The sequence below is a fragment of the Candidatus Dormiibacter sp. genome (assembly GCF_050999135.1).
Lineage (GTDB): Bacteria > Chloroflexota > Dormibacteria > Dormibacterales > Dormibacteraceae > Dormiibacter > Dormiibacter spiritus.
Map to the genome: position 1 here is coordinate 1 of NZ_JBPCPN010000017.1, position 53,520 is coordinate 53,520.

Annotated in this window: 62 protein-coding genes (1 of these 62 only partly in view); 31 read left to right on the forward strand and 31 right to left on the reverse strand. The window is 66.8% G+C overall.

What is annotated here, in order from left to right; translation table 11 throughout:
• Positions 1-241 precede the first annotated feature (241 nt).
• The 12 genes from ACR2MZ_RS04100 to ACR2MZ_RS04155 all read right to left on the reverse strand — a co-directional run bounded on the left by ACR2MZ_RS04100 (position 242) and on the right by ACR2MZ_RS04155 (position 10,496).
• On the reverse strand, positions 242-769 hold the full coding sequence (locus ACR2MZ_RS04100) for a hypothetical protein (protein ID WP_434003798.1): 528 nt from the start codon (positions 767-769) through the stop codon (positions 242-244).
• A gap of 22 nt (positions 770-791) precedes the next feature.
• A complete protein-coding gene (locus ACR2MZ_RS04105) occupies positions 792-2,402 on the reverse strand; it encodes a hypothetical protein (protein WP_434003799.1) in 1,611 nt (536 codons plus the stop codon).
• Entirely contained in the window at positions 2,392-2,802 is a 411-nt protein-coding gene (locus tag ACR2MZ_RS04110) for a hypothetical protein (protein WP_434003800.1), read from the reverse strand. Before ACR2MZ_RS04110 ends, ACR2MZ_RS04105 begins: the two co-directional genes overlap by 11 nt.
• Complete coding sequence (locus ACR2MZ_RS04115) at positions 2,802-3,728, reverse strand: hypothetical protein (protein WP_434003801.1); 927 nt, start codon at positions 3,726-3,728, stop codon at positions 2,802-2,804. Before ACR2MZ_RS04115 ends, ACR2MZ_RS04110 begins: the two co-directional genes overlap by 1 nt.
• Positions 3,729-3,755: 27 nt before the next feature.
• Positions 3,756-4,682, reverse strand: coding sequence for a type II secretion system F family protein (locus ACR2MZ_RS04120; protein WP_434003802.1), 927 nt, complete (start codon positions 4,680-4,682; stop codon positions 3,756-3,758).
• The gene (locus ACR2MZ_RS04125; protein WP_434003803.1) at positions 4,682-6,106 is read right to left on the reverse strand and encodes a CpaF/VirB11 family protein; all 1,425 of its coding nucleotides are present in this window, start codon (positions 6,104-6,106) and stop codon (positions 4,682-4,684) included. Before ACR2MZ_RS04125 ends, ACR2MZ_RS04120 begins: the two co-directional genes overlap by 1 nt.
• Positions 6,106-6,888 (reverse strand): nucleotide-binding protein, encoded by a 783-nt coding sequence (locus ACR2MZ_RS04130; RefSeq protein WP_434003804.1) that lies wholly within the window; start codon positions 6,886-6,888, stop codon positions 6,106-6,108. Before ACR2MZ_RS04130 ends, ACR2MZ_RS04125 begins: the two co-directional genes overlap by 1 nt.
• Complete coding sequence (locus ACR2MZ_RS04135; protein ID WP_434003805.1) at positions 6,885-7,541, reverse strand: hypothetical protein; 657 nt, start codon at positions 7,539-7,541, stop codon at positions 6,885-6,887. The genes ACR2MZ_RS04130 and ACR2MZ_RS04135 overlap by 4 nt, the downstream gene beginning before the upstream one ends.
• A gap of 101 nt (positions 7,542-7,642) precedes the next feature.
• The gene (locus tag ACR2MZ_RS04140) at positions 7,643-8,149 is read right to left on the reverse strand and encodes a TadE/TadG family type IV pilus assembly protein (protein WP_434003806.1); all 507 of its coding nucleotides are present in this window, start codon (positions 8,147-8,149) and stop codon (positions 7,643-7,645) included.
• A complete protein-coding gene (locus ACR2MZ_RS04145) occupies positions 8,146-8,577 on the reverse strand; it encodes a TadE/TadG family type IV pilus assembly protein (protein ID WP_434003807.1) in 432 nt (143 codons plus the stop codon). Before ACR2MZ_RS04145 ends, ACR2MZ_RS04140 begins: the two co-directional genes overlap by 4 nt.
• 29 nt (positions 8,578-8,606) lie before the next feature.
• Positions 8,607-9,314 (reverse strand): hypothetical protein, encoded by a 708-nt coding sequence (locus ACR2MZ_RS04150; protein WP_434003808.1) that lies wholly within the window; start codon positions 9,312-9,314, stop codon positions 8,607-8,609.
• 432 nt (positions 9,315-9,746) lie between these two features.
• Positions 9,747-10,496: a hypothetical protein gene (locus ACR2MZ_RS04155; RefSeq protein WP_434003809.1), complete on the reverse strand. Its 750-nt coding sequence runs from the start codon at positions 10,494-10,496 to the stop codon at positions 9,747-9,749.
• Between the two features lie 269 nt (positions 10,497-10,765).
• Here ACR2MZ_RS04155 and ACR2MZ_RS04160 point away from each other — a divergent pair, with 269 nt between their 5' ends.
• Positions 10,766-11,941 (forward strand): sensor histidine kinase, encoded by a 1,176-nt coding sequence (locus ACR2MZ_RS04160; protein WP_434003810.1) that lies wholly within the window; start codon positions 10,766-10,768, stop codon positions 11,939-11,941.
• Positions 11,938-12,591 carry a response regulator gene (locus ACR2MZ_RS04165; RefSeq protein ID WP_434003811.1) on the forward strand — a complete coding sequence of 218 codons (654 nt, stop codon included), beginning with the start codon at positions 11,938-11,940 and terminating at the stop codon, positions 12,589-12,591. The genes ACR2MZ_RS04160 and ACR2MZ_RS04165 overlap by 4 nt, the downstream gene beginning before the upstream one ends.
• A gap of 36 nt (positions 12,592-12,627) precedes the next feature.
• Here ACR2MZ_RS04165 and ACR2MZ_RS04170 read toward each other — a convergent pair whose 3' ends face one another.
• A complete protein-coding gene (locus tag ACR2MZ_RS04170; RefSeq protein WP_434003812.1) occupies positions 12,628-13,002 on the reverse strand; it encodes a cupin domain-containing protein in 375 nt (124 codons plus the stop codon).
• Between the two features lie 150 nt (positions 13,003-13,152).
• Here ACR2MZ_RS04170 and ACR2MZ_RS04175 point away from each other — a divergent pair, with 150 nt between their 5' ends.
• Positions 13,153-13,833 (forward strand): DUF2306 domain-containing protein, encoded by a 681-nt coding sequence (locus ACR2MZ_RS04175; protein WP_434003813.1) that lies wholly within the window; start codon positions 13,153-13,155, stop codon positions 13,831-13,833.
• A gap of 301 nt (positions 13,834-14,134) precedes the next feature.
• Positions 14,135-15,316: a VTT domain-containing protein gene (locus ACR2MZ_RS04180; protein WP_434003814.1), complete on the forward strand. Its 1,182-nt coding sequence runs from the start codon at positions 14,135-14,137 to the stop codon at positions 15,314-15,316.
• A gap of 86 nt (positions 15,317-15,402) precedes the next feature.
• Here the strand turns inward: ACR2MZ_RS04180 and ftsH are convergent, their stop codons facing one another.
• The 6 genes from ftsH to ACR2MZ_RS04210 all read right to left on the reverse strand — a co-directional run bounded on the left by ftsH (position 15,403) and on the right by ACR2MZ_RS04210 (position 21,627).
• Complete coding sequence (ftsH, locus tag ACR2MZ_RS04185; RefSeq protein ID WP_434003815.1) at positions 15,403-17,352, reverse strand: ATP-dependent zinc metalloprotease FtsH; 1,950 nt, start codon at positions 17,350-17,352, stop codon at positions 15,403-15,405.
• A gap of 255 nt (positions 17,353-17,607) precedes the next feature.
• On the reverse strand, positions 17,608-17,778 hold the full coding sequence (locus ACR2MZ_RS04190) for a hypothetical protein (protein WP_434003816.1): 171 nt from the start codon (positions 17,776-17,778) through the stop codon (positions 17,608-17,610).
• Positions 17,779-18,877: 1,099 nt separating this feature from the next.
• A complete protein-coding gene (locus ACR2MZ_RS04195) occupies positions 18,878-19,759 on the reverse strand; it encodes an LLM class flavin-dependent oxidoreductase (protein WP_434003817.1) in 882 nt (293 codons plus the stop codon).
• Positions 19,752-20,753, reverse strand: a complete 1,002-nt coding sequence (locus ACR2MZ_RS04200) for a PHP domain-containing protein (RefSeq protein WP_434003818.1) — start codon at positions 20,751-20,753, stop codon at positions 19,752-19,754. The genes ACR2MZ_RS04195 and ACR2MZ_RS04200 overlap by 8 nt, the downstream gene beginning before the upstream one ends.
• Positions 20,754-20,803: 50 nt before the next feature.
• Positions 20,804-21,271 (reverse strand): hypothetical protein, encoded by a 468-nt coding sequence (locus ACR2MZ_RS04205; RefSeq protein WP_434003819.1) that lies wholly within the window; start codon positions 21,269-21,271, stop codon positions 20,804-20,806.
• Entirely contained in the window at positions 21,235-21,627 is a 393-nt protein-coding gene (locus ACR2MZ_RS04210) for a phage holin family protein (protein ID WP_434003820.1), read from the reverse strand. The genes ACR2MZ_RS04205 and ACR2MZ_RS04210 overlap by 37 nt, the downstream gene beginning before the upstream one ends.
• A 126-nt stretch (positions 21,628-21,753) precedes the next feature.
• Here ACR2MZ_RS04210 and ACR2MZ_RS04215 point away from each other — a divergent pair, with 126 nt between their 5' ends.
• The 6 genes from ACR2MZ_RS04215 to ACR2MZ_RS04240 are packed head-to-tail and all read left to right on the forward strand — an operon-like array spanning position 21,754 to position 26,801.
• A complete protein-coding gene (locus ACR2MZ_RS04215) occupies positions 21,754-22,062 on the forward strand; it encodes an ArsR/SmtB family transcription factor (RefSeq protein WP_434003821.1) in 309 nt (102 codons plus the stop codon).
• Complete coding sequence (locus ACR2MZ_RS04220) at positions 22,059-23,183, forward strand: inositol-3-phosphate synthase (protein ID WP_434003822.1); 1,125 nt, start codon at positions 22,059-22,061, stop codon at positions 23,181-23,183. Before ACR2MZ_RS04215 ends, ACR2MZ_RS04220 begins: the two co-directional genes overlap by 4 nt.
• 59 nt (positions 23,184-23,242) lie before the next feature.
• Positions 23,243-24,079, forward strand: coding sequence for a lysophospholipid acyltransferase family protein (locus ACR2MZ_RS04225; RefSeq protein WP_434003858.1), 837 nt, complete (start codon positions 23,243-23,245; stop codon positions 24,077-24,079).
• 7 nt (positions 24,080-24,086) lie between these two features.
• The gene (locus ACR2MZ_RS04230) at positions 24,087-24,980 is read left to right on the forward strand and encodes a lysophospholipid acyltransferase family protein (protein WP_434003823.1); all 894 of its coding nucleotides are present in this window, start codon (positions 24,087-24,089) and stop codon (positions 24,978-24,980) included.
• Complete coding sequence (locus ACR2MZ_RS04235; RefSeq protein ID WP_434003824.1) at positions 24,977-26,170, forward strand: glycosyltransferase family 4 protein; 1,194 nt, start codon at positions 24,977-24,979, stop codon at positions 26,168-26,170. Before ACR2MZ_RS04230 ends, ACR2MZ_RS04235 begins: the two co-directional genes overlap by 4 nt.
• Positions 26,139-26,801, forward strand: a complete 663-nt coding sequence (locus ACR2MZ_RS04240; RefSeq protein ID WP_434003825.1) for a CDP-alcohol phosphatidyltransferase family protein — start codon at positions 26,139-26,141, stop codon at positions 26,799-26,801. The genes ACR2MZ_RS04235 and ACR2MZ_RS04240 overlap by 32 nt, the downstream gene beginning before the upstream one ends.
• 190 nt (positions 26,802-26,991) lie before the next feature.
• On the opposite strand, the gene ACR2MZ_RS04245 is transcribed toward ACR2MZ_RS04240, so the two are convergent.
• Together ACR2MZ_RS04245 and ACR2MZ_RS04250 are read right to left on the reverse strand one after the other, a co-directional pair.
• Positions 26,992-28,317, reverse strand: a complete 1,326-nt coding sequence (locus ACR2MZ_RS04245; protein ID WP_434003826.1) for a S1C family serine protease — start codon at positions 28,315-28,317, stop codon at positions 26,992-26,994.
• A gap of 243 nt (positions 28,318-28,560) precedes the next feature.
• A complete protein-coding gene (locus ACR2MZ_RS04250) occupies positions 28,561-29,037 on the reverse strand; it encodes a pyridoxamine 5'-phosphate oxidase family protein (RefSeq protein WP_434003827.1) in 477 nt (158 codons plus the stop codon).
• A 137-nt stretch (positions 29,038-29,174) separates the two neighbouring features.
• Between ACR2MZ_RS04250 and ACR2MZ_RS04255 the strand changes: the two genes are divergently transcribed.
• The 11 genes from ACR2MZ_RS04255 to ACR2MZ_RS04305 all read left to right on the forward strand — a co-directional run bounded on the left by ACR2MZ_RS04255 (position 29,175) and on the right by ACR2MZ_RS04305 (position 38,565).
• Positions 29,175-29,846 carry an ArsR/SmtB family transcription factor gene (locus ACR2MZ_RS04255; RefSeq protein ID WP_434003828.1) on the forward strand — a complete coding sequence of 224 codons (672 nt, stop codon included), beginning with the start codon at positions 29,175-29,177 and terminating at the stop codon, positions 29,844-29,846.
• Positions 29,847-29,890: 44 nt separating this feature from the next.
• The gene (locus ACR2MZ_RS04260; protein ID WP_434003829.1) at positions 29,891-31,072 is read left to right on the forward strand and encodes an MFS transporter; all 1,182 of its coding nucleotides are present in this window, start codon (positions 29,891-29,893) and stop codon (positions 31,070-31,072) included.
• Positions 31,073-31,557: 485 nt separating this feature from the next.
• Positions 31,558-31,941: a metalloregulator ArsR/SmtB family transcription factor gene (locus tag ACR2MZ_RS04265; RefSeq protein ID WP_434003830.1), complete on the forward strand. Its 384-nt coding sequence runs from the start codon at positions 31,558-31,560 to the stop codon at positions 31,939-31,941.
• Positions 31,942-31,956: 15 nt separating this feature from the next.
• Positions 31,957-32,361: an SRPBCC family protein gene (locus ACR2MZ_RS04270; protein WP_434003831.1), complete on the forward strand. Its 405-nt coding sequence runs from the start codon at positions 31,957-31,959 to the stop codon at positions 32,359-32,361.
• 124 nt (positions 32,362-32,485) lie between these two features.
• A complete protein-coding gene (locus ACR2MZ_RS04275; RefSeq protein WP_434003832.1) occupies positions 32,486-33,445 on the forward strand; it encodes a hypothetical protein in 960 nt (319 codons plus the stop codon).
• The gene (hisC, locus tag ACR2MZ_RS04280; RefSeq protein ID WP_434003833.1) at positions 33,445-34,512 is read left to right on the forward strand and encodes a histidinol-phosphate transaminase; all 1,068 of its coding nucleotides are present in this window, start codon (positions 33,445-33,447) and stop codon (positions 34,510-34,512) included. The genes ACR2MZ_RS04275 and hisC overlap by 1 nt, the downstream gene beginning before the upstream one ends.
• Positions 34,509-35,078 (forward strand): HD domain-containing protein, encoded by a 570-nt coding sequence (locus tag ACR2MZ_RS04285; RefSeq protein WP_434003834.1) that lies wholly within the window; start codon positions 34,509-34,511, stop codon positions 35,076-35,078. Before hisC ends, ACR2MZ_RS04285 begins: the two co-directional genes overlap by 4 nt.
• Entirely contained in the window at positions 35,075-36,052 is a 978-nt protein-coding gene (locus tag ACR2MZ_RS04290) for a 2-hydroxyacid dehydrogenase (RefSeq protein ID WP_434003835.1), read from the forward strand. Before ACR2MZ_RS04285 ends, ACR2MZ_RS04290 begins: the two co-directional genes overlap by 4 nt.
• 20 nt (positions 36,053-36,072) lie before the next feature.
• The gene (locus ACR2MZ_RS04295) at positions 36,073-36,846 is read left to right on the forward strand and encodes an HAD family hydrolase (protein WP_434003859.1); all 774 of its coding nucleotides are present in this window, start codon (positions 36,073-36,075) and stop codon (positions 36,844-36,846) included.
• 2 nt (positions 36,847-36,848) lie between these two features.
• Positions 36,849-37,652, forward strand: a complete 804-nt coding sequence (locus ACR2MZ_RS04300) for a PIG-L family deacetylase (RefSeq protein ID WP_434003836.1) — start codon at positions 36,849-36,851, stop codon at positions 37,650-37,652.
• A 13-nt stretch (positions 37,653-37,665) separates the two neighbouring features.
• Entirely contained in the window at positions 37,666-38,565 is a 900-nt protein-coding gene (locus ACR2MZ_RS04305) for a 4-hydroxy-3-methylbut-2-enyl diphosphate reductase (RefSeq protein ID WP_434003837.1), read from the forward strand.
• Between the two features lie 87 nt (positions 38,566-38,652).
• Here ACR2MZ_RS04305 and ACR2MZ_RS04310 read toward each other — a convergent pair whose 3' ends face one another.
• Positions 38,653-40,077, reverse strand: a complete 1,425-nt coding sequence (locus ACR2MZ_RS04310; RefSeq protein WP_434003860.1) for a MaoC/PaaZ C-terminal domain-containing protein — start codon at positions 40,075-40,077, stop codon at positions 38,653-38,655.
• 67 nt (positions 40,078-40,144) lie between these two features.
• On the opposite strand from ACR2MZ_RS04310, the gene ACR2MZ_RS04315 reads away from it, so the two are divergent.
• Both ACR2MZ_RS04315 and ACR2MZ_RS04320 read left to right on the forward strand, forming a co-directional pair.
• A complete protein-coding gene (locus tag ACR2MZ_RS04315; protein WP_434003838.1) occupies positions 40,145-40,663 on the forward strand; it encodes an NUDIX hydrolase in 519 nt (172 codons plus the stop codon).
• Positions 40,660-41,535 carry a zinc metalloprotease HtpX gene (locus ACR2MZ_RS04320; protein ID WP_434003839.1) on the forward strand — a complete coding sequence of 292 codons (876 nt, stop codon included), beginning with the start codon at positions 40,660-40,662 and terminating at the stop codon, positions 41,533-41,535. Before ACR2MZ_RS04315 ends, ACR2MZ_RS04320 begins: the two co-directional genes overlap by 4 nt.
• 8 nt (positions 41,536-41,543) lie before the next feature.
• On the opposite strand, the gene ACR2MZ_RS04325 is transcribed toward ACR2MZ_RS04320, so the two are convergent.
• Positions 41,544-42,518, reverse strand: coding sequence for an ABC transporter ATP-binding protein (locus ACR2MZ_RS04325; RefSeq protein ID WP_434003840.1), 975 nt, complete (start codon positions 42,516-42,518; stop codon positions 41,544-41,546).
• A gap of 118 nt (positions 42,519-42,636) precedes the next feature.
• On the opposite strand from ACR2MZ_RS04325, the gene ACR2MZ_RS04330 reads away from it, so the two are divergent.
• From ACR2MZ_RS04330 to ACR2MZ_RS04365, 8 genes are all read left to right on the forward strand, one after another.
• Positions 42,637-43,293 (forward strand): ABC transporter permease, encoded by a 657-nt coding sequence (locus ACR2MZ_RS04330; protein ID WP_434003841.1) that lies wholly within the window; start codon positions 42,637-42,639, stop codon positions 43,291-43,293.
• Positions 43,290-44,015 (forward strand): ABC transporter permease, encoded by a 726-nt coding sequence (locus tag ACR2MZ_RS04335; RefSeq protein ID WP_434003842.1) that lies wholly within the window; start codon positions 43,290-43,292, stop codon positions 44,013-44,015. Before ACR2MZ_RS04330 ends, ACR2MZ_RS04335 begins: the two co-directional genes overlap by 4 nt.
• A 583-nt stretch (positions 44,016-44,598) precedes the next feature.
• Complete coding sequence (locus ACR2MZ_RS04340; protein ID WP_434003843.1) at positions 44,599-45,003, forward strand: hypothetical protein; 405 nt, start codon at positions 44,599-44,601, stop codon at positions 45,001-45,003.
• A gap of 3 nt (positions 45,004-45,006) precedes the next feature.
• Positions 45,007-45,246, forward strand: a complete 240-nt coding sequence (locus ACR2MZ_RS04345; RefSeq protein WP_434003844.1) for a hypothetical protein — start codon at positions 45,007-45,009, stop codon at positions 45,244-45,246.
• Between the two features lie 75 nt (positions 45,247-45,321).
• On the forward strand, positions 45,322-46,227 hold the full coding sequence (locus tag ACR2MZ_RS04350; protein WP_434003845.1) for a hypothetical protein: 906 nt from the start codon (positions 45,322-45,324) through the stop codon (positions 46,225-46,227).
• A gap of 60 nt (positions 46,228-46,287) precedes the next feature.
• Positions 46,288-47,208 carry an ABC transporter substrate-binding protein gene (locus ACR2MZ_RS04355; protein ID WP_434003846.1) on the forward strand — a complete coding sequence of 307 codons (921 nt, stop codon included), beginning with the start codon at positions 46,288-46,290 and terminating at the stop codon, positions 47,206-47,208.
• 67 nt (positions 47,209-47,275) lie between these two features.
• Positions 47,276-47,743: a thioredoxin-dependent thiol peroxidase gene (gene bcp / locus ACR2MZ_RS04360; protein WP_434003847.1), complete on the forward strand. Its 468-nt coding sequence runs from the start codon at positions 47,276-47,278 to the stop codon at positions 47,741-47,743.
• A gap of 77 nt (positions 47,744-47,820) precedes the next feature.
• Positions 47,821-48,525 (forward strand): lipoate--protein ligase family protein, encoded by a 705-nt coding sequence (locus ACR2MZ_RS04365; protein WP_434003861.1) that lies wholly within the window; start codon positions 47,821-47,823, stop codon positions 48,523-48,525.
• Between the two features lie 30 nt (positions 48,526-48,555).
• On the opposite strand, the gene ACR2MZ_RS04370 is transcribed toward ACR2MZ_RS04365, so the two are convergent.
• From ACR2MZ_RS04370 to ACR2MZ_RS04405, 8 genes are all read right to left on the reverse strand, one after another.
• Complete coding sequence (locus ACR2MZ_RS04370; RefSeq protein ID WP_434003848.1) at positions 48,556-49,290, reverse strand: ABC transporter permease; 735 nt, start codon at positions 49,288-49,290, stop codon at positions 48,556-48,558.
• Entirely contained in the window at positions 49,287-50,024 is a 738-nt protein-coding gene (locus ACR2MZ_RS04375) for an ABC transporter ATP-binding protein (RefSeq protein ID WP_434003849.1), read from the reverse strand. Before ACR2MZ_RS04375 ends, ACR2MZ_RS04370 begins: the two co-directional genes overlap by 4 nt.
• Positions 50,025-50,124: 100 nt before the next feature.
• Positions 50,125-50,490: a VOC family protein gene (locus tag ACR2MZ_RS04380; RefSeq protein ID WP_434003850.1), complete on the reverse strand. Its 366-nt coding sequence runs from the start codon at positions 50,488-50,490 to the stop codon at positions 50,125-50,127.
• A 56-nt stretch (positions 50,491-50,546) separates the two neighbouring features.
• A complete protein-coding gene (locus ACR2MZ_RS04385) occupies positions 50,547-51,164 on the reverse strand; it encodes a TetR/AcrR family transcriptional regulator (RefSeq protein WP_434003851.1) in 618 nt (205 codons plus the stop codon).
• Entirely contained in the window at positions 51,145-51,846 is a 702-nt protein-coding gene (locus ACR2MZ_RS04390; protein WP_434003852.1) for a 2-phosphosulfolactate phosphatase, read from the reverse strand. Before ACR2MZ_RS04390 ends, ACR2MZ_RS04385 begins: the two co-directional genes overlap by 20 nt.
• Positions 51,847-51,863: 17 nt before the next feature.
• On the reverse strand, positions 51,864-52,892 hold the full coding sequence (locus ACR2MZ_RS04395; RefSeq protein ID WP_434003853.1) for an ornithine cyclodeaminase family protein: 1,029 nt from the start codon (positions 52,890-52,892) through the stop codon (positions 51,864-51,866).
• Complete coding sequence (locus ACR2MZ_RS04400; protein WP_434003854.1) at positions 52,885-53,454, reverse strand: histidine phosphatase family protein; 570 nt, start codon at positions 53,452-53,454, stop codon at positions 52,885-52,887. The genes ACR2MZ_RS04395 and ACR2MZ_RS04400 overlap by 8 nt, the downstream gene beginning before the upstream one ends.
• 15 nt (positions 53,455-53,469) lie before the next feature.
• Positions 53,470-53,520, reverse strand: the final stretch of a protein-coding gene (locus ACR2MZ_RS04405; RefSeq protein ID WP_434003855.1) for a diguanylate cyclase. Its footprint extends 552 nt past the window's final position; only the last 51 of its 603 coding nucleotides appear in the window; its start codon lies off the right edge, out of view; it ends in the stop codon at positions 53,470-53,472.

Sequence of the window (53,520 nt, forward strand, 5' to 3'; positions counted from 1 at the left end):
CCTGAGATCGAAAGCGGCGACGCGTTCACTGAACTCAGCGGTGGCGGCATGGATGTGAGCGGCCAGCTCGCAGAGCGCGTGTGCTTCCGGCTCGTCCGCGGGGTCGTTGCAGAGCGGCCCTTCCATACCTGTATTGTACCAAACGCATGTTCGATGTGCAAGCTCTTAACCGGCAATCTGGACAGCTGAAGGACAGACCTTGACGACGCAGTTCAGCCAAGACAATCGGCATCGGACCGCTTTACCTTCCCAGTGCAAACGGCACGGGCACCGGCGCCGTGCCGGTCGTCCGGATCCCGACCCGGCGGCCGTCGTTGTACAACCGGCTCCAGCCCTTGCCGGTTGCGCGATCCTCGCTCGTTAGGCTCAGAGAGTCGAGCCTGAATCTGCAGCTCTCCCCGGCTGCGTCATCGCTGACGGAGCAGACACCCGTCATGTGACGGCCATTGAGAAGAGCGCTGGCGGCCGCCTTGACGCGGCCCCCCTGCACTGAGATGACCAGCGAGGCGCCGCCCGCCTGGTAAACGCCTGGTTCGGTAGCTGAGAGATGGTTCCCAGCCACGTCATAGCCATTGCTGTTAAGAGACACGTCAACTTGGGGCTCGCTTAGCGCCCACAGGCTCCCGGCACCGGCCGCGAGCAGCCCGACCAACGCCATCACCAGATGCCAGCGAACACCCCGCAGGCGGCGTCGCCAGGCTGCCCTCTCCCGCCGCAGCCGATGCCGACCTCCGACCGCGCCGACGGAGAGGTTCTGCCCCGAATTCACCTGCTCGCTCGGTGGTGCTTCCTCACCCGCCGGCCCGCTGCCGCGCCAGCAGGGCTCGGGCCACCGTCAGCGTCAGGTCGACATAGGACTGGCGGAGGTCGGCGGCGATCTCGACGATGGGGCGGCCTTCCACAATCGCGAGGGTGGCCTTCTCGCTCTTGGGGATTGCTACCACGGCAGTGGTGCGAGCGCGGATGCCGTTGAGCGCTTCGATCACCTTGGGATGGCGCCGCAGGCGGCGCTCAGTCGACTCGATGTAGGCGACCACAACAGGCTTGTTGGCCAGCGCCGGCTCAGCCAGGTATTCATTGACGCCGGCCAGCCGGTTGGGGTCGTCGGTGGTGGGCAGGATCACAAGGTCGGCCAGCTCCAGGTACGCGGCGCAGATGAGCCCCTCTGTCGACTGCAGGTCGGGCAGGCGGTTGGGCAGATCCACAACCGTGAGCACGTGTCGCTCCCGCAAGTAGGCGACGAAGCGCTGAATCTGACCGGGACTGTAGGCGGTAGCGGCCTGGCGATCCTCCGGGTATACCGCCAGCGCCGGCACGTTTCGCGCCCAGACCGGCGGTGGTGGCAGTTCAGCTCCGGCGCTGAGGGCCGCCATCAGGGAGCTCACAGTGGCGGCTCCCTCGGGAATGTGCATGCGACCCCACTGATCGGGATTGCCTGTGTTCTGGTCGACCACCGCGGCGCTTCCTGTGGTCTCGCCAAGCGCGTACCCGGCGACCTGAGCCACCGCCGCCGCTATCGCCGTTTTGCCCACTCCGCCGGCCCGGCTCACCACGGCGACCACTGCGTGCGGACTCAGGCTGAGGAGCAGGTCGCCGACGTCGCGGGGTATCTCGGGCCAGCGAGGGCCTGCCAGCAGCTGGCTCAGAGCGGCACCGACCCCAGTTGGCTTGGCGGGCATCGACGTTGGTAGCCGGCGGGCCCCCCCGACCTGCGGCTGGCTCGTGCCGAGCAGCGAAGCGCGCGAGAGCTGAGGGCCTGTTGGCGCTTCCTCCGGAGGCAGGTACGGCTGCGGGCCGAGCTCCGCCAGCGCTTGGAAGGGATCGGGCAATGCTTTGGCCGGCGGCGTCTCCTTCGAGCTGGCCCAGTCGGCTGCTGAAGGCGGTGCAGCCCAGGCGGAAGCTGTGCGCCGGCCACGGTCGGCGCCCGGCTTCATCATGTCGCTCAACCACCAGCCGCGATAGGGGACATCGCTGCGGAAGCTGTCGCGGCCTCTCACGCTGTGGTACTGCATGGCGAACTCCGCCAGTTGCATGGGGTGGTCCGAAACTGTCGCGATGGCGTTTTCAAAGCCCTGCCAGCGCGGCAGTTCGGCCGACCTTTGGACGCCCACGACGAAGTGCGCGTCCAAGCCCGGCAGGAAGCGTTCCAAGCCCGGCTCATCGAGCATCACCACGACCGGGTCGGTGATGGCGGGATTCTGTGCCGCCCACCAGCTGTCGAGATCGCCGCTGGCTGGACTGCGCGGATCGAGAAGCACTGCGCTGGGGTAGGGCAGGGCAAGGACGCGGACGGGTCGACGCGCTTTCTCGTTGATGCCGCTGCGCATGAAAGCCGCCATCTGCTCGGCTTCTGGACCGGGGAAGACCGTCAGGAAGGTGGTGTAGCGCTGCTCAGCGATCAAGCAGCCCCTTCGCCTCGGCCAGCGAGCCGCTCCCCAGGCTGACGGTGCTGGCGCTCTGGTGATGGCTCAGGCCGGCGAGCAGGATGAGGATGCCGACTGTCAAGACGGCCCCGCCCCAGAGCCGCTGTGGTCGCCGGGCGCTCACACCCGACGCGGCCATGCGCACGAGGCCGATGACTGTCCAGAGAAGGGTCAGGCCGACCAACACCCAGATGATGGCCTGGAGTGCGCTCAGCGTCTCGGTGAAGCTGGGATCGCGGCTAACCAAGAAGTCGGCCAGCTGACCCAACTGCGGCTGTCCGAGCACCGTCCAAGCGGCCGCGGCCAGGCCGAGTGCTACCAGCCAACGCGTACCCAGCTCCAACAGGCGCCCCGGGCGTCTGTCGACCCGCCGCTCCATCAGGGGAAGGCCTTGATGAACGTGATCCAGGCCCCGTAGCCGATCAGTGTGATGAGCGGCACGATCATCAGGCCCAGCGGCACAGCCTGGAGGAATCGCGACCGCTCTGACGCCGTCTGCATGGTGGCCAGCTTGCGCTGGCCCACCGAGCGGGCGAGGTTGGTGAAAACACTGCGGCTCTCCTGGCCCCGCTCCCCTATGCGGCGAACGCTGGCCGCAAGCAGGCTGAACATGGGCAGCTCGTATGCCTCACCGATCCGCTCGTAGATCAACGCTGTGCTCGGCGCCACGCGCCGGCCCAATACTCCCGCTCGATTACGATCCAGGTTGACCAGCTGCTTCCAATTCTCGTCCTTGAGCAGGCTCCAGAGGTACCCGTCCGACTGCGCGCGGGCCAGGATCTCCAGCGCCTGATCGATCGGGACTTGGGCGGTGTACGTGAGGATCGCCAGTTCGGTCATGGCCTCCGCCAGTCCGTTCTCGATGCCCCGGCGACGGCGGCCGGCGGCCACGCGCAGCATCAGCCAGCGGAGACCGAGCAGGGCCAGAGCGAAGAGGAATCCGTCCCAGATGGCCAGCGGGGCCATCCCCACCAGCAGCACGCTGAGCAGTTCCACTGCCAGAAAGCCCACCACCACTGCGAGGGCGAGGGCGAGGTTGCGGAGCGCCCAGGCCGTGCCCGATTCATTGCGTCCAGCCAGCGCCAGCAACCTCGGGATGTTGAAGGCGTCGTCGAGCTGCTTCACAAATGGCGCGCGTTCGCCCAGCCGCTCGGTCAGCGGACGGACATCCACAAATCCGTAGTGGGAGCCGATCTTCTGCCAGGCGGCAACTGGGGGAGGCGTGAGAACTCCGAGGCGCCAGATCAGAGCCAGCACGCCCGCCCCAGCCAGCAGTATAAGCATCGGCGCCAGCAGCAAGCTCATGCCTCAGACCTCGGATCGAAGTTGGTTTCAGGCATAGCGGCTTTCCATCCGTGCCTTCAGGCTGATCAGGTTCCAGCGGACTGAGCGTGTCCTCGGCGTCATCTGGCCGATCAGCCAGATGATGAACACGACGGAGAGCGCAATCAGGATCAGGACCAGCTGGCCGAGTGGCGTCGCGTAGGCCTCGCGGAAGGAGTCGACGCGCATTACCGCGAGGAAAATGACGCCCATGATCAGCACCACTATGTAGGAGCCCACCCTGGCCCCAGCGGCGATCGAGAGGTTCTTGTCTTGCAGCTCCAGATCCTCCATGTATTGAGGGATGAGCACCTGAGTCGCCTGGAGCACGAACGCCTCAGGCGAAATGTCCAGCGACAGCATGATGTCGGCGCAGATGCGGTTTGCGATAGGACTCGCTGCGCGGCGATCCAGCTCGATCAGCCGGTCGCGCAGCGAGAGCTGCGTATCCGCCAGCGGCAGGAGAAGCGAACGCAGCTCCGGGATAGGGTTTTGACCGGCGTCGCGCAGTGCTTCCTCCAGGCTCTGGTTCGACTGGCGGACGAGATCCACTATGTTGCGCGCCTGCTCGACCAGTGCGTGCTCGCGGCGCACCTTGCGCTGGTCGGCGATGGGACCGAGTAGGAAGGGCACCAGCACTGTGCCGCAGAGGATGCCGCCAATGATGACCACTGGCGTGCCGATCAGCACTCCGGCGGCGAGTCCGGCGAGTGCAGCACCAATCCGCAGAGCCCACCAGGTGCGCTCGCTCCAACCGAGCGCGAGGGCGCGGGACCGCTCTCTCTCGAAGTAGCTGCGGAGATGGCGATTGCTGGCAAGTGAGAACCGCCGGCGGGAGCTCCACCCCGCCAGATTCGCGGCCAAGAAAGCAGCGAGAGCCAAGATCAGCACGATCTGAGCGAAGAAGAAGAGCGGCGAGAAGATCACGGACCGCATCAGGGCTCGGGAATCTCCTGGCCCAGGCGCGAGCCGATTTTGAGCTTCAGACCGAGCGGCAAATCGGCAACGTAGCGAGTGCGCCGCTCGACGTGACCCTCGGGGACGCGCTGATAAAGCCACGTGTGCTGGTGCTTCAGACCACCCAGGGCGAGCACGCCGCTCAACCGGCGCTGGCCGTCGATGTTGTTCTGGCTCAGGTGCACCACCAGGTCGAAGGCGCGGTGCACCGCCAGCTCGGCCAGTTCCATGGAATTGCTGTTGTGCGAATAGTCAGGGCTCTTCATGACGTACTCAGCTGACCTGCGCAAGCCCTCGAACGCGTCGTCAGCGTGAATCGTGACCATCGAGCCGTCGTGGCCGGTGGAGGCGACCAGGCACACCTCAGCCATCGCCGCATCTCTGGCCTCGCCCAGGATGATGCGGCTGGGCCGCATCCTCAGCGCAAGCTTGGCGAGATCGCGCATGGTGAGTCCCGCGTCCTGGGAGTAGAGCGGCGGCACTGTGCAGAGGTGCTGGACCAGCGGGTGCCAGGGCTGGCCGTCACCGCGGTCAGTGTCCAAGTTGAGCTCGGCCGAATCCTCCAGGACCAGGATCTGCTCCTCCGGCGGCACCATCCCGCAGAGAACGCGGAGGAGGGTGGTCTTGCCAGTAGCTGTGCCGCCGGCGATGATGATGTTCGCCTTGCCGCGCAGGCTGGCCGTGAGGAACTCCGCCACACCACGCGGCATGGCGCCCTGCATGACGTACTCGTCAAGACTGTGCAGATTTGTCACGCCCTGCAGACGCATGGTGGCCACGAACGTCGTGTCACCGGAGACAGCGGGTTCCTGGATCACTGCCAGCCGCAGCACCCGGCCCAGGTTGGCCTCGGCAGCTGGGCTGCGGTCGCTGAGGGTCTTGTTGCCTTTGACTCCGGGGATGGCGAGAACCCGCTCCCGGAGGAAGTCCTGGACCTCCTGGTTGGTGCTGAAGGGATTGCCTAGCTGGCCGAGCCGGAATTTGCCGCGGTTTGTCGTGAGCAGCCACTTGTCCCAGCGATAGACGTGGATCTCCTCCAACCCGTCGACGAGATAGAGCAGCCTCGAGAGCGGGTAGAGCCACGAGCCCAGCACCATCGCCGCGCGGTGGACCTGGCGCCGGAAGTGCGGCTCCGTCGCCAGCCGGGTGGCGGTGCCGCCGTGCAGGCGGAAGTGGCCGGGCTGGTTCTGGGCCTGGTTGAGCAGCTCTTCAATCTGCTCCGGCAGGTGCTCTTCACCCCAGGCAGACGCCTTGAGATCACGTTCCCGCCGGATTTCGTACAGCTCGAGGGCTACCGCTTGGGCCGTGTCCTGGATCTGGTCGGCAACGTCGGGCCAGGGAATCTCCCGAATCTGGCCGGTCTCCTGGCCAAGCCAGTCCGCCGCCTGGTTCAACTGCCGCATCAGCCCGCCGGCTGGGGCACCGCCCGGGAGGCGGTTTCCAGCACCACTTTGGCCCTCTGCAAGATTTCCGCCTGGCGCACCACCGCCTCCCCAATCCCGGAGATGGGACGACCCTCATCCTCGGCCTTCAGGGCCCGCTTCTGATCCCAGGGAATGGTGGCTGTGATGCTGAGGCCGGGGAGCTGACTGGCGATTGCCTCCTTGACCTTCCGGCTCATCACGCCTGAGCGCGTGTCGAGAACTATGAGCTCGGCTTTGGGCGGATCGGCTGCCCGAAGCACGTCCAGGCTGCGGGCCAGCCGGACGGGGGCGTCCTGCACTACTACGAAGACACGGGCCGACAGGGCGGAGACTGCCTGCGCTTCCAGTCTTGGATTTTGCAGCAGCACGTGGGACCAGGCGCAGCCAAGGTCGAAGACGACAAAGTCATGGGCCAGCCCACCGAGGGCCTGACCGGTCATCAGCCGCCGAAGCAGATGGCTGATGTTGCTCCCGTAGATCTGATGCAGGCCTGGCACGATCTGGAGGCGATCGTCTCGGCTCGCCACGGCCTGGGCGAGCAGCATCTCTGAGGAGATCGCCCCTTCTCCGACGAGGTTGTTCATGCCCCGGTGGGCGGGGTCAATGAGGACGTGGTCGACTGCCGTGGAGGTGCCCGACATGTCGGCGTCGACGAAGAGAACCGTGTGCCCTTGGCCAGCAATGTCGAATGCGACCGCGAGCGCCGTCGACGTGACCCCCTGGCCATCTTTGGTGCCGACGAACGAGATCACATAGCTCATGGTTTCTGGACCGAAGGAGCCGCGGAGGGGCTGGGTGCCGGTCCTGGCACCGAACCGCCTTCAGAGGCGGAGCCGGCGAGTTGGCTGGCCGCTTCATTTAGCGCCAGGCCGGCGCCGCTGGGCACGCCGACGCCGCTGCTGCGGACCGCGAACAGGGCCGAGTTGTTCGCCTGCAGGGTGACCCAGGCGGCCTCATCGCCGGGCGGCACCCAAACCGTGGTCGGGTTCGGCTGCTCCACCACGAGGCCGCGGCCCACCTGGATCGTCTTGGTGCCCATCAGAACGTACACGTCGATCTTGTCGCCACGCTGCATCGGCGGCGCTGACTTGAACGTGAGGGGCACGAGCACTGACTGAGTCGGCATCAGGTCGTCATCGGACAGCAGGTGCGAAGCGGAGAGCCGGCTGGCCGCCCGCCGGTGGTCCCGAATGGGATCGCCCTTGTAGTACTGGACTGGATCGCCCGTGTCGGCAAGCTTCACCTGGTGGACATTGCTGCTGTCGAGAGCGGTGCCGGCGACTATGTCCTGGGTTACGGTCCAGGCAGTGTGGGTTGCTTTTGCCTGCACGGCGATCTCGAGGTAAACGGCGCCGATCACCGCCAGAAGTACAACGGCACCCCCGATTGTGAGGAGCAGGCTTCTTCGCGGCATGTCTATGGTTCTAGTGTCCTGTTTCCGATGGTGGTCGAGCAGGTTGGGGCAGGCAGCCGAAGGCTGCCGATCCGGGCGACGAGGCGAAGGAACGGGTGGAACTAGGAGGAGCGCATCCTCGATGCGTGACGACGACGGACCGGGCGCCGTGACGCGCGCATCGTCGTCCGGAGCCGCAAGATGCCGGCAACCACCGGAAGCGGGACACTTAAAAGCCTCCCTGGCTGCCACCGTTGGGTCGCCCTACCTGTGCAGGTCACGGAGCCGCCGGCGGCATAGCCGCCGCATCCCGCCAAGGCCTGCGGCTGGAGGTAGGTCGACTGGTGCAGAGTGCCGTTGTAGGTCTGCAGCGCGAACTCGCGGCTCTTGGCGCTGTCGTTGGCGGGAGCGGTTACGGCGGAGGCTGCGGCCAGGCTGGTGGCCGTATCCACATCGACGTAGGCCTGGGCGGTGACCATGACAAGCAGAAAGCCGAGGAAGAGCAGAAAGAGGAGGGGAAGCACGATTGCGGTCTCGACCAGAGCCTGTCCGCGCTGGTGGTGCCGTGCGATCGGGCCATCATGCTGTGTCAGGTGGCCCGCTCGGATGCAGGCCGTCAGGCTGGTCATCGGCTGAAGGTCTCCCGATGGAACTCGGCAGTGGCGTCCAGTTCCCAGGCGAGACCGATGAAGGCAAATGGGTTGTAGGGCCGGCCGCGGATGCCCACCATTACCAAGCCGGGATTGGCGGGATCAAGCGTCGAGCAGACGATCAATTCGCCGACCGCCGCTGCCCGCGGACTGGGACAGGGGGCGCCTGCGCGCGCGATCGTCAGTTTGCTGCCGAAAAGGACAGGGGCAAGCCGCCTTTGGATGATGGGCCCGGCGCTCTCCAGAGCTGGCCGGTTGGCGTCGAAGGGGTCTGTTCCGGCCGCAGCACGAGCGCCCGCCGCCGCGGCGGTGACGGCTGCCGAGCGCTGCACCGAGTAGAGCGCTGAGGAGAACACAGCAAAAAGAAGCGCCAGGAAGACTGTGATGATGAGCGCGAACTCGACCATTGACTGTCCGCTCTGATCTCGGAGCTTCATCAGGGTGAGGCGGGTGTGATCGGGATGGCTTCGATCTGGCCCACATATTGCGGGTAGTCAGGTGTGCTGATGACGACGTCGCCGAGGCCGCTGTCAACGTTCTGGTGGTGACTTCCGTAGGAATCGGTCCAGTACACCTCACCGGTGATGGCGTAGTGCTCAGCGGCCACCACATGGTACTTCTGGTCGGGGTGCCGCGCCTCTGAGATCTCCACGTACTGGTGGGCGGTCAGCTGGTTGTGCTGCCCGCACTGCGTCGGCGGGGTTGCGTTCGCCGTGTCGTTGTGAGGGTCGTCGAAATTCCAGGCGGCGCGAACGAAGGCGACATCGATCAGCAGCGTGTAATAGATCTGCCGGCCCTCCGCGTCGGGCGCACCGGCCACCGTCACCGAGAGCTTGCGATCGTCGGGAATGCCCTGGCCGTCGATCCAGAAACAGGTGGGAATATTGACCACGCCCTTGGTTGGCGGAGCGGAGCCGATTTGCCCCGCCTGCCCGTCCAGCTGGCCCCTGGCTTGAGCGAAATACGGCGCCCAATTCACTGCCTGAGGCGAGCCCGCCGCCGGCGGCGCCTTGCTCCAGTAGACGCAGGGGTTTGTGCCGCTGGTCGAATCGCACCTGCTCCGCCACTGGAAGTTGTTGTCCACGGAGCACAGCCACCCAGCCTGATCCGTGTGGTGCCAGGCGCCCGGGTAGTACCACTTCATGCTGGCGTCGTTCTCGCTGACCCTGTTTAGCGAATCCTGGCCACTAACAATCTTGAGACCGCCGCCGATGACATCGCCACGAGGCGGAGGTGACAGCGGTCGGCCCGTGTATCCGTCGCCAACCCAGTCCAGTTGGATTGCAGATTGCCAGCCAATCTCACATGGCGCACCTTCGGTGGCGTCGGGAGGAGCCGGCGGCGTGGTGTCATGTGGATCTCGACCGTTGGTGACCGTCGGAATAATCCTGGCCCCCCCTCTGCCTGGGCAAATCACGTAAGCGCCAGCTGATACCCGAAGCCCGCCTTCACCTCGTAGGACGCCAATTGAAGTGTTCACGCAGGCCGCCTCGCTGCCATTAGAAAGGGCAAATGCATTCGCTGGAGCCGTCAGTAGAACGGAAACAGCAACGATTAGGTAAGTTAGGTAGCGCATCTAGACGAGGCAGGTCTCCTGCACCGGATATTGCAAGCAGTCGTAGCTGCCAACCTCGTACCACACTCGGCCCAGGTCCGGGTCGTCACGAACCCGTCCGAACGAGAGAGTATAGATCCGCCTATCCGCGCCACTCGAGTGAAGAAGTTGGCTGGTGCCATCAGGCTTGACCAGATCAACGGTGTCGGGGCCCGCCAGCACATATACCCACTCGTAGGGCCCCACTAGATAGCCGCGTCCACGAGCTAGCTCAGCTACGACTTGACTCACGGGCACGATGCTCAAGCCTGCGAGCTTGATCGGCTCGATGCGCAATGTGCCACCCGCAGCCTTGGCGGAAGCCAACCATTGCAGCTCATCTCGGAAGCTGATCTGCTGTCCAAAATCCGGCGGGGCTAGGGCGTCACTCTGTAGGAAATCGGAATGGTTGTTCACGAACGCCCAGCGATACAAGGCAAACCAACGAAGGAGTGCCTGGCCGTCCTCCTGGACCTGAGCGTCGGGGACCTTGCCCCCCGTCTTGTTCGCGATCGGCACCTTGTCCAGCGGCAGGTTGGCCGGAGGGCAGGGAGTGATGCCTCGCTTGGCCAGGTTGGCGCAGTGGTCTACCTTGGGGGAGGCTGAGGCCGAGTAGGACCTGGACGGCTGGGGCGTCGTGGCAGCCGAGGGGGATCCGAGGCCGCACGCCGACAGGGCCATGAACCCAGCGAGCGCCAGCGCGACCGTACGAAGCGCACCCGGAGTGCCCATCTATGTCTTCCCCACCTGAGTCGCTGACCGCATTCTAGCCACGCCGGGGCCGAGTTGGAAGGGAAAGCGACGGAGGGTCGCCGCGACCCATTCGCATGCTCTGAGCGGCATGGGCCGAGCCTAACACGGGAAAAATGACACAGAGGCGGACATCGTAAGCGTCCGGTCAACGGTAGGCCTGGCTCCCCAGTCCCTCCCCCAAACTCCGATCCGAAGCGTCTCCTCCTTGCGGACGATGCGCATCACTCCTGAGACGGACGCCAGCGCCGATGGCGGCACCTATGGTGGGGTTGACCATGCTCGCCCGCCTCCAGTCGGTCACTGCTCCCCTGCGCCGGCTGGCGCCGCCCACCTTCTGGACGGGCTTTGCAGTCGTGCTGGCCCTCTACTCGCTCTGGTTGATCGACGCGTGGCAGCGGCCGGTGTACATCACCTTCTGCCTGCTGACCACGCTTCCCCTGGCTCTGACCTGGCGCTGGCCGGTCGCCGTCTGGGCGACCGTCGCGGCGGGCGCCGTCCTTGCGTCCATCGCCGGCGTTCCGGCGACGCCTACCGAGTTCACCGCCGGCCTGGTCGCCCTCTTCGTGCTGACGCAGCGGCACAGCCGGCTCCGCTCGGGCTCGATCGCCGCGGTGTTCGCGCTGGGAACTGCGTTCGTCCGCCGCCAGGTCAACGGCTTCGAGCTTGCCTTCGAACTAGCGATCGTGGCGTTGAACTGGCTGCTGGCCGGCTCGGTCCGCACCCATCGCGCGCTGGTCAGCGCTCTGGAGGAGAGAGCCCGATCGCAGGAGCAGATCCGCTCGCAGGAGATGCGACGCGCGGCGGCCGAGGAGCGGGCGCGGATCGCACGCGAGCTGCACGACATCGTCGCGCACAGCCTGGGCGTGATAGTCGTGCAAGCAACGGCTGGGGGGCGGGTCGTAGACGAATCGCCTGGCGAAGCGCGGGCGGCGCTCGAGGCAGTGGAGCGCACAGGTCGGGACGCGCTTGCCGACATGCGCCGGCTACTAGGAGTGCTGCGGGAGGACGGTCCCTCAGACCGTCAGCCGCAGCCCGGCCTGGACCAGCTGGAACCGCTGCTCGAGCGATTTCGCGCGGCCGGCCTGGACTTGACAGCCGAGATCGAAAGGCCCCTGCCATCCCTCCCGTCAGGCCTCGATCTCTGTGTCTACCGCGTGCTGCAGGAGGCGCTGACCAACTGCCTGAAGCACGCCCCCAGCCGCGCGGCTCGGCTGCACCTGCGCTCCAGAGAGGGTGCGCTGAATCTCAGTGTGTTCAACGACGGCGATCAGACCCCGGCCTCGCCGGGCGTGAACCGGGGCGGGCATGGACTCCTCGGGATGCGGGAGCGGGTGGCGATGTTCGGCGGCGACTTCGAGGCTGGTCCCGCTCCGGACGGTGGCTGGTGCGTCGCTGCCCGCCTGCCGCTGACGGTTGCCGCTTGATAAGGGTGCTGCTGGTCGACGACCAGGCGCTGGTTCGGGGCGGCTTCCGGATGATCCTGCGAGCGGAGCCGGACATTGAAGTTGTGGGCGAATCGGCTGACGGCTCACAGGCGGTGGCCGCGGTGGCGGCTCTCAAACCCCACGTCGTCCTGATGGACGTTCGCATGCCAGTCCTGGACGGGATCGAGGCCACCCGACGCATCCTCGGCGGCGACGGCGGAGCCAGGGTGCTGATCCTGACCACCTTCGACCTCGACGAGCACGTCTACGACGCGCTGGAAGCCGGCGCCTCCGGCTTCCTGCTCAAGGACATAAGCCCCGAGCAGCTGGCCCAGGCGGTGCGGGTGGTGGCGGGAGGGGACGCGCTGCTGGCGCCCAGCGTCACCCGGCGCTTGATCGGTCAGTTTGCGAGGCGGCAGCCGCCGCCTGATGCCGCCGCCCGGCTCAGCTCCTTGACCGAGCGGGAGCTGGAGGTGCTGCGGCAGCTGGCTCGTGGACTGTCCAACCAGGAGATCGCCCAAGCGCTCTTTGTCAGTGAGACGACTGTCAAGACGCACGTCGCGCACGTGCTGGACAAGCTCGATCTGCGGGACCGCGTGCAGGCGGTGATCTTCGCCTACGAGGCGCGACTGGTCGAGCCCGCCGGCTGACCGGAGCGCGCGGCTGCGGTCGCGCGGCCCAATGAGTTAGGCGCGTGTCGCCAAGGGGTCGGACACTGCAAGTGGCGGCCCGATGACGCTCATACCCGCCCCCCGGCCGATGTTCTGGAAGCAGTGGGGCGTACCACGGGGCACGAAAACGAAAGTGCCGGCCGGCGCGCCGCGCAACTCGGCGCCAAGCCTGAAGCGCAGCTCGCCCTCGAGCACATACCAAGCCTCGTCCTCGTTCGCGTGGGTGTGCAATGGCGGGCCATCGCCCGGCGCGATTGCGTTCTCCAGCGCCGTCAGTGCACCGTTGGTGTGCTGACCGCGGACCTTGAAGGTCAGCGGCCCGCTCGCCGGTCCCTGGATCGTGGGGCCCTCTCCCGGCCCCACGGCGAGCGGCAGTGCATCAGAGCTCATCGGTTCGTACACCTCTCTTGGTTAAGCCGTTTCAAACTGTCGACTGATCCTATCCGGCCGGGTGAGGCGGCGGTCTCGTCCCTGAGGACGAGGTGAAGATCGGTCGGCTGGAGGACGACAGGAGAGCTGCCGAAATCTAGCGTGCTTGCCATGAAGCACCGAAAGCTCTGGCTCACCATGACGATCCTGGCGCTGATGACCGCGGCTGCCTCGGCGCGTTACTTCAGCCTCAACCCCCAGGTTTTCATGACTCAGCAGCGCCTGACCTACATGGCCAATCTCACGCCACTGCTGCTGCACATCACCGGCGGCACAGTAGCACTCACCACCGGACCATTTCAGTTCCTCACAGGCCTCCGCGGCCCCCACCGGACGCTCCATCGTTGGCTCGGCCGGGTGTACCTGCTCGGCGCGCTGGCCGCCGGCGTCGGCGGACTGCTGATGGCCCGAATCGCGTTCGGGGGCCCGGTCGCTCGGATCGGCTTTGCGGTGCTGGCGCTGGAGATGCTGGGCGCGACAGCTCTGGCTCTCCGCGCCATCCTGCGCCGTCGGATCCCGGCTCACCGCGAGTGGATGACGCGCTCCTACGCTCTCATCTTCGTCGCGGTCACTTTCCGGCTGTTCTTGATCCCCACTGCCCTCGGCGCACCGTTCGCCCTCGTCTACGCAGCCGACGCCTGGCTTTCAACCATCGTCAACCTGCTGGTGGCGGAGGCGCTGATCCGTCGAGCCCGCAGACCCCGCACCAGTGGGGCTCGACCGCTGACAGGTAGTACGGAAAGTGCGCCGGCCGGCCGGCGAACGATCAGCTCGCCAACATCGGCCAGCTGATTGGGGCAGGCGCGGGTCCCCTAGGAGCGGCAAGCTCACCAGCAGGGTCGCTCAGCGTCAGCCTGTCGCGGGCTCCTCGCCCACCGCCGGAGTCGTGCAGCGGCCGGCCCGACAGCCTGCGAGAGGATGCTGGCAGGGGCCGGGAAGGCCCCACAAGAGGATCATGGTCGCGCGCGGTCCCCAGTTCGTGTGACGATGATCCACTAGAAATCGGAGTGTCGTCGCAGTAAAGAGCAACCACTGATCCCAGGAGGCGAGACCGCTGAGTTTCATCGAGGGCCTGCATGGCGCGGTCGCAATCGTGCTTCTGTGCTCCCTGCTCTTTGTTGAAGAGGTAGGCGTGCCGCTGCCGATCCCCGGTGAACTGACGCTGATTGCAGCCGGACTGCTCATCGCCACCGGAGCGCTCGACCCCTGGTTGTTCGCGCCGCTGGCGGTGGCCTCCTGCTTGACCGGCTCGTTGCTCGGTTACAGTTGGGCCCGCTTGGCGGGCGAGCATGGTCTGCGGGCAACCGCAGCCAGGTTCCACCAGACCAAACGGTTGGACCAGGTCACCGCCCGGCTTCAGAGGGCAGGACCGCGAGAGCTCGCCGTCTCGCGCCTGATACCGGGATTGCGCGTCTACACCACCCTGGTGGCGGGCGCAGTGCTGGTGGAGCGACGGAAATTCCTGCTTGGCATTGCGCCCGCGACAGTGGTCTGGGTGACCGCCTTCCTGGTCCTCGGAGTGGTGGCTGGAGTGCCAGCCGAGCGTTTCCTCGGGCAACTGCAGGGACTTGTTCTCGAAGGCGGAATCCTGATCTTGCTTGGTCTGGGCAGCTATGTGGCGATCCGACGGGTGCCGGAGCACAGCGTCATCGCCTTGGGCCGACTCTCCACCAGTCTGCGGGCACTGCTCGCTGCCGCGGTTGACATGGCCCTGATCGGGGCCGTTGTTGCCGGGGTGCTGGCGATCGTCCGCCCGCTCACCCCGGCAGGTGCCATCGCGGGGTGGCTGGACATCGTGGTGGTCGTGATCGTGATTGCGGCGTTCTACTCGGTGGCGACCCGGGCCGGCCGGCAGGCGACGGCTGGTGAAAGGCTGCTGGATGCCAGCTACATCACTCAAGGAGCAGAGAATGCCTCGCGCCAGAATCTGCGCACCGTGGCTCGTTCGCTGATGGACGGGGACGGGGACCGGCCTGAGAGTGACATCGGACGCACCGCCGCCATGTTCCGGGCGCTGGGCGATGCGAAGCGGCTGCGGGTTGTGCGGCTGCTCCTCGCTGAAGATCGCTCTTCTGAGGAGGTGGCAGAGGAGCTGCATCTGTCAGCTCCGGAAGCCACTTACGCCCTTCGAGAGCTTCAGCTGGCGGGCCTGACACTGGTTCAGGAAACCGCCGCGGGCCAGCGCCACGCCATCTCGAGCGACCAGATCCGGGTCGCCGTGCTGGAGATGCTCGAGGGCGCGCCCCCAGGCAAAGGTCTGGGGTCGCAGAACTAGTCGGGAAGCTCTGCCTACTCCCTTAAGGCCGTGCCAGCCCTGTGCCGAGTCGCCTGCTGCCGGCGGCTCGGCACGGGAGCGAATAATCAGTCGGGGTCGCCGGTGTCCCTGGGGTTGCGCGATAGCATGCCGGTCACTTCCAGGATCTCCTGCTCGTTGAGGGAGTCCTCGCGGAGCAGGGTTTGCGCCAGAGTGTCCAGCTGGGTGCGGTGCTGCGTCAGCAGCTGGCAGGCCTGCGCCATGCACTCCTGGGCGATCCGCTTAACTTCGGAGTCGATCATGAGGGCCGTGCCCTCGCTGTACGGGTTGTTCATCGCGAAAGGGCCGGGCTGGCCGTTTTCGCTGAAGTTCAGCGGGCCGATCTTCTCGCTCATGCCCCAGCGCACGACCATCTCGCGCGCGATCTGGGTGACATGATGCAGGTCGTTCTCGGCGCCGGTCGTCACCTCGCCGTAGACCAAGGACTCCGCCGCGCGGCCGCCCAGCGCACCGATGATGCGAGCCCGCAGGTACGTCTCACCGTAGTTGAACCGGTCATCCACAGGGCTCTGGACGGTGACGCCAAGCGCCATGCCGCGGGGGATGATGGTTACCTTTCGGACGGGGTCGGCCCCAGGCACCAAGAGGCCAAGCAGCGCGTGGCCGGACTCGTGGTAGGCAATCCGCTCGCGATCGACCCCACTCAGCATGATGTTGCGCTCACTGCCCAGCAGCGTCTTTTCGATCGCGTTCGAGAAGTCGGCTTGACCGACCGCAATGGCTCCCCTCGCCGCCGCAGCCAGTGCCGCTTCGTTCACGATGTTGCGCAGGTCGGCCCCGACCAGGCCAGGCGTATTCGACGCGATCGCGTCCAGATTGACGTCGGGCGCCAACGGCACATTGCGGGTGTGGATCTTCAAGATGGCAGCCCGGCCCCGCCGGTCGGGCGGCATCACTGTGACGCGTCGATCGAAGCGCCCCGGCCGCAGCAGGGCGGCATCCAGGACATCGGCCCGGTTGGTGGCCGCCAGCACAATGACGCCCTCGCGGGAGTCAAAGCCGTCCATCTCGGTCAGGATCTGGTTCAGGGTCTGCTCCTGCTCGTCGTTGCCGCCGAGCCGGATCGTGCCCTGCCGGCTGCGTCCGATGGCATCCAGCTCGTCGATGAAGATGATCGCGGGGGCCGCTTCGCGCGCCTTCTTGAAGAGGTCGCGCACGCGTGAGGCGCCCACGCCGACTATGGCCTCGACGAACTCGGACGCCGACATGCTGAAGAAGGGCACCTTGGCCTCACCCGCGACCGCGCGGGCGACCAGCGTCTTGCCGGTTCCGGGTGGGCCGATCAGCAGCACACCCTTCGGCACGGTCCCCCCCAAGCGCTGGTACTTGAGCGGCTCCCGCAGGAACTGGACCACCTCCACCAGCTCCGTCTTGACCTCCTCGATGCCTGCCACGTCTGCGAACGTGGTTCCCGGCCGCTCGGGATCGTAGAGGCGCGCCTTGCTCTGACCGAACTGCCCCAGAATCCCGCCGCTCGTGGCCCCCGCCATCCGCCGCATCACAAACAAGAGCAGGAGCACTATCAGCAAACCGGGCCCCAGGCTGAGCAGCAGCGTCTGCCAGAAGGGCGGCTGCTGGTTGGGGTCATTGACGTTGATGGTCACGTTGTTTTGCTCCAGCAGCGATTCCAGCCCGGGATCGGCGAAGGCGGGCAGCACTGTGGAGAAATGCGTCGCTTTGTCGGAAGCCTTCGGCGTTGCGCCGATCGCCGTCTTGGTTGTGCCAGTGATCACCGTGCCGGTGCTTGTGATGCTGATCACGTTCCCGGCGGCGACCTGCTCTTTGAAGACGTTGTAGGGGATCGTCACCGACTTCGGCGGTTGCGGCGCGAGGAGGACGTTGGCGATGAAGATGTTGACGCCGAAGATGATCAGGAGTGTGATCCAGAACCGAGCCGAGCGCAGCTGGCTGGAGGCGTTCGGTCCTCTCGACTTGCCGGGCCGATTTGGAGGAGGGCTGCCCGGTGGGCCGGGCCCGGTGGCGGGTTGGGTCGCCATGCGAAACCCAGCTTAGAAGGTCGTCCTCCGGCGGACGCCGGGGCAAAGCGGCCTGGTCAGGAAAACCGCTGGCGTGATGCTCCGCGATGCATTCAGCGCAGCGCCGGCATCACCTCAGCTGCGATCCGCTCCAACGCTTCGCGGTCGTCAAGGAGCAGGGTCTGGAAGCAGAACTCCTGCAGTTGCCAGATCCGTTGACAATGACTTATGGACCGGCTTCATCGCGCCAGAGCTCGTGCACCGCGACCCTCCAGCCTAGTCCTGAGATGCAGCACGAACGCCAAACCGGGAGGCTAGGCGTCTCCGCCAGCCGCCGGCCCAGCCGGCGACCGCTTTCGGCAGCGGGCGGCTGACCACAAAGCCGATCAGCGTCAGCAGTGCACCCACCACCGGGAGGCTGAAGGGATAGCCAGTGGCTGCAGGCATGGTGGACTGGCAGTCAAGCGGAGCGGCGTCGCCCTGTATGCACACCAGCGGCCCGGCCGGGCCCTCGCAGGTCTCGATCCGACTACCCAGCGAGATGCACGAAAACGCATTCGGCCGAAGCGGGTCTGGGGCTGACAGCGAACGTGCGTCGGCAGGTGTCCGGGGGCCCGACGCGCCTCCGGCAGGCGCCGACGTCCGACGGGTGGTCGTCGTTCCAGCAGTGCCCGGCCTGGCCGAGCCGCCCGGAGTCCCACCATCTGTGGCCCCCGGGGCGCTGGAGTCCGTCGAACCTTCGGAGGGAGCCTGCCCCGGGTCCAAGGGGGAGGTCATCCCGGGAACGTTTCCCGGTGCCCCCGGGACAACTTGCGCCGGCGGCGGCGACACAGGGGGAGTCGGGACCGGCGGCGACACCGAGGGAGTCGGGACTGGGGGCGGCGTCACGCGCGGAGTCGGAACTGGGGGCGGCGACGCTGCGGGAGTTGGTACCGGCGGCGGCGACACCGGAGGAGCCTGCGCCGCCACTATCGGCACACCCAGACCGGAAACCGGCGCCGGCACCCCCGGCGCGTCGGCGGCAGGCAGGGCCAGCCCGACGATACATCCGACTCCGGCCAAAGTCGCCCGGCTGGCGAGCGATCGGAGCTTTGAAGTCCATTTGTACCGCAACGTCCGCATCTCCTTTCGGGCCCGGCGTCGGCGCCCGATAATCCCGTCAGCCGAAGTAGTCAGGTCGATTACTTGATAACGGTACCCACCGAAAGGGGGTAATCGCATTGGTACATTTGTCCTAGCTGCGGGGACATGCAGCCGCCCTCTACCGGCCCACCGCAAACGGCACCTTCATGAGCGGATCTTGATGAAGGGCGGCTTCAGCCCGGCGTTGAGGAATTAGGCCAACTCGTACCTCCGCAGGACGCCCTGGACCTGACATGCCGCGTTTACAGGTGCATGCTTCCGCGAAATCTCCCGGGCACCCGGCCTGTCGCCGTGATGACGGGTGAGTCCAGCAGGGCCGCCGGTGGTCCGCCGGCCATGCCAGCTCAGGGATGTGGGCCGAAGGCCACTCAACCCGCGTTGGGCGCTGGAATTGAGACCGGTCTCATTGGAGAGCCGGCATCACTTCTTGGGCGATCAGTTCCAGCGCTTCGCGGTCGTCAAGGAGCAGGGTCTGGAAGCAGAACTCCTGCACCCCAGCCTTAATGAAGGGCCGCAGCTGGGCCACCGCCTCCTGGGGCGTGCCGACCAGGCGCCTCTCGCGCAGCTCGGTCAACACTTCATCAGGCGACTTGTCAGGCCAGCCGCGCACCTTGCCCATGGCGACTGCTCGCTCGCGCAGCTCCGCGTCGTTGCGCCCGAGCAGATAGCCCAGCATCAGCGAGCGCCTGATCTCGCTCGGCTCCCGGCCGAGCTGCCGGCAGTGATCGTCCAGCAGCGCTGACTTCGCCCGGTAGCCCTCGACGTTGAACTCCATGAAGTTCCACTCCGAGGCGAACCGAGCCGCCAGCGGAATGGTCCGCTTCGGACCGCCACCGCCGATCAGGATGGGCAGAGGATGATCGGCCAGCGTCTGCTGGATCCGGTCCAAGCCTCGCTCCAGGTTGTCGAAGCGCTCCCTCTGACTGGGGAACGGGATCCCGAAGGCCTCGTGCTCAGCCTGGTACCAGCCGGTACCCACTCCGAGCAGGACCCGACCTCCGCTCAGCTCGTCGACCGCCCGAGCCGTCCGGGCCAGGATCGCCGGGTGATAGAACGTCAGCGGGCTGACCATGGGCGCGAGCTTCAGCCGCTCGCTCCATTCAGCGGCCAGAGCCAGCGCCGGCCAGGCGGACAACGATCGCGTCGGCTGACCCATCACCGAAAAGCAGTGGTCGCTCGTCCGCAAGCTGGCGAAGCCCAGGCGCTCGGCATCGCGCACAATTTGCCGCCAGCGCGGCCAGTCCAAGCCCTCCTGGGCCTCGATCATCAATCCCACTTCAGCCACGCTGCAACACCTCCCGCAATTGGGCCAACGGCAACCAGTTCAGCATCCGCTCACTGGGAATGCCCGCGCGCCGAGCGCTCCAGAGCCCAAGCTCCGGGTAGACCAGTTCGTCAGGATGGTGCGCGTCTGAGTCGAAGCTGAAGTCGCAGCCCAGGCCCAGCGCCAGCTTGGCGTGCTCCACCGAGAGATCCATCCGAGCTGGATCGCAGTCGATCTCCATCACCACGCCACGCTGCGCGGCCAGCTTGAAAACCGCGGCAAAGTCGTACTGCGCTCCCGGCCGCGATCCCGGTCGGCGTCCTGTCGGATGCCCCAGCACATTCACGTGGGGGTGGCTCACCGCCCTCAGCATTCGCTGAGTCATGGCCGCCGGTTCCTGGCGCAGCTTGATGTGCGGGGACACTATCACGATGTCCAGCGCGGCCAGCGCTTCGTCGGGCAGGTCTAGGGAGCCGTCCTCCAAGATGTCCACCTCGCAGCCCTGCAGCACAGTCAGGCCATCCAACTCGGGGTTCACGTCGTCGATCAGGCGGCGCTGCTGAATGAGACGCTGGGGATCGAGACCGTGAACGATGGTCAGACGCGGCGAGTGATCGGTGACCGCCAGGTACTCATAGCCGCGCTTGGCCGCGGCCAGCGCCATGTCGATGAGGGTGGCTTTGCCGTCCGACCAGTCGCTATGGGTGTGGAGATCCCCGCGATAGCCTGCCAGGTCGAGGCCCGACGCGGGCTCGTCTGAGTCCTGCTCGCGCAACCGGGTCAGGTAGGGACTGGTGCCATGATCGACCAGTTCGGCGAGAGTGCGGGCGATGCCAGCGCCCACCGCCGGGATCGAATCCAGCCGGTTCTGCTTGCGCAGCGAATCCAGATCCGGCCGCTCATTCAGCAGCGCCGCCGCCGCCTTGCTGAAGGCACGAGCGCGGTAATGGTCCTCTCGTTCGCGGAGCAGGTAGGCGATCTCAGCGAGCTGCGAAGCTGCCTCCTCAGCGCGCATCGCCCGGACCCCTCACTGCCGGGGACAGGCCAGCCCGCAGGCCGGCCCGACTATTGATCCCGGCTGGAGCGCGCCGCCCTGAGCGCGCGGCTGAAGAACTCTCCTGCGGCGGCGGTGGCGGCTGCCTGCACTCCCCGAACCACCATCTTCTCGGTCCTGGAAGGCTCCTGCTTCTTGCCGACCTGGTTGTCGTTGACGTATAGGCGCATCGGCGGAACCTTGCGGCCGACGGTCTCGGCCAACGTCTGACGCGCGTGCGCCACATCCTTTACCAGACCCGGAGGCAGCAGCCGTGTCACGCGCTCGCGCTTGGAGAGCGGGCGGCTGTAGCGGTAGATGATCAGCGCGCCGACCGCTGCCACGCCGATGGCAGCGCTCGCGATGGCCGCGATGAGCAGTGCTTGGCGGGCCCGGTTGACCTGCTTCTGACCGCGCTGGCGCAGCTCGATGATCCGGGACTCGATCGCCTCCCGGGTGGCGCCTATCTCACGTTCGATCTGATCTGTCGCAGCACCCACTCTCTGGTCTCCTTAAGGTTGGCAACTGAACGCAACTCGGCCGGCTTCGGAATCACCAGGCGGGACTTTCCAACCAGGGCCAGGATCGCTCCCACCACGAGGTAGACGGCGCAGACTATGAGCCCCGCCAGAGCTGTGTTCACCAGCCAGGCCGCCAGGAAGGCTATCCCGACAAGCAGGCCGAAGAGCACCAGCAAGCCGCCGCCCACGAGCAGGCCGACTGCCACACCGTCGCGGGCGGCAAGCTCCTTTCCCTCCATCTTGGCCAGCGCGATCTCCTGCTGGATGAGCCGCTGAGCGTCCCGCACCACGTCCTGGGCGAGATCGGTCGATCGGTCCTCTGTCACGTTCGCCATCAGGGGAAGTGTACGAACTGAGCGCTGCTCCGCGAGCCCTGGATTCCGAGTTCGCCGCAAACCGATTGCCGGGCGGCATGCATAACCGATCGTTTATTTGCCGCCACATCGGATAAACTAACCTTTATGTATGGTCCGGAGGCGCGCACCTTGCCAGCTCACTTCCAGTCGCTGGCGCATGCAGTGCGACTCAAGATCCTTGAGCGGTTGGTGGAGACGGGTGAGCAGACCGTCAACGACCTGGCCCGGCATCTCGGCATGAGCCAACCTCGGGTGTCCTGGCACCTGGGCATGCTGCGGCGCGGAGGCGCTGTGCGCCAGCGGCGGGAGGGCCGGCTCGTCTACTGCTCGGTCGATTTAGAGGCGATCCGTCGCCAGCAGCTCCTTTTCTGGGAGCTGCTCAACCAGAAGAAACGCATAGGAGTCAACGTATGAGCAGTGCTAAGGGCAAGGTGAGAGTCGCCATCGTGGGGGTGGGCAACTGTGCCTCCTCCCTCGTGCAGGGCGTCCAGTACTACAAAAACGCGGCCCGCGACGAGTTCGTCCCCGGCCTGATGCACGTCGATCTGGGCGGCTACCACATCAGCGACATCGAGTTCGTGGCCGCCTTCGACGTCGACAAGACAAAGGTGGGCAAGGACCTCTCAGAAGCCATCTGGGCCGGCGCCAACAACACCATCAAGTTCTCCGAGGTGCCGCATCTGGGCGTGAAGGTCCACCGCGGCATGACCCACGACGGCATCGGCAAGTACCTGGCAGACGTCATCGAGAAGGCCCCCGGGGAGACCGACGACGTGGTGGGCATCTTGAAGAAGAGCGGCGCCGACGTGGTCATCAACTACCTGCCGGTCGGCTCGGAAGAGGCGACCAAGTGGTACGTAGAGCAGGCGCTGGCCGCCGGCTGCGCGTTCGTCAACTGCATCCCTGTCTTCATCGCCCGCGAGCACTACTGGCAGGGCCGCTTCGAAAGAGCCGGTCTGCCCATCATCGGCGACGACATCAAGTCACAGGTGGGCGCCACCATCGTGCACCGCACCCTGGCCCGTCTCTATCGGGAGCGCGGCGTCCGATTGGAGCAGACCTATCAGCTGAACTTCGGCGGCAACACCGACTTCCTCAACATGCTGGAGCGCGAGCGGCTGATGTCGAAGAAGATCTCCAAGACGCGCTCGGTCACCTCCCAGCTGGACTACGACATGGGCGCCGACAACGTCCATATCGGCCCCAGCGACTACGTGCCCTGGCTGCAGGACCGCAAGTGGGCGCAGATCCGCCTCGAAGGCCGGGGCTTCGGCGACGTACCCCTGAACGTGGAGCTCAAGCTCGAGGTACACGACTCGCCCAACTCGGCGGGCATTGTCATCGACGCAGTCCGCTGCTGCAAGCTGGCGCTCGACCACCAGCTCTCGGGCTCGCTGGAAGGCCCCAGCGCCTACTTCATGAAGTCGCCGCCACACCAGTACAGCGACAACGACGCCCGGCGCCTGACCGAGGAGTTCATAGCCGCCCACAGCCGCCAGGAAGCGGCGCCACCAGCCGAAACGGCCAAAGTCTAGCGGCCGTTACAGTCCACTAATCTCCTTAGGTTCTGAAGCTCTTAAGTACTGGCTACTTGGTGGGGGCCCGGGTCGTTCGGGCCCTCCCCAGCACCGTTCGTTACACCGCGGGCGAAGCCGGCGCGGAGGCCTGGTGGCTGGCCGACCGCGGCCGCCGAGCAGGCGTTCTGGCCAACTACGCGGCCGTCCTCGGCCTGCCAGTGGAGGATCGGCGGGTGGCCCGTGTCGCCGCCCAAGCCTTCCGGAGCTACGGTCGCACCGTGACCGACTTCATGCTCATGGGCGCGCTTTCGCCCAGCGAGCTGCAGGGCCGGCTCACCGTGAGTGGCGCCGAGCATGCCCACGCGGCGGCCAGCCAGGGCAGGGGCGGCATCATCGCGTTGCCCCACATGGGCTCCTGGGACTTTGCCTCGGCACTGGCCTCCAGCCTGGGCTACAGGATCACGGGCGTGACCGAGCCCTTTCCGGGGTCCTTGGATGAGGCCGTCCGGCAAACGCGGGCCAAACACGGCATGGACGTCGTGATGGCGGGCCGGGCAGCGGTGGGAGGCATCGCCCGGGCGCTCCAGGCCAATCAGATGGTGGGCCTCATCTGCGATCTACCGCCCGAGCGAGGCGGGGTCGAGGTCTGCTTCTTTGGTCGGAAAGCCGTGGTGCCGGCAGGTCCGGCGGCGATCGCGCTCAAGTACGGGTCGCCGCTGATTCCGGGGTTCTCCAGGCGCACGGGTCCGGGCCACTACCATGTTCACCTCGACCCGCCGCTGATGCCGCCGCCGAACCACCGTGGCGATAGCGAGGCGATCAAGAGCCTCATGCAGGCGGTGGTCGCCCGCTTCGAGGTCTTCATAGCGGCCCACCCCGATCAGTGGTACGCGTTCAAGCCAGTGCTCCATTGACACGACAGTGATCCAGTACCGCGCCTTTCTGACACTGCAGTGGGTGATGGAGCGGCTGCCGCGAGGGCTCGCCTACGCGCTGGCCATAGTGGTCGCCCGCTTGGCCTTCGTCTTTGCCCGGGGAGCTCGCTCGGCTCTGGCTGACAATCTGCGGGCGGCCCGACCCGAAGCCACCGCGGCGGAGATTCGGACCTTGACCTATCGCAACTTCCGCTATCACTCCAAGGCGTACGCCGACTTGATGCGGCTGCCGACCGCCTCGGTGGAGGACCTGCGGCCATTGATGGACACCCAGGGGTTGGAACACCTGGAGGCGGCGCTGGCCAGGCGTCGCGGCGTACTGGTCGTCTCGGCGCACATGGGTTCCTGGGAGGTGGCCGCCGCGATCTGGTCGGCCACCATCGCGCCCGTCTCGCTCTTCGCCGAGGTGCTGGAGCCGAAGGAGATGTACGCCTGGTACCGGCAGACAAGGGCGCGGCTGGGTATCTCGGTGCTTCCTCTCAATCAAGCCGGCCTGCGCCAGGTCCTCAGGGCTCTCAACAACAACGAGATGGTGGTGACGGCCGTCGACCGAGATTTCACCGGGACAGGCGTGGAGACCACCATGTTCGGCAGGCCTGTGCGAATTCCTCACGGGCCGGCGGCCATCGCCGTGCGTAGGGGAACGCCGCTGCTGCCCGTCTGCGTCCTCCGCCAGCGGGATGATCGCTACCTGGCGATTGGCTGGCCGCCCATTTTTGCCAAGGACAGCGGCGACGCCGAAGCCGACGTTCGCTGGGTGGTCGAGCGGCTGGTGGCGCACCTGGAGGAGATCATCCGCGCCCACCCGGAGCAGTGGCACATGCCGCACCGACTCTGGCCCGCACAGGCTCAGGCGCGAAGCGGGACACTAGAACTGTGAAGGTCGGCCTCGTCTCCCCCTACGACTACACCCATCCGGGTGGCGTGGGCAATCACATCCGGCACCTGTCGCACTGGTTACGCCAGTTGGGGCACGAGGTTCGGGTCTTCGCTCCCTCCGGCCGCAAAGACGCCGAACGAGAGATCCCCGACTTCTACCGCATCGGCCGGGCGATCTCGCTGCCCATGAACAACTCCGTCGCCCGCATCTCCCTCAGCTTCCACCTCGCCCGGCGGGTGAACGACATCCTGGCGCGGGAGCGCTTCGACGTGCTGCATTTCCACGAGCCGCTCATGCCCGCGCTGCCGCTGACGTTGCTCCGCATGTCGAAGGCGCCGCACGTGGGCACCTTTCATGCCTTCGCTAAATCGAACCTTGGCTACTACTACGGCCGGCCGATCCTGAGCAGCTACGTGCGCCACCTCCACCAATCGATAGCCGTCAGCGAGCCGGCTCGGGACTTCATCAGTCACTATTTCGCCCAGGTCCGGCCCCACGTGGTGCCGAACGGAGTCGATGTCGAGTACTTCCGGCCCGGCCAGGCGCCGATCAGACACCTGCGCGACGACCGCATAAACGTGCTCTTCGTGGGCCGGCTGGAGAAACGCAAAGGGTTGCGCGATCTGCTCCGCGGCTTCATGTACCTGCGCAGCCGGGTGGAGAAATCGCGTCTCATCATCGTCGGTGAGGGGCCGCTGCGCAAGGACGTGGAGAGCTTCATCTCCCAGCAGCGCCTGCCTGACGTCGTGCTCGCAGGGGCCGTACCCGATACAGTGCTCCCGCGCTATCACTCCAGCGCTGACATCTTCTGCGCCCCGGCGACCGGCCGCGAGAGCTTTGGCATAGTGCTGCTCGAGGCCATGGCGGCCGCGCTGCCCATCGTCGCCACCGAGATCCCTGGCTACCTCTCCGTCCTCCAACCTGGGGTGGACAGCCTGACTGTGCGGCCCAAGAGCCCGATCGAACTCGGAGTCGCGCTCACAGTGCTGGCCAGAGACATCGATCTTCGCCGCCGCATGGGGCAAGCGGGGCTAGTAAAGTCGCACAGATATGCGTGGCCAGTCGTCACCGGCCGCGTCATCCAGGTTTATGAGCAGGCCAGAGCTGCCAGGGCAGAGCGGCCGCAAGACCGAGAACAACCAGAGGAGTTGATGCCGGGTGTTCACTACCCGCTTCCAAACCTGGGTTAGGCGCAAAGCGCAGGGAGCCGCTCGGCTCCTGGCGGCGCTCCCGCTGACTCCCAACATGGTCACTGTCGGCGGCATGCTGGCGACATTCGTTGCGGCGGTTCTGGCCGCCGTCGGCCATCTCCGTTGGGCTGGCGTGGTGCTGGCCTTTGCCGGCACGTTCGACGTTGTCGACGGTGCGCTGGCCCGGGCGACCAACCGAAGCTACCCCTACGGCGCCTTCCTCGACTCGACCACCGACCGCGGCTCGGAAGGAGCCATCTACGCCGGTGTGGCGGCGTTCTTCCTCTGGCGGCCGGGGCCGTTCACGCGCTGGGAGGTGCTGGCCTGCCTTTTCGCGCTGGCCGGATCGTTCCTCGTGAGCTACGTGCGCGCCCGCGCCCAGAGCCTGGGCTTCAGGTGCGACAGCGGGCTGTTCGCGCGGCCGGAGCGCGTCGTGCTGACGGTGGTGGCGCTCATCGTCGGAGTGCCAGACCTCCTGGGCCTGGTCATCGCTGTCCTGGCGGTGCTGACCAATCTCACAGCACTCCAGCGCATCTTTGAGGTCTACCAGCAGGCGAGGGCGGAGCGCAGAAGCGCAGCGGCTTCCCCGGCTCGACCGCCGGCGGGCGCCCCCAAGCGGCCCGTACGCTGACCGGCAGGCTCTTAGCCGCCGGACCCGGGCGGGCCGGGAGCTGTGGGCCGACCCGCGCCGCTTGGCGGGGTGGTCAACTGCTAACTGGTCTCCTGCACCAGATCCTGCTGCTGCGCGGACGAACTGCAAACATCGCCGCCTGATCGGGGGCGGCCTGGGAGCGAGCCGCCGGAGGGCTTGCCCCCCGAGATCAGGCGGGTGGTCCGGAATCCAGGGTCACGCTCTGGCTGTGGCTGCCCTGCCGGTCAGTCCAGTCGACCCGGACCTGCTGACCTGGCTTGTGGCCATGGAGGGCTTGGCCGAGCGCGTCGACGGAGTTGACGGCCGTGCCGTCGATGGCGGTGATGACGGCGTCGGGACCGAGGCGCGCCTTGGCCGCCGCCGAACCCGGCACCACGTCGGTGACCAGCACCCCTGAGCTGACTCCCAGCCGGGCCGACGAGGAGGCATCCAGGTTCTGAACGAACACTCCCAGGTAGCCAGGAACTCCGATGATCACGGTGCTGCTGGCATTCCCGGACTCGATCTGATGGATGACCGAGACAGCTGTGTTAGTAGGGACGGCGTAGCCGTCCGTCGAGGCCTGCTGGCCGCGGCCCTGAACGCTGCCGGCCGTGATCATCCCCAGCACCTGCCCCGAGGCATTGACCAGAGGTCCCCCCGAATCGCCCGGGCTGATCGAGGCGTCGCTCTCGAGGAGCCCGCTCAGCTGCCGGTCCTGGCCGTTGTCGTCGGTTACGGTGATGGACTGGTTGAGCGCGGTGATGGCGCCCTGGGTGGCCGTTGGCGTTCCGCCCTGGCCGAGCGCATTGCCGATGGCAACCACCTGCTGGCCAACCGACACGGTGGAGGAATCCGCCAGGCCGACCGTCGACAGCCCGGATGCGCTCTGCAGCTTGAGCAGCGCCACGTCAGCGGTGGGATCCTCGCCCATCACCGTGGCTGTGTAGGTCCGCGATTGACTCGGGACCGTCACCCTGATGCTGGTCGCGCCCTGGATAACGTGGTTGTTGGTCAACACCTCCCCAGAGGACGTCACCAGCATGCCGGTGCCCGCTGCGGCGCCTGACCGGCCGCCGGCCGAGGTCAGAACCGTGTTGATGTCAACCACGGCTGGGTCAACCTTGGCCGCCACCGCCTGGGGGTTGAGCACCTGACTCGTGGAGCCACCACCGGCGGAGCCCTGGCTGCCTGAACCTGCCGGGCCCCGGCCGGCGGTACCAGGGCCGATGGGCCGGGGCAGCTGGGGCTGGATGTGCACACCGCTGGCGGAGCCGGCAGTCAGGCCGGGGAGGACGCCTCCAGACAGGCCGATCCCGGCCACCACCCCCGCAGCAAGGAACGCCAGGCCGTAGATGCCCGCCACGAGCGCGGCCCACTTTCGACGGGTCCGCCTTTGGGTGGGTGCGTTGGCGGCGACAGGTTGGTAGGGCGGCCAGGTGCTGCCCTCGCCGTCCGGCCTCCAGTCGCCGCCACCCGAACCAGGCGGTGGTACCCAGGCGCCTCCTGAACTCATGCCTCAACCATGCGGGCGCTGTCTGAGGAGAGGCTGAGAAGACGCTTAGGAATGGTTAAGAAAAGAGGAGCCGAGATCGGCGGTCGGCGGGACGACGATACGAATCGAGCAGCCACCAGCTGGCCTCTTCCCGTACCTACCCGCCCGGGCTGCCTCCCGCGTGGCACCGGCTGAGGCGCTCCGGTTCGAATAGCTCCAGTCGAGGAGCCGGTTCCGCCTGGTGGAGATCTCGTCGCCCCGACCCTAACGGCGCTCCCGGCGCAGCGCACCCCGGCCCTCGCGCCAGGACTCAAACACCAGGTGATCCGCTGGCTCCCCCAGTCGAGTCACCACCACCTCTGCGAGCCGGCAGCGGAAGAGGTGGAAACTGCCGGGCGGAACCTGCTCCTGCGCCGACATGGCGCGCCTCACCTCCTCTGGACGAGTGATCTCCTCTGCCAGCCCGGCCAGCTTCGCGTCGCCGGTCCAGTTCGGCGGGTCGGTCGAGCTCGTGTGCAGCTCGAAGCGCCCGTCTCGCTGCAGATCCCGCGCCCGCAGAGCGCCGCCCATCACTCCAAACCACAGCTCACCCTGGCCGAACCAGACCTCCTGACCGCTGAGACGAGGCGAGCCGTTGCTGCGCAGCGTGGCCAGCACATGGTGCTTGCGAACGCGGAACAGGTCGCCGGCGGCGGCGGCGAGGGCAGGCTCCGCCGACTCGAGTTCGCGCCAGCTGAGCACTTGAGCGACCAAGGATACTTGCTGGGCGCTGTCGCAAATCAAGCAGGCGCCCGAGCTTGAGGCTGGGCGTTCTATGTGTGCCGAGTCACTGAGCCGGGCTCATGCGCATTCACATATCGCGCTGGTAAGATACGTGCATGGGAAGTGACGTCGCGGAGGTGGCCGGCCTGGCCCGCGTGCTTGCCCATGAGGTTTGTATCCGCCTCCTCGACAGCCTCACTCAGGGCGAAGCGACTGTGAGCGAGCTGACCAGCCGCTTGGAGCTGGAGCAGCCCAGGGTTTCGAGCCATCTGGCCCTGCTCCGGGAAGCGGGTCTCGTCACGGCGACAGAGAATGGACGCCAGCGCGTCTACAGCCTGGCCACGCCTTCGGTGCCGCTCTCACTCTCCACCCTGCGCAGCCTGGCTCGGGATGTTCGACCGGGCAGCCTCAACGCCGAGGTTCCGGTGACCGAGGATGCCCCCATCAAGCAGGCTCGGACCTGCTACGACCATCTCGCCGGGCGCGCCGGCGTCCAGCTGCTCGACAGTTTGCTCGAGCGCGGCTGGCTGGAGGCTCGGGGGGAGCGGGCCTTCGAGCTGAGCCAGGCCGGCGAGGACGCCCTGCTGTCTCAAGGTGTCGATGTCGGCTCCGCCCGCCGAGCCCGCCGCAGCTTCGCCGTCGGCTGTCAGGACTGGACTGAACGCCGGCTGCATCTGGGCGGCGCACTCGGCGCCGCGCTGCTCGTCAGGTTGGTGGAAACCGGTCGGGCGAAGCTGCTAGCCGGCAGCCGGGTGGTCCAGCTGAGCGATGCGGGGGTGGCGCTCTGACAGGTCTGGTCGACGTCTTCCGCAACCGCCGGCTGGTCACGTTGATGCTCGGCCACTTCACTGTCGACAGCTATGTGGGTGTGCTGCCGGTGCTCTATCCCCTGCTGATCGGCCGCTTCCATCTGGATCTTGCCACCGTCGGCCTGGTTACGCTCGCCTACAGCGGCTTCGCCTCCATCTCCCAGCCTCTTTTTGGAATCCTGGCCGACCGTCACGGCACCCGATTCACTGGCGTGGCCTTGGCTTGGACAGCTCTGTCCTTCGCCTCGATCGGCTTCGCGCCCAACTTTGCAGTGCTGGTCGCCATTGCAGCTGCTTCAGGGCTCGGCTCCGGCGCCTTTCACCCGCTGGGCGCCCTGACGGTGCGCGAGTCGCTCCTGGACCAGGACCGCGGCCGCAACCTGGCAATGTCCATCTACGTCACGGGTGGCACCGCGGGCGTAGCAGTGGGGCCGTTGATAGGGGTTCTGCTCTTCGGTCTGCTGGGCGTGCACGGCACTGCCCTACTGGTGCTGCCCGGCGTTCTCGCTGGTGGCTTCCTGCTTCTGCAGATGGGCCGGTTTGCACCCCGGGCGGCGGCGCCGAAGAGCACTTCGAGTGCGGTCGGGCTCAGCCACGCCACTCCGCTGCTGCCTCTTATCGCGGTCGTAGCCGTGATGGCGTCGCGCAGCTGGACCACCATCACGCTGCAGGCATTCACGCCCACCTGGTACCACCAGCTTGGCTACCAACCTTGGTTTTACGGACCGCTCGCCACCACTCTGATACTTGCCAGCTGCGTGGGCAGCGTTGGCTGCGGCAGCCTGGCCGACCGCTTCGGCCGGCGCGCAGTGATCATCGCCACGCTCCTGCTCAGCGTGCCGGCGGTCTGGCTCTATGTCGCGTTCCCGGGGCCGCAGGGCTTCTTCACAGCCATCCTGATCGGGCTCTCGGCGGCTTCGACAGCCCCCCTCACCCTCATCTTGGCTCAGGAGCTGATGGGCGCCCGGGCTGGATTCGCGTCCGGGCTGGTGATGGGCCTGGGCTTTGTGACGGGAGCCATTGGCGTACCTGTGACGGGGCTGGTCGCCAACCACTTCGGACTGCAGATGGCGTTGGGCCTTCAGGTGGTTGTGGTTGCACTCACCATCCCCGTGGCCTTCCTGCTGCCCAGCGAAACCTCGCTGCGGCGATTGCGAGAAGAGCGTGTGACACCGCCGGCTGTCGCCCTCGCCGCGGGCCGCTAGCTGCCTCTCGGACGCTCGAGCGCGGGATGTGGAGATGGGTTGACAGCTGCTGTCCCGTCTGCGTTTGGTGGCCACGGCCCGCTCGTCCTGCGAGTGGACGAGGCAGAGCGGCCGGCCCTCGTGAGGTGGGCGGTCATTTCGTCCGAGCCCACTCCGGAATGGGCGGGAACAACCATCAGCTTCGGGCTGACGCCGCGATCAGCTGGTGGGTGCGATCTGTCATTCCGGCACAAGGGGCTAACGCCACGCCTTGAGTGCTACAACGACTGCAAGAACGGGTGGGATCACTTCGTCCCCAGCCTGCGAGACTATGTCGAGACCGGCGAAGGCAATCTCTTTGGGTCTGCTGCAGACCTCGATCGTCGTGAGGCCCGGCGACTGCGGCGCCAGGCAGCGGCGGCCGAGTGAGCATCCGGCCGGGAAGGGGGGCATCGCTGCCCCCTGCCCTGTCGTCATGATCAAGCCGCGCTGCGATCCTGGACACAGTGAGCCCCGTTCGCCCCTCCTCGGCCGCTAAGGAGGAGTCGGGCGCGGCCACAAATGCAGTTCTTCGCGCACTCGCCGATCCGCAACGTCGCCAGATTCTTAGCCTCGTTCGAGGCGGCGAGCTCTCAGCCGGCCAGATCGCCGCGCATTTCGACGTCACCCAGCAGGGTGTCAGTCACCATCTCCAGGTGCTCCAGCGCGCCGGTCTGCTGCAGGAGCGCCGGGCAGGTACCCGCCGGCTGTATGCGCTGGATCCCGAGGCGCTCGATCCGGTTCGCACTGTGCTCGCGGACCTCTGGCCGGACGCACTGGAACGACTCAAGCGTGTCGTGGAGCAGGGCCGGAGCAAGAAGGAAAGTGCAAGACTCCATGAAGCAGAATGAATGGCGGCTGACCGCATGAACCAGCCTGAGATACTGACCGCCACGATCAGAATCGCAGCAGCGCCGGCGGAGGTGTTTCAGTACCTCGTCGAACCCTCTCTCCTCGTTCAGTGGATGGGCACCTGGGCGGATCTGAAGGCTCAGCCAGGCGGCGTCTTTGCCGTCGACTTCGACAAAGCGCACGTGCGGGGCAAATACGTTTCCGTGGAGCCGCCGGACCGAGTCGTCTCCACCTGGGGCGTCCCAGGCGATGCCACGCTCCCGGCGGGCTCCTCAACAGTTGAGATTCTCCTCCGGGCCGACGGCGATGAGACAGTCGTCGAACTGATCCACCACGACCTCCCGCCCGAACGACTGCCAGATCACAAAGCGGGCTGGGCTTCGCTCCTCGAGGCTCTGCGGCTGACGGCAGATTCCTAGCGGGGTCGACCTCGGGCGACCGGGCCCTGTCGGGCTCCGACTGCAGGAGATCGCTTCCTCGACGAGGCCCGGCGCGGGACCCGGTTGCCACGAGCCGCCTTTAGGGTCCACTACCCTTAGCCCAGTGCAGCCGGGTCCTTTCAGCGAAATCGCCGGGCATGAACGAGCCCGGGATCTGCTGGGGCAGCAGCTGGAGACCGGCCGGCTTTCGCATGCCTACCTGTTCACCGGCGAGCCGCAGCTGGGCAAGACTGCTGTCGCGCGGGCGCTCGCGCGAACGCTGCTGCCAGAAGCGCCGCTGGCGCGCCATCCCGACTACTGGGAGGACGACCGTCGCGACAACCTGAAGCTGGATGAGATCCGGCTGCTGCCGGACAAGCAGCCCGAGTTTCACCAGCAGTCGCTCCAAGCCTTTCTCTCCCTGAAGCCTGCTGTGGGCCGCCTGCGCGTGGCGGTGATCAGCAATGTGGGCCGCTTGGCCGATCCGGTGCAGGGCATTCTTCTCAAGACGCTGGAGGAGCCGCACCCCAACCGGCTCATCATCCTGACCACGCCCAGCCTGTCGCCTTTCGTGGTGCTGCCCACGGTTGCCTCGCGCTGCCAGCGGGTTGCCTTTCACCCCGTCCCCCTGACGCGGGTCAGCGAACTGCTGCGCGGACGTGGGGTCGAGGCTGAGCGCGCGGAGGAGCTCGCAGCTCTCTCCCGCGGCCGGCCGGGGTGGGCTTTGAACGCAGCTCAGGATCCTGACCTCCTGCAGCGCAACCGGCATTGGGTTGAGCGCCTGGCGGAGCTTTTTGGCGCTCCCGCCGATGCCGCGCTCCACCTGGCTCAGGAGCTGGATGCTGCCAACTTCGCCTGGCGGGCGTCCGACCGGACGCGCGAGGAGCCGGCGGTTTTCGCTCTCAGCGGCTGGCAGCTGGACCTGCGCCGGCGGATGCTCTCCGAGCCCGACGCCCGGCAGGCCGGCTGGGCGCGGCTGCTGGAGCTCTCCTACGACACCCTTGGCTACCTGGAGCAGAACGTCAGCCCCCGTTTGGCGCTGGAGTGCTTCCTGCTGGAAGCTCGTCGCTTGGAAGCTGCGTAGTGCCACTCGTGGGTGGCAGATACTTGAAGGCCGCCCTGCGCGGCTTCGCCCCTTACACGCCCGGTCTGCAGCCGGCCGACGAAGAGGGCTGGGTCAAGCTCAACACCAACGAGTCGCCCTGGCCGCCTTCACCGCGTGTCATCCAGGCTCTGCACAGCGCAGTGGGGGAGAACCTCCGCCTCTATCCCGACCCCCTGAGCCGCAGCGCGAGGTCGGCCATCGCCCGGCACCACGGCGTGGGTGAGGACCAGGTTGCCCTGGGCAACGGCGCTGATGAGCTGATCGAGCTCTGCTTCCGCGCCTTCACCGGCAACGGTGACGCGGTGGCGCTGCTGCGTCCCACGTATCCGGTCTATGAACCTGTGGCGGCAGTGCACGAGTGCCGGGTTTCGCGGCATCCGTACAGGGCTGACCACACTCTCCCCGAGAGCTTCGCGGCGGATGAGGCGCCGCTCAAGTTTTTGGCCAATCCCAACTCGCCGACAGGCACCTGGCTCGACCGCGAGGCTGTGTTGGAAGTCGTCCAGAGGTCCAGCGGCGTGGTGGCGCTGGATGAGGCGTATGTCGACTTCGCACCGGAAGCGCGCACCGATCTCATCCGGGAAGGGCACGAGAACCTGCTGACCATCCGCACCTTTTCCAAGTCGTACGCGCTGGCCGGGATGCGGCTCGGCTACGCGCTGGGCACACCCGAGCTCGTCGCCGCGCTGGACCTGGTCAAGGACTCGTACAACGTGAACCGACTGGGAGCTGTGGCTGCGGTTGCAGCGATCGAAGACGGTGAGCACCACGACGCCCTGGTCGAGTTCGTGCTGCAGCAGCGGGAAGCGTTGACAGCTGGTCTGCGAGCGAGAGGCTTCGAGGTGCTGCCATCGGCGGCCAACTTCGTCTTCTGCCGGCCGCCGGCTTCGCACCGGGCAGCTGCTGTGGCCGCTGCGCTGTCCGAGCGACAGGTCCTGGTCCGGCATTACCAGCAGGAGCCGGTGAGCGGCTGGTTGCGCATCACAGTCGGCACTCGGGAGCAGCATGAGGCGCTGCTCAGGGCACTGGAGGAGATCATTCGATGACGCTCAACCCCACCCGCGATGACGCCTGGGCGCTGGTCCAGGAGAGCACCAAGAGCGAGACGCTCCGCCGCCACATGCTGAGCGTGGAGGCGGCCATGCGCGCCTACGCCGAGCGCTTTGGTGAGGACCCCGAGCGCTGGGGAGTGCTGGGCCTGATCCACGATTGGGACTATGAGTCGGGCCCCACGCCCGAGCAGCACCCGAGCCGAGGCATCGAGCAGCTCCGCGAGAAAGGCTGGCCGGAGGCTCTCCTGCAGGACATCGCCTCTCACGCCGAGTATCTCGACGTGGCCCGCGACACGCCGGCGCGCAAGGCGCTCTACGCGGTCGACGAGATGTGCGGCTTCATCATCGCCTGCGCCCTCGTGAAGCCCGACCGCTCACTCTCGGCGGTCGAACCTCGCTCGGTGCGCAAGAAGATGAAGGACAAGGCGTTTGCCCGCGGGGTTCACAGGGAGCAGCTGCTGGCGGGCGCGGAAAGCCTGGGCGTGGACTTCGACCAGCACATCGAGTTCGTTCGGGACGCGCTGGTGCCCATCGCTGAGCAGCTGGACTTGCAGGGGTGAGCGAGCGTCAGCGGGTGCTGGTGACGCACCGGGTGCTCGACCCGGCGCCGGCACTGCTGGCGGACGCCCTCGAAGCGGTGGAGTACGAGGGCGATCCCTCGGCCAAGTCGATAGCGGCTGCCGCGGCGGGCTGCGCCGGGATCCTCAGCCAGTCCGTTGATCCGATCGATGAACAAGTACTGAGCACGCCGAATCTGCGTGCGGTGAGCAATGTGGCGGTCGGCTATGACAACATCGACGTCGAGGCGGCCATCCGGCATGGCGTGCTGGTGACGAACACGCCAGGCGTGCTTGATGAGACGACCGCCGACCTCGCGTTCGCTCTCCTGCTGGCCGCCGGCCGGCGGCTGGGCGAAGGCGAGCGCATGATCCGCGCCGGCCGCTGGGAAGGCTGGGCGATCGACCAGCTGCTGGGCCGCGACATCCATGGCGCGACGCTGGGCATAGTGGGGCTGGGCCGCATCGGCCAGGCGGTCGCTCGTCGGGCCCGCGGCTTCGACATGCGAATCATCTACGCTCAGCGCAGCCTGGCGGACGCGAGCGTGGAGCGGGAGCTGAACGCAGAGCGGCGCGAGCTCAGAAACCTTCTGCAGGAGGCTGACTTTGTGAGCCTCCACACGCCTCTGACGGAAGAGACCAGGCATCTGATCGGGGCGCCAGAGTTGGCCTCGATGAAGCCCAGCGCCGTGCTGGTGAACACCGCGCGCGGCCCCGTGGTGGACGAGGCGGCTCTGGCCCGAGCGCTGCGCGAGCGCCGGATCTTCGCCGCCGGCCTTGACGTGTTCGAGGCGGAGCCAAAGGTGCATCCCGACCTGCTGGGCCTCGACAACGTGGTGCTGCTGCCTCACGTGGGCAGCGGCTCGGTGGACACGCGCGCCAGGATGTGCGAGACGGCCGCCCGGAATCTGGTGGCTGCTCTGAGGGGTGAGCGGCCGGAGCACCTGGTCAACCCGGAAGCCTGGAAGGACCGCTGATCAAGCGGCTGCTGCTGGCGCTGGACCTGGACGGCACAGTCATCAGTGGCGACCTGAAGCTCGACCAGCGCGATGTCGACGCCATCGGCCGCGGCCAGGCGGCGGGCATGATAGTCGTCGCCTGCACCGGCCGGCCTTTCCCAGGTGCCGAGCCCTGGCTCCGAAGGCTGGATCTCCGCGGTCCCTGCGCCTGCTATCAGGGTGCGCAGGTGCGCTCCGCTTCGGGCGAGATGCTGTTCGACCAAGGAGTGCCCAGAGCGCTCAGCCTGGAGGTTATCCAATTCTGCCGGGAGCGGGATCTGCACGTCCAGGCCTATCGAGACGACCGGCTGCTTGTCGAGCGCGATCGGCCCGAGGCGCACCAGTACGCGAATCACGCCGGCATGGCGATCAATGTCGTCGCCGATCTGGGTGAAGCAATGGGCCCGACCACGCCGAAGCTGGTCATGGTCGCCAGCCCCCAGAGATGTGAGGAGCTCTTGCCGGAGGTCCGCCAGCGGTGGGCGGGCCGCTTGGAGGTAGCAACCTCGCTGCCCAGTTTCATGGAATTCACGCTGGCCGGTGCTGACAAGGCGCGCGCTTTGGAGTTCGTCTGCAGGTATTTCGGCATCTCGCAGAGCGAGTCAGTCGCGGTGGGTGACGGCCGCAATGACTGCTCGATGCTGGAGTGGGCGGCGTTGAGCTACGCGGTCCAGGGAGCGCCGGTCGAGGTCCTGGAGGCAGCCGGCGGACGAACTATCGGACCACCGGGCACGGGCGGAATCGCCCGGCTGATCCAGGGGTTGATGGCATAGGCATGGTGACTCTGCTCTTGGTTCACGCTCACCCCGACGACGAGGCGATAGCTACCGGCGGCGTGATGCTGCGTGCAAAGCAGCGGGGCCACCGCGTGGTCCTGATCACCGCCACCCGGGGCGAGATGGGCGAGATCTACAACATGGACGAGGCCAGCGTGCGCCCGCGCCTGGCCGAGGTGCGCACTGAGGAGCTGCGCCAAGCGTGTGAGCTCCTGGGCGTCGACCGGCAGGAGTTCTTGGGCTACCGGGACTCGGACATGGCAGGTCGGGCGGGCAATGACGATCCGGACTGCTTCCACCGCGCTCCGCTGCCGGAGGCGGCCGGGCGGGTGGCTGCCATCATGCGCGAGGAGCGGCCGGACGTGGTGGTTACTTACACGCCAGACGGCACCTACGGTCACCCGGACCACATGAAGGCGCACCAAGCAGCGGTGGCGGCTGTGGACATGCTGACCTCCGAAGGTCTGGCTCCCGCCAAGCTTTACTTCCACGCCATCCCGCACAGCGTGATGCTGCAGTTCGAAGAGCGGATGCGTGAAGCGGGCAGCCCGCCCGAGGAGGCGACGGTTCGCTTCCCCGGCATCCCGGACGATCAGGTCACCACAGTGGTCGACGTCCGCGACCTGGTCGCCCAGAAGCGGGCGGCCTTCGAGCGGCACCTGTCGCAGATCGACCCCAACTCGCCGCTGGCCACCATGCAGGGTCACATCCTGGAGGCCGCATTGGGCACCGAGTACTTCATCCGCGCCCGCGGCGAGAGCGGCGAGCAGCCGGAGCGGGATCTGTTCGCCGGGTTGGGTTAGTACACTTGTACTAGTGGAAGTCAAGCGGATCACGCCCCGTGGCTACTGTCACGGAGTGGTGGAGGCCTTCCGCATCGCCGAGCGGGTGCGCAAAGAGACGGAGGGGCCGATCCACATGCTGGGACAGCTCGTTCACAACACCCACGTCACTGAGGATCTGCAGCGAAACGGCATCAGGCTGGTCGATCCGCCCAACCGGCTGGCCGGCCTGGAGGAGATCGAGTCGGGCACTGTGATCTTCACTGCCCACGGCGTCTCACCGCAGGTGAAGCAGCGGGCGCTGGAGCGGGGCCTTAACACTGTGGACGCCACCTGTTCTGACGTCGTGCGAACACACGACCTCGTGACCCAGCTGGCCAATCAAGGTTATGACGTCGTTTACGTCGGCCGCCGAGGCCACCCCGAGCCGGAGGGCGTGGAGGGTGAGGCGCCGGGTAGGGTGCATCTCATTCAGGACGTCGCTGACGTGGATGCGCTCCAGATCGAGAATGAGCGGATCGCCGTCACTTGCCAGACCACACTCTCCGTCTGGGACACGGAAGCGTTGATCGGAGCGGTGAGGGATCGCTATCCACAGGTGGAGGTGCACAACGAGATCTGCCTCGCCACGCAGGAGCGGCAGGAAGCTGCCGTGGCGGCGGCGAGGGAAGTCGACTTGGTGATAGTGGTGGGCAGTCCGCGCTCCTCCAACTCAAACCGCCTGGCCGAAGTGGTCCGCAAGCTGGCGGGCAAGCCCGCCTACCTGATCGACGACCTGCCGGAGCTGGACTTGGGCTGGCTGAGCGGCAAGCGAGTGGTGGGAGTGACGAGCGGTGCCTCCACGCCCAGCCAGCTGACGCGCCGGGTGATCGCCTACCTGGAGTCATTGGAGCCAGGCCAAGAAGGCAACTGGGTTCCTCCACCGGCCGGATAATATCGGCGGCCGGCGCTGCCCGCCTGGTCATTCTCCGACCGGTGCTTCAGGATCCGCTGCCGGAGGGGCCTCTGAAGGGCCGACGCCTCACGCGGTGGACTGATCGGCGTCGACGGGGGCTACCGCCGGCGGTCGGTTGCCACGCGGCCGACGTGCCCTGGCAGGCACGGATGGCGGAATCGAGCTGCCGCTGACGTCGCCGGACTCGGAGCCTGCCGCGGCTGAACCTTCATTGCCTCCTGGAGGCGCCGACGTCTCGGGGCTACCGGTGGAAGCGCCGGCCGGCCGCCGGGGACCGCGAGGGCGGCGCTCCCGGGCGGCCGGTCCGTTGGCGGGCGCGATCGTCGCGTCCGGTGGCCCTGACGCTGGTGGCGATTGCGGCGAGGGGGTGTTCAGCGGGGCGAAGCGGTTCGGATCCAACTCGGTCGGTTCCTGGCTGAACGGTGTGGCGGCGGCGGGAAGAGACGCAGCCACAGCCCCCGTCGGCTCGGGCGTCGCAGCACGAGCTGCTGGTGAAGTGGTCGATGACGGTTCCAGCCTGCCGGCTGCCTGCTCGCGATCGATCGGTGCCGACGCAGCAGTCCCGACCCTCTCCGTCTGGGACGATTGTGCGCTGGCCATCCCCGCTGTTGCCGCGCCGGGCGTGGGCGCCTCCTCGTCGACGGCTTGCAGTGCAAGCACTTCCGGGCCGACCGGCTCGCGTCCTCCCCGCCCCCGGCCCCCACGCCGGCGCCGGCGCCGAGCCGGAGCCGTTCCCCCGTCGCCCTGCTCCTGGGCTGCTACGAGGGCGCCAATCGCCGCAGGCTCGGGCTCGGTGCGCTGCGAATTTTGGCCAGCGGCCGTACGGTCCTCGGTCGTGGCTTCTAGTGTGGGCAGGCTCTCTACGAAGGGCTCTGCCTCAGCCGACGGCTGAGCCGCCAGCACTTCGGCAGCCACCAGCGGCTGCTGGGACGGAGCGTCGCCGTTGCCAGCGCGCCGCCGGCGCCGGCGGCGGCCGGTCCGCGCGACTTCGGCTTCCGCCTCACCTGCCACAACCGGTGCTGGCTCCGTCACCATCACCGGCCGCCGTTCGAGCAATCGGACCACTTCACCGCTGGCCACCACCTCGCCCTGCTGGTTCTCCATCTCCACGGCAAAGCCACACAATCCCCAGGCGGGCTCCTCCACCGCCCGCTTTCGATTGAGCCGCCAACGGCAGCGGACCGTGTCGCCCGGCCTCAGCGGGCGCTCGAAGCGCCAGGTGGTGCCGACCAGGGCGACAGTCCGGGCCAGCGGCACGTCCATGCTGCCCAGGCCCATCGCCAGGGCAACCAGCAGCGCGCCGGGCACCACCTGGCCGCCGAAGTGAGAAGCTCGGGCGTGTTCGCGATCGACATGCAGCGGACCGAAGTCGCCGGAGAGACCCGCGTAAGCGCTGAGATCAGACTCCAGTACCGTGCGGCGGCGCGTGGTCCAGATAGTGCCGAGAGTCAGGTCTTCAAAGAAAAGCAGATCCAGGAGGTTTCTCCAAATGTGGACTCGTGGCCCGGCCGCCGAGTATAAGCAGCCCGCTCGGAGCTATAGGATCGTCAGCGTTTCCATGCCAGCGTCTTACTTCTGCCTGAACTGCGGCATCCCGCTCGAGCCTCAGACCCGCGAAGGTCGAGAGGTGGAGGGTTGCCAGCGCTGCGGCTTCGTGCTCTGGCACGACCCCAAGGTGGTGACAGTGGTGGTGGTCGAGAACGACAGGGGCGAGCTGGTTCTCGGTCGGCGTGGTATCGATCCCGGCTATGGCAGGTGGTGCCTGCCCGGTGGGTTCGTCAACGATGACGAGGATCCCGCCGAAGCCGCCGCGCGCGAATGCTGGGAGGAGGTCTGCGCCCACATCGACATCACTCGGCTGCTGAACGTCTATCACGTGGCCAAAGAGGACGCTCCCAGCCTGATCGGTATCGCCTACAGCGCCCGGCTCCGCGAGGGAGAGATTCCGCAGCCAGGCGAGGAGATGCTGGAGGTGGCTGCCTTCGCCACCGACGTACTACCTGAGCTCGCCTTCCCCAGCCATTTCCAAGCCGTGCGTGATTATCTGGCCGCGAGGGAAGAAGTAAAGCAGCGATGAACTGGTTCAAAACCTTTCTCTGGATGATCGTGCTCTCGGTGATCCTGGTCATCGCGGGCTCAGCGTTGGGCTATGCCACTGGCCTGGGCGCGGGGCTGGGGTTGGCGCTGGGGCTGGCCATCGCTCTCATCACCAACGGCATCGCTTACTTCAAGGGCGACCAGCTGGCGCTCCACGCCGCCCAGGCCCGCGAGGTGACGCCCTTCGACGCCCCCGACCTGCACCGCCTGGCCGACCGCCTGGCTCAGCAGTACGGAGTTCCCAAGCCCCGCGTCTACCTGAGCCCCGATCCCACGCCCAATGCGTTTGCCACCGGCCGCAACCCGCATCACGCCTCGATTTGCGTGAACCAGGGGTTGCTCCGGATTCTGGACGGAGAAGAGCTCTATGGAGTGCTGGCGCACGAGTTCGCTCACGTGCGCAACCGCGACATCCTCATCAGCTCAGTGGTGGCAGTGATGGCCGCGGCTATCACTTTCATCGCCAGCCTGCTCCAGTGGCAGGCCTTCGGCTTGGGCGGCCGCGATCGGCAGGATCGGGGCGCGTTCGGCCTGATCGGCGTTCTGGCGCTGGCGATACTGGGCCCGATCGCGGCCCTGCTGATTCAGCTCGCCATCTCCCGCGCCCGCGAGTACGAGGCCGATCACACAGGCGCCGAGGTGAGCGGCCAACCGCTGGCTCGGGCCAGCGCCCTGCGCAAGCTGGAGCGCTCCAGTGAAATGTATGCCTCCCCCGTCGCGAAGCCGGCCTACGCCCATCTGTACATCGTGAACCCGCTCTCCGGCCGGAGCCTGAGCGGCATGTTCTCCACCCATCCTCCTCTGGAGGATCGCATCCAGCGCCTGGAGCGGATGGCCGGTGCCAGCCGCTAGGTAGTGAGCTAGCCCGAGCGCTGGGGCGCCGCGCCGTCCGCCGTCACGACTGCGGTCTCGATCAGGCCACTCAGTGTCAGCACGCCCAGTACCTCGCCGTTCCTGTGCACGCGCACTCGGTCGGTGTCGTGCAGCAGCATGCAGGAGAGAGCGTCGGCGAGCGAGGCCTCGACAGCGATATCGGCGTCGGTGTGGTAGCGCGTCGCCTTCTCCAGCCGGCCCTCGTCGATGGTGACCACTGATAGACGCTTCTGGCCGCGGTCCGGGCCCAGGAAGTCAGCGACGAAGTCAGTGGAGGGCTGGGCCAGCATCTGAGCGGGGGAGTCGTACTGCTCCAGCTTGCCCCCCTGGCTCAAGATGGCAATGCGGTCGCCCATCTTGATGGCCTCATCAATGTCGTGTGTGACGAAGACGACTATCTTGTGCATCTGCGACTGGATCCGGAGGAACTCGTTCTGCAGACGGTCCCTCGTCACCCTGTCGATGGCGCCGAAGGGCTCGTCCATCAGCAGCACGGGCGGGTCGGCGCCCAGCGCTCGCGCCACACCCACACGCTGGCGCTGGCCGCCTGAGAGCTGGTGCGGATAGCGGTTGCCGTATTCGCCAGGCGGCAGGCCGACCAGCTCCAGCAGCTCATTGACGCGGCTCTTCGTCTTGTTCCGATCCCACCCCAGCAGCTTGGGCACTGTGGCGATGTTGTCAGCGATGCTCAGGTGCGGAAAGAGGCCTACCTGCTGAATGACGTAACCCATCTGGAGCCGGAGCTCGACGGGATCAATCCGGGTCACGTCCCGACCGTCCAGCACTATGCGGCCGCCTGACGGCTCGATCATCCGGTTGACCATCCGCAGAGTTGTCGTCTTACCGCAGCCCGACGGCCCGACCAGGATGCACGTTTCGCCATCGTTGATCTCGAGATCGAGCTCGCGAACGGCGACCGAGCCATTGGCATACCGCTTCGAGACCCGCTCGAGGGAAAGCACCAGCTAACTCTAGTGGACACTTGGTGGCAGCCGAGTGGACCATTGGTGGCATCAGCAACAGCACGCCGGCAAGGCTGATGCTGTCCATTCCAGGCCGGCAGGCATCTAAAGTTGACCTGTGCTGCTCGTGTCCGGCGAACCCTGGATCCGTTGGAACTGGGTGGGGAGTCACCTCGGCAGGATCTGGGACGCTCTGTTGCAGCACATTGTGCTCACGGCCATCGCCATCGGTGTGGGCATCCTGATCGCCATTCCGATCGGCCTGCTCGCCTGGCGCTATCGCCGCAGCCGAGGGGCCGTGCTGGCCTCCACCGGCGCCCTCTATACGATTCCGTCGCTGGCGCTCTTTGCGCTTCTGGTCCCGTTCACCGGCTTGACCACTCTGACCTCGGAGATAGGGCTCGTCACTTACACCCTCCTGATCCTGGTTCGGAACATCATCGTCGGGCTGGACGGAGTGCCGGACGAGGTGCGTGACGCCGCCGTTGGCATGGGCTACAGGCCCTTTCGCCGGCTGATGGCCCTGGAGCTGCCGCTGGCCCTGCCTGTCATCATGGCAGGGGTCCGCATCGCCACCGTCACGACCATCGGACTCGTCACCATCACGGCTCTCATCGGGCAGGGCGGCCTCGGCTCGCTGATCCTGTCGGGCCTGATCCAGGGTTTTCCGACCCCACTCGTGATCGGCGCCTTCCTCTCCGTCGCATTGGCAGTGGTCGCTGATGTGAGCCTGAACCTTTTCCAGCGTCTGATCACACCCTGGAGCCGCGCGTGAGCTTCCTGCAGGAGGTAGGGCAGTGGTTTCTGAACCCCGCCCATTGGCAGGGGACAGGCGGCATCCTGAACCGGCTGCAGGAGCACGTGGTGATGTCGCTCGCAGCGACAGTCACGGCTACGCTGATCGGCTTGCCGATCGGGCTGGCTCTCGGTCACTGGGGCAAGGGCGGTGGCCTGGCGATCAACGTGGCCAATGTGGGCCGCGCGATCCCGTCCTTCGCCATCCTGGTCATCGCCGTCCAGGTGGTGGGCATAGGCGCCACCCCGGCCTTTCTGGCGCTGGTGGCGCTGGCCATCCCGCCGATCGTCACCAACAGCTTCGTGGGCATGCGGGACATCGACCCCGAGCTGCGTGATGCCGCCCGGGGGCTGGGCATGCGAGAGAAGGCCGTGCTGCTCAAAGTGGAGCTGCCCAACGCCATGCCGGTGGTCATGGCAGGCATCAGGACAAGCGGGGTTCAGGTGGTGGCGACCGCCACGCTGGCCGCACTGGTCGGCTGGGGCGGCCTCGGCCGCTACATAGTGGATGGTCTGGCCAACCGCGACTTCGTGCAGGTCTTCGCCGGAGCCATCCTCGTGGCAGTGCTGTCAGGCCTGGCAGAGAACGGGCTGGCAGCACTCCAGAAGGTGCTCACGCCGGCCGGGCTGCGCCTGCGCGACCAGCCACTGAAGTCAGCCGCCATCCGGAGAGGCGCCCCCCAGGCGGAGCCCGCCTCCTGAGCGAGGCCGATGGGCGCACTTGTCTCGTCCCGCCGGCCGGCCCTAAATGACCTGGTAGCGGCGCCGGGCGGCGCGGTTGACCGGCTCCATTTGGGATGGCCGGCTCATTGGTCGCAGCCCGGGCTGGCCGGCGCTTGACGTCGAACCCACCAGAGAGGCGAGCGACCGCGCCTGGGAGGCCGTGCGTTTGCAATTCAGACATGACAGCCGAAGGGTGCCGTGTCGTCTGACACCATCGCCGGCGCTGCGTTGTGGGTCCTCGTAGGCCTGGTCCTGGTCGTTCTGATTGTCTTCGGGGTCGTGATCCCGCTGGGCCGGGAGGAGGCTCAGGCGCGGAGGTTGAGGCAGGCCAGGGAAGCGGAGGCCGAGACACGGCGCGAGCTCCTGGGCGAACTTGAGCAGCTGCGCCAGAGAGGTCCCGGAAAGCCGCCTCAGCCCGACCTTTGCCCGAGACGCAGCCCGGCTGCTGAGGGACGCCGGCAGCAGGGCGCAGCAGCTGTTCGGCCCCGCCGCAGCCCCGTGCTGGGTGTCATGATGTCCGGCCGCCCACACACCAGCGGGGTTTGCCCAAGCAGTAAGGCGGGTGCGAGAGACCGGACCACCGTTCGGAGTCGACCGGCGGCGCTTCGATCTCTTTGTGAAGGTCTTGGAGGGAGACGTCGCCGCTTTCAACATCGGCCAGGCGATCATGAGCCAGCCTGGCCGGGAGCACAGGCTGCAGGCCGAGCTGGCCCGACTGGGACCCGATCCCGACCAGGATTGGACTGCCGCCGGCTTTTTACGCGCCCTGCGCCGCCTGATCAAGGAGCAGCTGAGTACCACGAACGCTCCAGGAGTGCAGTACCTGCTCTGGCTGGACGGCTTCAATCAGCCCATTCAGGTGACCAGCAACCTGCCGGCCTACAACGCCATCCGCCCGGGCGATCCGGTCGCCTTGAAGGATTGGGGCGAGGCTGGAGTGACCGAGATCATGCTGCGGGACGGGTGAACCATGATGACAAGCGCCAATCCGGGCTACGAGCGCGGCCAGGAGGTCACCGTTGCCCTGATCACCCTCATCGTCTCAGGCCCCCTCACCACTTTGGGCATCGTCCACCTGCTGCGCGCCCCGCGGCGGCACCGCGCCAACCAGACGGCGCCGTCCGCGCCTGACTCCTCCAGCAAGGACGTCTCTCAGGCGGCCCCACGGACGCTGCCGTTCGTAAGACTGCCAGCAGGAAGGTGGGCATAGCCGGCGAGGCACCAAGAGCGATGCACCGATTCGCAGTCGGGCGCTATGGCCGCCTTATCCTGGGATTGAGCGGTTGTGAGCATCGGATCCACTCCAGAGCCCCGGCGGGTGGCCACAGCCGGCCCAGCGGTGCCAGCCCGGAGCGGCACTCGCTTTCTGCTCCTCAACACGGCGGTTGCCTTCGCGCTGGCATTGATGACGATGGTCACCCTGCACGAGCTTGCGCACGCGGTCACCGCCCTGAGCCTGGGCCTGAATGCCACACTGCACTCGGGCAGCGTCGACGTCCCCGACTACAGGTCTGACTCGGAGCACATAACAACGGCGCTGGCCGGACCCTTTTTCAGCCTCATCTCAGGGCTGCTCATCCTCGCGCTGCCGCGCTTCGGGCGCGGCTTCTGGCGGCTGTTCGTGATGTGGCTGGGCCTGCTCAGCGTCCAGGAGGTCGTCGGCTACCTAATGACGGCGCCCTTCGTCACGTTCGGTGACATCGGCGCCGCCCTGCGGCTGGCCGGCGCGCCCTTCTGGACATTCATCGTCTGCTTTCTCCTGGGCCTGGCCCGAATGGTCCTACTGGGCCGCGCCGCCACGCGCCGGCTGCTGGAGTTCACCCGCGAAGGGATCGACAGTACGGCCGACCAACTTCGCAGCCTCGGCCTTTTCGCTTGGCTGCTGGGTGTGTTGGGCGGTAATCGTCCTGGGCGCCGGGTCGGACTCGCTCTCCCGAGATGGGCTTTTCGAGCTGGCCGGCGGCGTCAGCTCAGGCATCTTTCTGGTTTTTGTCCGTCTCTTCATGAAGGGGACGACCCTGGGCCGCGGGCAGGGCTTGGTGGCTGGCTGGCCGGTTGTGGGGATGGTTCTCGTGGTCCTGTTCAGCTTCTTCCGGCATTTCGTACTGGGTCCAGGCATCCCCCTCTGAGCCGATCGTCTGAGGCCTGTTCGGCGGCCGATTCCAGTAGCTTTTCTCTGGTCGGCGGCTAACAGGAGCTGCCATCCACGCCGGCAGGAAGGCCGGCACCAGCCAAGGAGGCACTTAGAGCGATGCACCGATTCGCACATCGGGCCCTGCTCGCCTCCATCCTGGGACTGAGCCTTATCGGCAGCGCCTGCGGTTCGTCGGGCGGCGGCTCTCCCTCGGGTGGAAGCAAGGGCACCATCACGGTGGCGGGATTCAACTTCGCGGAGAGTTCGATCGCCGCCAACATCTACGGCGGAGCGCTGAAGGGCGCCGGCTACACAGTCAACTACAAGCTCAACCTCGGCAGCCGCGAAGTGGTCGAGCCGGCGCTTGAGCGGGGCGAGATCGACCTCTACCCGGGCTACGCGGCGACCGACCTGGAGTTCATCAACAAGGGCAAGGGTGAGGCGACCCCCGACGCCAAGGCCACCGTCGACAAGCTCAACACCTACCTGAGCAGCAAGAACGCAAAGGCTCTCGACCCGGCCCCGGCAGTCGACGAGAACTCCTTCGCTGTCACGAAGGGCGGCAAGTACGGCCAGCACACGAAGCTCTCAGATTTGACCTCGGTCGCAGGCGAGATGACTCTGGGCGGTCCGCCTGAGTGCCCAAACCGGCCGTTCTGCCAGGCCGGCCTGGAGAAGACCTATGGGCTGCACTTCAAGGCCTTCAAGGCCCTGGACAGCGGCGGCCCGCTGACCAAGTCGGCTCTCGACAAGGGCGACATCGACATCGGCCTGATCTTCTCTTCAGACAGCGCTTACTCCAGCGGCAAGTACGTGCAGCTGCAGGACGACAAGAAGCTCCAAAACGCCGACAACGTCACTCCCATCGTCGGCACCAAGCACGTTGACGGCAACGCGCAGAGCCTGCTGAACCAAGTGTCCGCGAAGTTCACCACCAGCGACCTGATCGCGATGAACAAGCGGGCTGACGTTGACAAGGACGATCCGGATGTGATCGCCAATGACTGGCTCAAGAGCCACGGTTTCAAGACCGGTTAGTCACTCGCCTCGGGCGGTGGGGAGGGCTTCGCCTTCCCCACCGGCACCGTTCTGGTTGGATTGAGCCATGAAGCTTGAACCAGGACAGCCGGCGCCGGACTTCAACCTGCTCGACCAGGACGGTCGCCAGGTTTCTCTCAACTCCTACCGCGGGCGCAAGGTGCTCGTCTACTTCTATCCCAAGGACGACACGCCTGGCTGCACCAAGGAAGCCTGCCAATTCAACGATACGTTGCCCGGCTTCGAAGAGGCCGGCGTGGACATCCTGGGCATCTCCGCCGACGACGCTCAAAGCCACCGCGCCTTCCGCGCCAAGTACGGACTTCGCTTCCGGCTTCTGAGCGACCCCGGCCACGAGGTCGCCAAGGCCTACGCCGCCTATGGCGAGCGGATGCTTTACGGCAAGCCTGTCACGGGCATCCTCCGCTCGACCTTCTTGATCGATGCTGAGGGCGGCATCGAGCGCGCCTGGTACGACGTCCAGGCTGACGGCCACGCCGGCAAGGTGTTGGAGGGGCTGGGCGCTTCGCGCTGAGCGGCCCGCGGCGAGTCCCATTCGAGCGGCTCGACTGGGAGATCCTGCCGGCACAGCCACTCCCGGTCCACGTCCAGCTGGCCCTGGAGGAGGTCCTGCTGAGCCGGCTGGCAACTGGCGAGGGGGCACCTGCCCTGCGCTTTTGGGAATGGTCTGAGCCGGCGCTCATCCTCGGCTCAAACCAGGTGCTCGCCAACGAGGTGGACCGGCAAGCCGCCGAGCAGCTCGGCTTTGCGATCGGCCGGCGGATGAGCGGCGGGGGGACCATGATCGTTGAGCCGGAGCGCACGATCACCTACTCGCTCTACGCGCCCGCGTCGCTTGTGGCCGGCCTGAGCTTCGTCGAGTCCTTCGCGCACCTGGACGCCTGGGTGGTGGACTGCTTGCGCCGCCTGGGCGTTCCGGCCGGCTACCGGCCCATCAACGACATTTTGTCGCCGGAAGGCAAGATCGGCGGCGCGGCCCAGGCGCGCCGCCGCGGCTGCCTGCTGCACCACACCACCATCGCCTACCAGATGGAGCCCGAACTGGTCGGGCGCCTGATCCGGATCGGTCGCGAGCGAGTGTCTTCGCTCGGGGTGCGCAGCGCCGAGAAGCAGGTTTCACCGCTGGCCCGCTGGACGGACATGAGCCGCCCCCAAGTGGTCGGGGCCCTGAGCGACCACTTCCAGACCCACCATGGCGGCCGGCTGCGGCGGCTCAGTGCCGCTGAACTGGCCGAGGCCCGGCTGCTGGCCGCCAGCAAGTACGCGACCGCCGGCTGGATCGATCGCTTGCGCTGAGCCGGCCTGCCGCTCAGGTCTCTTGCAGCATCACGCGGTGCGGCGTCTCAAGGTGGCAGCGCCGGCCGCGAGCGCCAACAAAGAGCACGCCGCTACCACGCCGATGTCCTGAATCAATTCCCGACTCAGCTCCGCTGAAGTGGTTATCAGCTTCAGCGCATCAACTGCGTAGGAGAGGGGCAGGAAGTCGGAGATGCGGGCGAGGACCCCAGCCATGTGGTCGCGGGGTACCAACAGGCCGCAGAGGAGGACCTGAGTGCCGGCGAAAAGCGGCATGAACTGCACCGCCTGGAACTCAGTGCGGGCAAAGGCGCTGACGAAGAGACCCAGAGCCATGCCGAGCACGGCGTCAAGTACGGCGATTCCGAACATCAGCGCGAACGAACCCTTCACGTCCAGCCCGAGCCAGAACAGGCACAGGCTCGCAGCCACGCCCACCTGAATGACCGCCAAGAGTCCAAACGCGACTGCGTAGCCCAGCAGTAGATCCAGCTTGGCGATGGGCATGGTCATGAGCCGTTCCAGCGTCCCGCTTCTGCGCTCTCTCAGCGTGGCCACGGATGTGACCAGGAACATGACTATGAAGGGGAAGATTGCCAGCAGTGTCGGAGCCAGTCGCTCGAACAGCGGCTTGGAGTCGAAGACGTAGCGCATGAGGACCATGAGCAGGGCCGGCACGAGAGTCACGAGGGCCAAGGTGCGGTGGTCTCGGCGCCGCTGGCCGATGATCCGCCAGGTTGTGATCAACGTCAGGCGCAGGCTCACGCAGGCGTCCCCACAGCTGCCCCCGTTTCGCCGGCCAGTCGCATGAAGGCCTGCTCCAGGTCCTGGCTGCCGGTGCTGCGGCGAACTCCTTCGGGAGTGTCGCCAGCGAGAATCCGGCCGTCTCTCATCATCAAGAGCTGTTCGCAGCGCGCTGCCTCGTCCATGATGTGGCTGGAGACGATCAGCGTCGCGCCCAGATCGCCGGCCAGCTGATGAAACAGCCGCCAGAGCTCCTCGCGCAGAACCGGGTCCAAGCCGATGGTCGGCTCATCGAGGATGAGCAGCTCAGGCTGGTTCAGCAGCGCAACAGCAAGACTTGTTCGCGAGAGCTGGCCGCCGGACAGCTGTGCGACCAACCGCTCGCTCTCTCGAGTGAGCCCCACCTGCTCCAGGACCAGCTCCGCGGCGGGCGCCTCGGCCTTCAAGATGGCGGCGAAGTAGCGAAGGTTGTCGCGGACCGAGAGGTCGGCGTAGACGGCCGGTGACTCGGTGGCGTAGCCGATGCGGCCTCGCAGCGCCCGGCTGCCTGCCGCTCTGCCCAGCACTGTCACTCGGCCCTGGGCGACCACCTGCACCCCGACCATTGCCCGGAGAAGGGTGCTCTTGCCGCAGCCGCTGGGCCCAACCAACGCTGTCAGAGCACTACGCGGGATCGAGCAGTCCAAGCCGTGCAACACTTCGGTGCCCCCGCGGACGACGCGAAGGCCTTCGACCTCGACTGCGCAGGAATTCATCACCTGTTGAATTGTAGCGCCTGAGCTGAGGTTTGGCAAGCCCGAGGGCCCGGGCTTGACTAAAGAAAGCCTCGTATAGCGCCGCCGGCTCGCGGGTGGCTCAGGCCGGTTGGAGGACCGAGAGAATGTTGCCTGCCGGGTCCTTGAACCAGGCGATGGGAGGACCGCCCTTGCGGAAAACCCCCTTCTCGTCGGTCCAGTCGTAGCGCTCAAAGCTGATTCCGCGCGCCGCGAGCTGGTCGACGGCGGAGTCGATGTCGTCGACCGGGAAGTTGAGGATCGTGAACGTCGCCGGAGTGTGGTCCGCCTTGGGATAGACGAGCGTGTTGCGATCGCCGGCGATGTGGAGCGTGAGCATCCCGTTCGCCTCGGACACCCGAAGCCCCAGGGTGTCGCTGTAGAACTGCTTCGCCTTCGGGATGTCGTCGACTGAGAAGCCGCTGAAGGCTTTGGTGTTCTCGAACATGGTGCTCCCCTTCTCTGTGACGAGTGATTCGTGGATACGGCCTACCGCGCGGTTTTTCAGGAATCGAGGTAACGCTGAATCGAGGGTGCCACCAGCTTGACGATCTCCTCTTGCGAAGCTGAGGCGAGCGGCTCGACCCCGAGAACGTACCTGACAATCGCGATGCCCACCAGTTGTGACCCCACGAGCGTGATCCGCAGCCGGGGCACGCCTAGCGCATCCGCGATCCGGCTGAGCACCGTGGCGGTCAGAAACTGGCGAAGCAAATCCGCGCCCTGCTGGCTCGTGGTGGCGGACCGGATCAGAGCCTGCATGCGAAGGCGTGAGGCAGGATCCTCCCAGAGACTGAGAAATACGCGGAGCAAGCGCTGCGCCAAGCTGTTGCGAGGACCCGCGCCAACGACTCTGGCTATCAAGTCGGCGGGCTGGAAGGGTATCTCCAGCGCCCTGAGGAAGACGTCCTCCTTGCGGCCGAAGAAGTGGTGGACCAGCGCGGGGTCTACGCCCGCCTCTCGGGCGATGCCCCGAATGGTCGTCCGGTCGTAGCCGAGATCGCTGAAGAGCTGGCGCGCCGCAGTCAGCACCAGTGCCCGCGTCTGCGTGGGACCCGGGCGCCGCCCGGCCGCCTGACCGTTGCCCATCAGCGGTGCCGCTTCAAGGTGGCGGCGAGCCACCTTCTCGATCCGCCCGCACGACCAGGCCGAGCGCGTCGCGTTGGACAGGCATGGCGAAGGCGTATCGGTCGGCTTCGAGGGCGACTTCCAGGTCGCTGGGCGGGAAGCCGGCTGAGCGGCCCGCGCGCAGGTCCGCGAAACGCTGGCTGGCTCGGAGCGGCCCCAGCAGCAGCGGCAGATCCGGCTTGCGGCCTAAAAGCAGGCTCTCCAGATAGAGCGCGCAGGCGCGATCCTCGGGATGGTCGAGATCTTCCCCTGAGGCGAGCAGCGTGATCAGCGCGGGGCTCGAGCGCTGCAGCCAGCGACTTGTGGCAGCGGCGGTAACCAGGCCCGTGACGAGAATCCGCTCCGCCTCGCGGGCGGCAAGGACCGCTTGGACGCCGCTCGTGGTGCGCTGGATCAGGGTGCGGCCGGCGATCTCCACTTCCGACATCTGCGTGGGCGAGTTGCTGATCGGGATGCCCGTCACCGGGGCCCCCTCTTCTTCAGCCGAGATCACCGCTGTGGGAATCCTCCTCGCCAGCGTCAGAGCTTCGGCCACGGTACCGACGAGCCGGCACTCACTGGCGCCTCGGTCGAGCGCCACTGCTGTGACAGTGAAGGCACGAAGAACGTCGATGACGACAACCACCCCGCGGGCTGACCGGGCGCCGGCGATGCCGCCACAGTGTTCTATGTGCAAACTTGTCTAGTCGTGGACTAGAGCGGGAGCCGCGTGCCGGCGCCCGTGGCCAGCGCGCGCTGGTAGACGAGCCGGGCGGCTGCCAGGTCCTCAACTGCGTGGCCGGCCGACTTGTAGAGCGTGATCTCGTCCTGACCGCGCCGGCCGAGAGCGCCGCCGAGCACCTCACCCAGCTCGACTGCCGTGGCGGGATCCAGACCGGCGAGCTCAGCCGCGCCGGCCGGCGGAGGCTGGAAGACTGCCCGCGTCTCGACGATCAGCCGGGCGTTCCGGACCAGCTCTGGCTCGAGCTCGGAGCCGGTGGCGCTGAACCCGACCGAAGTGATGTGAGCGCCCGGCCTTACCCATTCCTGGCGGAGGACAGGCTCGGGCGAGTCGGTGCAGCAGCAGATGACATCAGCGCCCCGCGCGGCTTCTGCAAACGAAGGAGCGGCATGGGCGTGCGGGACGGCGTCGGCCAGGCGCTGCGCCTGGCTGGGGTTGCGCGAAGCAACCCGGATCTCCGTGAAATCACGCACGCGCGGCACGAACTCGAGGTGTGAGTGGCCCTGCACGCCGGCGCCAAGAATCGCCAGGACCTTCACCCTGGGGGAGGCACATTCGCGTACGGAGAGCGCAGAAGCGGCGGCCGTGCGCTGGGCGGTGATGACTCGACAGTCCAGCACTGCCAGCGGGATTCCGCTCGCCCCATCGAAGAGGGCTATCAAGCCCTGGTGTGAGGGAACCGGTCCGCCGTGGTTGCCGGGAAAAACGGATACCAGCTTGACGCCCAGGCCGGCTTCGGGCAGGAAGCCCGGCATCGCCGCCAGCATGCCACTCGACGAGCGGGCGGCGATGCGCGCAGGCACGTCAGCTTGGCCGGCCGAAAGGGCGCGGAAGGCGTCGGCCAGCGCTTCCAGAAGCGCGTCGGGTTCGAGCAGTGCAGCCACCCAGTCGGCAGCCAGATAGACAAGTGAGGAGCCGCCGCCAACCCGGTCCAGGCCTCTCGAAGCGCTGGAACGCCGGTCTGGGTTGTCACCGCGAACCTTGGCGGACGACCTAGCCACAGTGGACGTTCCAACGGTGAATCGTCCGCCCGTGCGGGTCGAGGCGCAGGACGCAGTAGGCCGCCGAATCCAGCCCGAACCGGGCCGCCGACTCGATTTCGAGGTCGGCCCAGGCGACTGCCAGCGCTCGCGCGAAGTGCCCGTGAGAGAAGACGAGCACATCACCGGCGGCCTCCTCCAGCAGGCGGAGAGCAAGGCGCGCCCGGGCCCCGACCTGGGCCGGCGTCTCGCCTTTGGGACAGCCGTCGCGAAAGAGCTCCCAGCCGGGTGCCTGCTCTCGGATCTCCGGCGTCGTCAAGCCCTCGTAGCGGCCGTAGTCAAATTCTCGCAGCAGCGGCGAGACTGTTACTGCGCCAAAGCCCGCCAGCTCCGCCGTTTGCAGCGCCCGCTGCCGATCGCTGGCAAAGACAGCCGTGAAGTCGTGTTCGCGCAGCGCTGCGCCGAGCCGCCTGGCCTCCGTTTCGCCCAAGGAGAGCAGCGGGAGGTCGGTGAACGACGTGTGCTGACCGCTCTCCGACCATTCGGTCGCGCCATGCCGAGCGAGATAGATGTCGCGCTGCATCTGGCGGTGTGACGCCTAGCGGCCGAGGAGCTCGGGCCGGCCCGTTCGGAGGGAGCGCTCGGCGGC

What these genes read in the sequence shown, in the direction of transcription:
- ACR2MZ_RS04110 (WP_434003800.1), bottom strand. Translation starts at nt 2,802, where the DNA reads ATGGAGCGGCGGGTCGACAGACGCCCGGGGCGCCTGTTGGAGCTGGGT.
- ACR2MZ_RS04115 (WP_434003801.1), bottom strand. Translation starts at nt 3,728, where the DNA reads ATGAGCTTGCTGCTGGCGCCGATGCTTATACTGCTGGCTGGGGCGGGC.
- ACR2MZ_RS04120 (WP_434003802.1), bottom strand. Translation starts at nt 4,682, where the DNA reads ATGCGGTCCGTGATCTTCTCGCCGCTCTTCTTCTTCGCTCAGATCGTG.
- ACR2MZ_RS04125 (WP_434003803.1), bottom strand. Translation starts at nt 6,106, where the DNA reads ATGCGGCAGTTGAACCAGGCGGCGGACTGGCTTGGCCAGGAGACCGGC.
- ACR2MZ_RS04130 (WP_434003804.1), bottom strand. Translation starts at nt 6,888, where the DNA reads ATGAGCTATGTGATCTCGTTCGTCGGCACCAAAGATGGCCAGGGGGTC.
- ACR2MZ_RS04135 (WP_434003805.1), bottom strand. Translation starts at nt 7,541, where the DNA reads ATGCCGCGAAGAAGCCTGCTCCTCACAATCGGGGGTGCCGTTGTACTT.
- ACR2MZ_RS04140 (WP_434003806.1), bottom strand. Translation starts at nt 8,149, where the DNA reads ATGACCAGCCTGACGGCCTGCATCCGAGCGGGCCACCTGACACAGCAT.
- ACR2MZ_RS04145 (WP_434003807.1), bottom strand. Translation starts at nt 8,577, where the DNA reads ATGGTCGAGTTCGCGCTCATCATCACAGTCTTCCTGGCGCTTCTTTTT.
- ACR2MZ_RS04150 (WP_434003808.1), bottom strand. Translation starts at nt 9,314, where the DNA reads ATGAAGTGGTACTACCCGGGCGCCTGGCACCACACGGATCAGGCTGGG.
- ACR2MZ_RS04155 (WP_434003809.1), bottom strand. Translation starts at nt 10,496, where the DNA reads ATGGGCACTCCGGGTGCGCTTCGTACGGTCGCGCTGGCGCTCGCTGGG.
- ACR2MZ_RS04160 (WP_434003810.1), top strand. Translation starts at nt 10,766, where the DNA reads ATGGCGGCACCTATGGTGGGGTTGACCATGCTCGCCCGCCTCCAGTCG.
- ACR2MZ_RS04170 (WP_434003812.1), bottom strand. Translation starts at nt 13,002, where the DNA reads ATGAGCTCTGATGCACTGCCGCTCGCCGTGGGGCCGGGAGAGGGCCCC.
- ACR2MZ_RS04175 (WP_434003813.1), top strand. Translation starts at nt 13,153, where the DNA reads ATGAAGCACCGAAAGCTCTGGCTCACCATGACGATCCTGGCGCTGATG.
- ftsH (WP_434003815.1), bottom strand. Translation starts at nt 17,352, where the DNA reads ATGGCGACCCAACCCGCCACCGGGCCCGGCCCACCGGGCAGCCCTCCT.
- ACR2MZ_RS04190 (WP_434003816.1), bottom strand. Translation starts at nt 17,778, where the DNA reads ATGCCTGCAGCCACTGGCTATCCCTTCAGCCTCCCGGTGGTGGGTGCA.
- ACR2MZ_RS04200 (WP_434003818.1), bottom strand. Translation starts at nt 20,753, where the DNA reads ATGCGCGCTGAGGAGGCAGCTTCGCAGCTCGCTGAGATCGCCTACCTG.
- ACR2MZ_RS04210 (WP_434003820.1), bottom strand. Translation starts at nt 21,627, where the DNA reads ATGGCGAACGTGACAGAGGACCGATCGACCGATCTCGCCCAGGACGTG.
- ACR2MZ_RS04215 (WP_434003821.1), top strand. Translation starts at nt 21,754, where the DNA reads ATGTATGGTCCGGAGGCGCGCACCTTGCCAGCTCACTTCCAGTCGCTG.
- ACR2MZ_RS04220 (WP_434003822.1), top strand. Translation starts at nt 22,059, where the DNA reads ATGAGCAGTGCTAAGGGCAAGGTGAGAGTCGCCATCGTGGGGGTGGGC.
- ACR2MZ_RS04245 (WP_434003826.1), bottom strand. Translation starts at nt 28,317, where the DNA reads ATGAGTTCAGGAGGCGCCTGGGTACCACCGCCTGGTTCGGGTGGCGGC.
- ACR2MZ_RS04255 (WP_434003828.1), top strand. Translation starts at nt 29,175, where the DNA reads ATGGGAAGTGACGTCGCGGAGGTGGCCGGCCTGGCCCGCGTGCTTGCC.
- ACR2MZ_RS04260 (WP_434003829.1), top strand. Translation starts at nt 29,891, where the DNA reads ATGCTCGGCCACTTCACTGTCGACAGCTATGTGGGTGTGCTGCCGGTG.
- ACR2MZ_RS04270 (WP_434003831.1), top strand. Translation starts at nt 31,957, where the DNA reads ATGAACCAGCCTGAGATACTGACCGCCACGATCAGAATCGCAGCAGCG.
- ACR2MZ_RS04285 (WP_434003834.1), top strand. Translation starts at nt 34,509, where the DNA reads ATGACGCTCAACCCCACCCGCGATGACGCCTGGGCGCTGGTCCAGGAG.
- ACR2MZ_RS04300 (WP_434003836.1), top strand. Translation starts at nt 36,849, where the DNA reads ATGGTGACTCTGCTCTTGGTTCACGCTCACCCCGACGACGAGGCGATA.
- ACR2MZ_RS04315 (WP_434003838.1), top strand. Translation starts at nt 40,145, where the DNA reads ATGCCAGCGTCTTACTTCTGCCTGAACTGCGGCATCCCGCTCGAGCCT.
- ACR2MZ_RS04320 (WP_434003839.1), top strand. Translation starts at nt 40,660, where the DNA reads ATGAACTGGTTCAAAACCTTTCTCTGGATGATCGTGCTCTCGGTGATC.
- ACR2MZ_RS04345 (WP_434003844.1), top strand. Translation starts at nt 45,007, where the DNA reads ATGATGACAAGCGCCAATCCGGGCTACGAGCGCGGCCAGGAGGTCACC.
- ACR2MZ_RS04355 (WP_434003846.1), top strand. Translation starts at nt 46,288, where the DNA reads ATGCACCGATTCGCACATCGGGCCCTGCTCGCCTCCATCCTGGGACTG.
- bcp (WP_434003847.1), top strand. Translation starts at nt 47,276, where the DNA reads ATGAAGCTTGAACCAGGACAGCCGGCGCCGGACTTCAACCTGCTCGAC.
- ACR2MZ_RS04375 (WP_434003849.1), bottom strand. Translation starts at nt 50,024, where the DNA reads ATGAATTCCTGCGCAGTCGAGGTCGAAGGCCTTCGCGTCGTCCGCGGG.
- ACR2MZ_RS04380 (WP_434003850.1), bottom strand. Translation starts at nt 50,490, where the DNA reads ATGTTCGAGAACACCAAAGCCTTCAGCGGCTTCTCAGTCGACGACATC.
- ACR2MZ_RS04400 (WP_434003854.1), bottom strand. Translation starts at nt 53,454, where the DNA reads ATGCAGCGCGACATCTATCTCGCTCGGCATGGCGCGACCGAATGGTCG.